Here is a 55164-nt window from a genome sequence, read left to right on the forward strand (position 1 = left end):
GCGGCCAGTTTGCCGTAGAAAATATCCAGCGGGCTCTGCCCAACGATAACACCAGTCGTTGCAGCTGCCTTGAGGAGTTCGATTGCATTTGCCATTTGCTTAGTCCTTTGCACCAGCAGCACCATTGCTGCCGTGCTTCCGTCCAATAGCCGTTGGCAATTCAGGGCAACCGAAGACTACTCTGAGTTGAGCACTCTTTTTCCGCTAAACGCTCAAGCAAGCGGGTGACTTGATTGCTGTGCCATTTTCCGCCCTTAATGGTTTCGTAGCCGCGTTGATTGAGTTCCTTAGCAATTGCTGCTGGTGTCGTTATACCCCCGGCATTGAGGCATTGGACAAACCCACGCATAGTTTCGGCATGGGCTTGCGCTTGTTCTGCTCGGACTGCATTGGTTCCCCATGCGTCACCACGTTCGCGTTTTGCAGCAATTGCCTCTTTCGTCCGCTTGCTGATCATTTCCCGTTCTTTCTCAGCTACAGCCGCCATTATGTGGAACTGGAAGTTATCCGCATTGGGCATGTCGCAGGCTTTGATCGGCACATTCTGCTTTAGCAGTCCTGAGATAAAGTGAACGTCGCGTGAGAGGCGGTCGAGTTTCGCAATCACCAAAGTAGCACCGGCTTGTTCTGCCGCATTGAGTGCCAGCCGGAGTTGAGGACGATCATCGCGCTTGCCGGATTCCACCTCTGTGAACTCCGCGACAATCGGATTGCCTCTGGTAAATCCCGCAACAGCAGCGCGTTGGGCTTCTAAGCCTAATCCGCTTTGTCCCTGCATCTGCGTGGATACACGATAATACGCGACATAACTTGTAGGTTGCACTGGTTGTAACTCCGTCGGAACAATGAAAGGGCGTTCACTGTTCCTGCTGCCGAAAAACTTAAAGGGCGAGTGAAAGGATTGCTCGCCCTTTGATTGCAATGGAGTAAAATGTCTGACCCTCAGTTTTTAGGGGTTTTGTGTGGAAATATCGTGGGAATGGCAATGCGATGCGAGTGGATGTGTTGATTACCGCTAGCGTGCTGATCCGCTACTGATCCCTGACCGTTCTTCAAGCGTCCATCTTGTTTGCGTTCGCAGTCTGTTCTATTTTTGTTGGATGACACGGACAGATGTTGAAACCGCACTCATGCAGCAACTACGGGCAAAAGGCTGCACACGGGATAAGCCTATCAATCTGTTGGATGTCGGGCCTGATCTGGTTGCAGCGGGTTATTCACAGGATGAAATCGTGAATGCGATGTACTCGCTAATCGGTGCAGGTAAAATCGAGTACGTTACTGGCAATCGCGTTCGATTCACACTTTAGGGTTTTATGACTGCTACCGTTCCTTTGACTGCTACTCAGCGGCTACTCGCCAAGCAACCCTATTGCATCTATTGCGGCGGAACTACTCTCGCCACTACTCGCGAACATATCCCCTCTCGTGTCATTTTCGACGCCAAGCATCGGCCAAAGGGACTTGAGTTCTCCGCTTGCGAGCCCTGTAATTCAGCTACACGTAAAGCCGAAACTGTCATCGCTATGTTGTCGCGGGTTTTTCCTGATCGATCCGTTCGGTCAAACAAATCGGAAATGAGGAAACTCGCTGATGCCGCTTTCCGCAATCATCCAGGTCTAGCCGATGAGATGCACTTGGATCAGGTTGCCGGTCTACAACGACTAGGAGAAAGGGCAAAGAATCTCCCTACGTGGAACTTCCTAAACGTAAATGGTCCTATCTGCCGGGGTTCGCTCGATCAGTTCGGTGTGAAACTCGGCCTGTCCCTCCATTATGAGGCGACAAAGCAGATCGTGCCGGTTGGTGGTGCAGTCCTGTTGAACCACTACAGCAACGTCGACGCCTTTACCGGGGAGATACCACCCGACTTGCTTGGATTGTTTGGCGAAGGCACCACCCTCAAACAGGGACGACTCGAAGTCAGCAAACAATTTCGATATTCCAGTTTATGGGCCGAAGACACCCTCAACATCAGTATGCATTTGGCGGTCTTCCGTGAATCCTTCGGCACGCTGATGATCGTCGCCCATGACGCCAACCATCTGCCGGAGGGCTCGCAGGTGGAAGCCTTTTACATCTAGCATGGCTGGTATTGCCACGAATCATGTAGCTATTGCGTACTGCGATTTGAGGGGCATTACCGGGGAAATCATGAACAAGTATATTGGAATGGCGTTGGCCGCATTTGCGCTGGCTGGCTGCGAAACTACTGAGTCTTCAACTGCCAATTTCGACGTGAAGAGCCTTCCAGAACGGGCCTTACACACGGCTTGTTTGAAAGCCAAGGTGCAGGAATATTCGCGCGTCGAGGGTTCACCGCTGGAACTCGGACAAATCGCGTCATCCGGCTGCAACAGTACCCGTTATGCTCTGTACGATGCCATCGCCAAGCACACGAACAAATACTTCGCTAAGGGTTATATCGGTGCATCTGAAACCGAAGACCCCAAAATGGTAGCCGCTGCGATCATCAAGACGCGAGGCCACTAAGGTGAAAACAAAAAGCCTCCCAGCGGTAACCGGGAGGCTTCTTGTTGGATGCGGCTTTCTAAATGAAGAACCGCGTAAGAAGCGAGATCATTGAGATGACTTTGGGATCGATACCGAACCCGCTGACCATCCGAAGGCTCTCGCCCTTGGTATTGCGATATTCGAAGGCAACCAGTGCGAACACTCGATGCTCCTCATACTATTGCGAGAGACCCCTTATGGAGACCGTCTCACGCCGGTTAGGCCGACATCCCGCAAGGATTTCCTCTTTTAACGACCTTGATGAAACCCTTGCGAGGAAACGTCGTGGTCTCTTTTCCGTGGGGTGCCGAAGCACCAAACCTGATGCTGATCTGGGAATTGCAATTTGTTGTTTCAATAGGAATTACGAAAAATCTTAACGTATACCGAGGAAAAGCCTGTTGGCCCCTGTAAAGGCTCCAAGTACTTCTTAACCACTGAACGCTAGCATGGCCGGGGTTGAGGTGACGGGTATGCGCGCAATTCGAGTTCTCGGCTGGCTATGGGGCTTATTGTTCGGGCTCATATTTGCCCCTTGGCTTGTTGCGCTTACGGGCATTCCCGTTTGGGGCGTATTGCTGATTTGCGCTGCAATCGGCAGATATGTGACCCGCTACGATTTCCAAGAGGACTTGTTTTATACGCTTTGGGTGTCTCTCGCAGCGGTGTTCGTGATCGCCCTTATCGTAGCGGTCACGATGCTCTTATACGTGACGGGGTGAATCCGATGGATGTCTATGGGATGATCAGCGACAGCACGAGCATGATCTCGACCGGGATTATGGCGATTTTGATCGGCTACGTGGTGGTCCGGCTGCTATGACTGCTTGCTTTGAAAAGCAAAGAAAAGCCGCGTTAAGCGGCTTTTTCCATCGTTCTGCCTGTCGAAAACGCGCCAATCACACCGGGCATTTCCACACCTTCCTTGTTCTGCCACCGGAACTTAACATCCACCGGGATACCGGTCACGTTGGCCAGGAAGTTGATGGTCTTCCACGCGTTGTTTGCGTCGAGACCCTGAACAGACACACCGGCTTCCTTGATGAACTTGTAGCCGTTGCCCTTCTTCTCGCCCACAACGCTATTGCTGGTGATGCTGGCGTCGATGGCGGCTGGTGTCATCCCGCGCTTTGCCATCTCTTTGATTAGCACGACAATGATATTGTTCCAGAAGGTATCCGCCGGCTTTAACACTGCGCCCGCGACACTGGCCGAAAGCACAGTCGTATGCCCAAGATTAGGCGGCAACGAGGGATCAAACGCCTTAAACCCGTCGGTATGAATCTCAGGCTTTGAATCGCTATAGGCGTCTAGTATCCGTATAATGACGCTTTCGATGGTATCGACAAGCGGTATTGCATGAGCCTGAAGGCGGCTAAAGACTTCATCTGAAAGCGTAATCGCGTGCGGCATCGGGTCCTCTCCGTGGTTGACGGAGATACCAATGCATCATTCTTGTGGCTATGTCAACGTATAAGCCGTATGAAACTGTATGCTCCGTAAGCGAGTATATTAGCCAAGAGCCGTAAAGCCCGTAGGAATCTGGCCAGTAAACTCTGTTGCCGCGAACCGCGATGTGATCTGACCGGCCTCGTAGATGAAACCAACCGGATAGATCATGCCGGTGCCGAGCATCGAAATATCAATGCCGCCGACACCCGTTGCGGGATCGATCGTTGGCGCACCTTCTGGCGCTCCACCATTCCACGGACCCTCATTAATGCGCATCCAAAAACTGCGAGTATCCAGATCGACGGCGAGTGCGATGACGTCGCTATCGCTGATACTGCCCATAGTGACAATTGCCGAAGCGTTATGGTTGATGTTGCCGGTCCAGCTGGAATAGCCGATCGCGTTAGGGCTTTCACAAGGATCAACCCAATCAGCGGCAATATCGTCGGCAAAGTCGAGGTTCATAAGACCCACCGCGGTCATATTGGACAGGTCTATTTGGGTTTCGAAATACCACTTGCCGCTGGCTTTGCCTCGTGCCCCTCTTACGTTGGCGTTGGCGAAACCCGGTGCAGGCCAATTCACTGTGCGATTGCTATTCGTCAGTTGCAGATTCGATGATTTGTCCAGCTCGAACCATGTCGCTGGCAGTTCAACTCGTGCAGCAGGTGTTGCGATTGCCGTGTTCAAAGCAGGTGCATAGATGCTCGCCAACACGGAGGAACCAAGATCCGTAGGGTGAACTCGATCGCTATTGTAGTAGAGGGTATCAAAGGTATCTGAGACTTCATCGAAATGGCTATCAGCGGCAAGGTCGAAGAGGCCATCGGCATCCAAATCCGAGTTCCAGTAATCGCGAATGTATTGGGTTAACTCGATATCGTTGGCCGACCATTCCTGATACGGAGGGTCGCCAGTATCGTCGCTGATAATCGTACCGATCAAACGTCGCTGATAGCCTGCGTCTTTTGCCTTTCTGAGAATCTTTCGAAGGTCTCGGTAGATACGCTCATACGAGGCGCCTGAGCCTCTGTCGTTAGAACCCGCTAGGAGCGTGAACACGTTAAGGTCGGCTTCTACATCGAATGCAGCGGCACCGCGACTATCGAAATTGTTTGAGATGTCGTCGGCCTTGATCCCGCCAGTCGAGATATTGTCCAATGTGTATTCGGGACCGTCTGAGAGCGCCGACATCGCAACGTACGGATAGTTCTTGGTCGCCGGATCAGTCGTTCCGCTACCATCGGTCAGACTGTCACCCTCAGCTACGATATTGATTTTCATCGACAAGGCTACGATTGGGCCAACACTGGTTGCGCTTGCTGTGGTTGATCCACCCGAATTGCTTGCTGTGACCTTGAAACCGATCATCTGATCGATGTCGGCTTCTACAAGCGTATAGGTGAGGTCGTTTTCGCCGAGGATATCGACGCTGTTTCTTGTCCACTGATATGTGAAACTCGTCGGATCATTCGACCACGTGCCGTTGCTGCCAGTTAGTGTCTGATCGACCTGGGCCGTGCCGGTGATCGCTGGTGCTGTCGTATTTGCGGGTGGTGTCTGCGAGACCGGTCCAGCATTATTCGTGCTGGCATTTGTCGAACCAATCGCGTTTGTCGCTGTGACCTGTGCGGAGAAGATCGCGCCGAAGTCCTCGATCAATAGCGCGAAGATATTTGCAGTGGCACCGGACAATGCAGTGCCGTTCTTGAACCACTGATACCCATATGAGGTTGGGCTATTTGCCCACGTGCCATCGCTGACCATCAATATTGAACCGACCAGCGCATTGCCGGTGACTACCGGGGCGACCACGTTAATAGGGGCGACGGTGACCGGCTTCGCAAGAACTGCGCTGGTTGCCGCCGATGTTGCGGAGGCCGAGCCGAATGAGTTCGTCGCAGTAACGGTGACGGTGATCGTCTTGCCCACTTCTGCATCTGTCAGCGTGTAACTTCGGGAGGTTGCGCCGATAAGGTCGGCGTCGTCGGCTTTCCATTGATACGCATAGCCGGATGGGCTTTGTGTCCAGCTGCCAAATGTCGTCGTGAGTTTGCTGCCGGATTGTGCAATGCCGGAAATCACCGGCATTGCATTATTCGTGGGAACACCCGTTGGAGGAGCCGGCGGCGTAGACGTGCCTTGCGGGCTCAAGGAGAATGAAAAGCCAAAGCCCATATCAGCGTGTCACCTGATAGCCGCGAACCTTTACGACGGTGGAAGAAGGAGCGCGGACATAAACCTTGTCCGTTGCATTCAGCGAGAAACTGATCGACGTGTCGCGCTCGCGTTGCAGGACGAGATAATCGTCGCTGTCGTCGTCGGGAACGTCCTGCGAAACCGCGAGGAATACGCTTGTGCTGGTGGGATCAACTTCAACGCCGAAACTGGCGATGGTCGAGCCGTCTACGACTTCGACCCATTCGGTGTTATCAGCTGTTGCGGAGAATGTGTTTGTTACGGCCATACGTGCACCTCATGAATTCGTGTGCACGTATTTATTAGGATCGCCGGATTTGGGCGTTCTTGCCGAAGCCTCTGTTCTACTCGAAATCATTCACAGTTGGTGTTTTACTACGAATCGCATCAGTGAATTTTGCGGGGAACAATGCGAGCACTTCTTACGGCTATTGCAGCAATTCTTACTTTTCAGACAGCGTTTGCGGCTGAAGACCTGCCGCGCTTCAGCGTAGCCTACTATGTTGGGGCTTTTGCCATCAAAGACGACACAGGAATGAAGACAGTCGTCCAATACCTCGCCGGTATTCGTGACCACCTCTACTGGCAGTGCGAGTACGATATCACCGTTAAGGAGTTGATGGACGCAGCTAACTTCCACATCCTGGCCTATAAGGAAACGCATGACGCTGAAACGTTTGGCGACTGGTCGGACAACACTCCATTCGGAGACGTGGTGTTCTTAGGTATTAACAATACGCTGGTCACCGGCAAACCGGAGCCCTGTCACAAGTAAGCAACTTGTCGACGTTCTGCGTTCGTTCTATTTTTGCGGAATGGATCAATCTCATTTGATATGGCCCGACAACGTGCGCTGGCTATCGCACTATGATGGCAAGTTCGCGTGTTTTAGATGTGCCCTCTTGGCTTCGCAACATCAGAGATGTTCAGACAAGGTGTTTGATTTATCATGCCAACCATTCGCCGCTTACCATGATGGAAAGTGACGACGCTGCGAGGCTGGCAATGAAAGTGGTGTGGTTAAAGGACAAGGGCTATAAGGTGGAAATCCCGCCGCGCTTGATCATTGGGTTGGTCGCGCTAGCCGTTTTCGCAGTTAAAGGGATCGAGAGCGTACCGGGTCTTTCTTTGATCCTTCGTGCGGTAGCGGGAGGTTCTTGGGGTTGATCGGTCATTCGCTCAAAGATCGTCCTCGTGATCACCGCTACCAATCGCCTCGTAATCGAGATGTTCTTGCAAATCCAACGGAAGCATATCCAGACGCGCTGCTTTCAGTTTGTGCTGATAATAAGTGATCAATTCCGCCATCTCTGGTGATGGCGGCTCAGTGCGACCTTCAAGGTTCTTCAAGGTGGACTTGAGCCGGAGAATTTCGTCCTCAATGTTTTTGCTCACGCCGCTCCTCGCAAAGTGCCCCGCTTATTTCGTATGTTCTGATCATTTGCTGATAGATGCCGTCGATGCCAACTTGACGTAACAAATTCCTCAACTTATCAGACCGGTATATACGAGTGAGGGTTTTATGAAACGTCTAAAGAAATTTGTACTTCGTGCTTTTTGTTCCGCCTCGATTGCCTGCTTAGCGCCATCGGCCGTTTTGGCGAATTGGCAGTACCAAGTGTCAGAGAGCAAATTTGACGGCAAGAAGACAAAAGGCGCTTTCGTCTATTCGGACACTCAGAAAGAGGCCTTGATCATTTGGGCACATCCCGACAGAGGCGAAGTTGCATTCGATGCGCCGCGCATTGTGCTAAATCCGGGCATGCCTTTTATCTGTGACACAAGCGATAACGGTCTGATGTCGGTCTCCTACTTAACGTTCGACAACGCAGGAAACAAACTCAAGGAAGTGCGAGCCCGGTTCGACGTCAGTTCTTCTAACGAGACTTTATCGGTTCGAAATGCTGAAAACCAAAGTTACAATTTTGGACCTGCGCTCATAGCGGCGATGAACGAAGCGGCAGAAATCCGTTTCAGGTTTGTCGATGATTGTGGGACCGAAAGCATTTCGAAGTTCACCCTCAATGGCTTCAAGGAAGTCGTTGAGAGGATTCGAACTGAGCATCCTTGACGGCAGCGCCACAGTTTTGCGAACGACGCAGCCTCTACGGAGGCAAGGTCATACTGCACCTCACTTCGCTGGAATCGCGATTGGCGTAGCGTCGAGCGCTTCAACAATCAGGTTGATCGCCGTCAGCTGCTTCACACTGAGGTCTTCGCCCTTGCGGCCCAGCACGTATTTGTGACGCTTTGCGAGTTTCGCCGTTACCCCTTCAAGCACTTCACGAAGTGTCGAAAACTTGCGGAGTTCTGAACCCCAAATTCCGCTGTTCATGTCGAGGATCAGATTGATCTTGATATAAACCGAGGGATTGGACTTGTCCGTGCGCATCATGTTGAGGGCTGCAATATAAGCGAGAAGCGTGGCGTGTTCGTCGTCGGAGAGCCTGACGTATTGGACGTTCGCCTTCGTCGTCTTCGATGGGCGCTCGATGATGCTGCTCGTGCTGACAGAATCCACATGTGCGGTCGTCGTCGTTGCCGGGGTCAGGTTTTCGAAAATGTCGTTGTTGACTTGCATGGGAATTGTTTCCTTCTTCTTGTGCTACATTCTAATTTATGTCGGACCGGCCTGCAGTAGGTTTAGCTGAAATCCTTGCTCGTCTTGATCTTGAACTTCTTCTTTGTTTGGTCGAGTTCAACATCTAAGTGCTGGCGAGCGGCGTCGCGGTAAATGCCCTTCTTGTAGATCGGGCTACCGGGAGCGCGGTTGAAATCGAAGTCGAGTGGCAGCTCGTATTTGGCTGCGCCGTAATAGAGGATTACGGTCGCTGGCTGGTTCCGAATTTGGAACATGATGCCAGCTGCATAACCGATGATTTCGGACGTGTTGTCTTCCTTGATGATCTCTTTGAGAATTGCCAGTTTCGGAGCAATCTCGTAGGCGACTAGCATGTTCTCGTACTTGGTAAACTCGCCCTTGAAGTGGATGTACCAATCGTCTTCCTCGACCTCCATCGTCTTAAGACGCTTGTTGATCTCGCGAGTGCGATTGTAGAAATCCAGCATGAACACGTCCGCGTCCTTCGCCGTCGTCGTAGGTTCAGCGCGGATCATAAGTTTGGCGCGGTGTACGCTGGACTTCTTGCCCTTCGCGGAGTTGTCGAACAGGTCGGTTTTGATCTCGTAGAAGTCGTAGTGCTGGCGTGCGGGATCGTCGTGGTCGTCGGCGGGGGTCATGCTCGCGCAGCCCTTTTGAACTTCTTCTTGTTCAGCGGATGAGCAAAGCGAAGTAGCTGGAACTTCATTGGCCGTCGTGGCAAGCGAATGCGCAGCCGCGTGGCTCTTCACTCCATATTCGGGTGTGAAACAAGTAACTTCACTTGAAGCGGGAACGCCTTCAGGCGCGCTTCTCTTAAGTAACTTCTCTCTCACTTCAATACTTAAGGGAAGCGCGCCTTGATCTAAATTTTTTTGCTCAGATACGCCGGTTCCGCTGCTGTCCTTAAGAGAAGCGCGGCTTGCATCAAGAGCCCAATCACGGAGATCGGAGTTCATGCTGTTGGAGTGGGAGAGTGCCTTTTCCAGCGCCTTCATTTTAACGAGGGCAACAATATCGGCTGTTGAAAGTTTACCAGATGTGGAATTCATTGCATTAATCCTTTGTTGAAACGAAAAAGTCCTGCTCGCGTCTGGTAAAACAAGCAGGACTTTTAGGTGCTTCAAAAGAATTGAACGCTTTAGTCTGCAACGAAGCGTAATGACTTCGTTTACCAGACAAAAGCATTACATTTCTATTTATAACAAATCGGTGTTTTGACTGTCGATATGTTTCTTTATCTTAAGAGAAGCGCGCCTCGCCTCAATGCCGCGTGGTCGGTAGCGTGTAGTTGCGACCCCTCGCCTTTAAGCAGTCGATGATCTCAAAGAAAAGATGATCGCGAGGTCCGAAGTCAGCTAGGATTTTCTCAATGCGCGCGTTTGCTTCGGGCCGATCCAGATCGATCACACAATAGCTGTCGTCGCCTACCGCCGTCACCTCAGGGTTTTCGCTATCAAGGCATCCACAAGTGCGGGTACATCGGCGGGTGTTTTGAGTTTTGTCATCGCATCGCCTCCTTTTTTGACGAGGCCATTCTGCCGTCGCCTTGCGATCGATCAACTCGCAAAAGTGTTAGTCGGGATGCCATGCATCCGTTGCGGTCACAGGCCGCCCAAGGAAGCCCCAGGAACGCTCCCGCTGACTAAAACGCACAATGCTACGCTAAAGTACGAAACGCGCCAGAGGCGTTCTATGGCGCGTTATGATACTGTTTTTACTGGCGTAATTACCGTTCGGCGCTCAGAATGTGCAGGAGAATGTCTTCGCCATCGGCCCAAGCACGAAGCGTGTCGTACTCGGCTTGCGTCAGATACGGCTCCCACTGTGGAACGGTTATGCCGATCCCATGCGAGTGACCTGGTGTGGAAACCGTATGTGAATGATTGCCGTACTGAGCGGCAACCTGCGTCAACTGTGTCTGCTGCAGAGCGATGGCTTGAAGTTGGACTGACGCCATGTTTGCTTGGGCTGACGTCAGGTTTGGGTGCGAGTACACGGTATTGAATGAACTAAGTGTTGCATGAAACTGTGCGATACGAGCCTCGTAGGCTGCACGATCCGCGTCTAAACGATCAACGATCTTTTTCAGGAATGCGATAGCGGTTTGATCGTTGCGGGTGATTTCGGGTTTGTCAGTCATCGGGATTTCGCTCCTCTTATTGTTTGTCATCACGTATTTACCGCCTGATACGGGAAACCTCCCCTGTCGGAGCGATGACAGGAGAGGCCTTTTGGAGTTGTGACCCATGACTGAAAGATCACCAGCTATTTAACGTCTGACTTCGGAAATCCACTCTTTGACAGTCAGAGTGCGCGAGTTCGCATAGGGCTCCGGTCGAGGGCCAGCAGGTGTTCTCACGCGGGTAGATGGTTTCGGCAACGCCGTATTGCGTTTCGTCACAATGTTCGTGATCGACCACGGCAAAGTGGCATCTTTCCGAGTGACGATCACATCGCCCGGTCTAGCAGCGCGAACCGGCATCAGCGGATTTGCATCCCAGAACGCCAACCATTCATCCACGGTGAACTGGAAGTTTTCCTTGTGTACGGTGCGCATCCGGCGATGCGAGGCTTTGAAGTGCTTGATTTGTTTGCTGTTCATAGCTGCTCCTTTTTCAACATTATGCTGCCATTGGAGCAGTCCAGTCATTATTCAAGACTGCGGGCTCGCCGTATTGCCGAGCCCGCTGAGCAGCCAGCACCAACTCTTAGTGCCATCAATATTTACGCGTTTTGAGCGTCCGCTAATAAATAGAAGCGAAGGTGCTATTGCATGGGCATGTTCATTTATATTCCTCGCCCTTCCCGATCTTCACATTGGGAAGGGTTTTTCAATCCTCCTCGGACAGATCGATATACCACATACCGCGTGCGCCGTCCTCCTGCCAGGTGCCTTCCAGTCGCGTACTTTGCTCAAAGCAGTGTAGCGTGGCGCGGCCCTTGACCACATCCAGTGTGGAAAGTTTAAAGTGGCCGGGTGCCACCTCGTTACCTCTGTAAACTACGGTACCATTTTCGGAATCGTAAGAAACAACGATGGTGCCGTCACCGATTCGAACGTCGCACCGGTAGACCGCCATCGGCTCTTCGTCCGAGAAGAACACGGTCATGTCGCAATTTTCGTAAAGTGCCATCCCGCAGAAACCTCAATCGCCATCCGGTGGCAGCAATTCTACCACTCTCCCCTGTGCGTTCGTGCGACGAGCAAGAAATGCAACGTCCTTAAACCACGATGCTTCCCCAGTCGCTAAACCTTCGCCCCAAATGAATACCCAATTCGAAGAGTCCGTGCCACCGACGAGCAACTTCATTTCGGGTCTCTGCTCGATCATCTTCCAACGGTCGTGCAAGTCGCGCCAGACGTTCACGCCAATTCGATCAGCGCCGTACCAACGCTTAAGTTCTTCCCGCAGTATCTCGGCGCATCCTAGGATTTCCACTCGCTCTAGCCGGTTCATCAGTTCGTTTTCGTGACGTAGTTCCATTGTAATATCCCTCACAATTTAATTGTCACAAAACAAATAACAGCCACTAAATTTTTTGCAAGGATTATTTTATCGTGGAAAAGGCCGAGGTATGAGCCCCGACCTCAAAGTTCAGATGTTGATTAGATTTCCACGATACGCCGTGCTGCTCGTGCAGCTATCGTGTACTCGGACAGTGGACGAGTTGCGTGGAAGTGCAGATCGCGCTTGATTTTCAATCCCCATGGCCCCTTGAGACCTTCCAACTCCGACAACAGCGCGTATCCGAGTTCTGGCGAGCCGTGACCGAGATCGCAAAGCCCGAACAAGCGATCTTCATCCTCAGGATCAAGATCCACGAATAGCCAGGTCGCATTCGCCCATGGCGTGAACAGTTTGACGACCGGGATATGATCGTCATCCTTGTTAGCGAAGTTTTCGAGCAGTTTCGCACGTTGCTCCATCGTGACCAGCAGCATTATGCGGCCTCCGACTTCATGCCCAAAACTTCGATTTCATAACGCCGCTCATTTAGCGAACGCCATGCGCGCCATGCCGCTGCACTTGGAAAATTGCGATCAAAACGCTCGCCGTCGAAAACTCCCCAAACCCGAAACTGCTGCTTCGCTTCTACTTGGATTTGCATTTTCCTACTCCATGTTTCAACTTACACGAGTAGTTCTAAAGCCGTTGTCCTGATAAGCGAGTGAAAACAGACGCTTCGCTTAAATCCTTGATCTCAGTGCATGAGGACAAAAAGTTCAGTAAAAACAGCAGCCTATTTAGGTTGCGGAAAATTATGCAATTCATTATTGGTTGTTGAACAGAAGGTTGAAACCGACACTTAGGGCGCTTTCCATTCTTGGGCAGCGATCGGCGATTAGACCAAAAGACGTAGATGGACGCGCGACGCTGCATGAGCAATCCTCCGCAATTTACTTGGGACGACCTCCAGTTTTTTCTAGCCGTGGCGCGCACCGGCCAGCTATCGACGGCTGCAAGGCAGCTGCGCAGCAGCCATGCCACCGTCTCGCGACGCATCGACCGGCTTGAATTTGCCCTGAAGGTCAAGCTCTTCGAGCGGAACGCGCGCGGCTACGTGCTGACGGCGATGGGCACGCGTTTCGTAGACACCGCCGAAAAAATGGAACAGGAGACCGAACGCCTGCGAGCCGATCTTGCCGCAGGGTCGATGACGCAGCGCGGCCTCGTGCGGTTGAGTGCGCCGGAGGGTTTTGCGAATTTCTTCTTTGCGAGCGTGCTGCCGAAATTCGCAGCACACCATCCGCATCTGTCGCTTGAGCTTGTGACGATCCAGCAGATCATGTCACTGTCGCGCAAGGAGGCGGACATTACCGTCGTTTTGGACGAACCGAAGGGCGGACCGTATTTTTCCGAGAAGCTGACCGACTACCATCTGCAGGTTTACGGCTCGCGGGATTATCTTGCCAAGAGCCCGCCGGTCACCCGCCGCGACGACCTGCTGAACCATCCCTTCATCAGCTATATCGAGGAGATGATCTTCGCGCCGGGGCTTGATTATCTCGGGGACGTGCATCCGCGCATCAAGCCGCAGTTCCAAAGTTCCAGCATCTTTGCGCAGCTGACGGCGACGCGAAACGGCCTGGGGCTTTGCGTGCTCCCCTACTTCTTCGCAAGCCTTTATCCGGAGCTTGTGCGCGTCCTGCCGGATGAGGTGGACCTCTGCCGCAACTATTGGATTACTTGTCATCAAGATATGAGACAAGCGCCACGCGTGCGCGCCGTCATCGACTTTCTGCGCGAGGCCGTGAAAGGCGAAGACGCACGTTTCATCCCGCCATTTGCGGCCGCAATCCATTCCGGCCAAAAGCCCGGATGACTATTTCAGGAATTCGGCGCGGTGCGGTGTGAAGGTGTCGATCAGCCGCCCCTTCTCCAATGCCTTGACGCCATGAACAAGGTCCGGCGGCACGATGAAGCTACCGCCTTTTTTCATCACTTCGGTCTTCCCGTCGATGGTGACCGCAAAGCTGCCTTCGGCAATATAGCTCGCCTGGATGTGAGGGTGCGAATGGGCAGCACCGATTGCATCTTTTTCGAAGGCAACTTCAACCATCATCATCTCGGGCAGGTAGACCATGATCCGGCGCGTGACGCCCGGCTCCGGACTGATCCAGTCAGCGCCTTCGGCATGCACGAAAAGAGCGCTCGATGTCATGTTCGCCTCCTCACTTCGATTCCGATCGGGCGGCAAGTTGGAGCATTGAAGTCTGTTTGAAAAGGGCGCATCGGTATATTCCTTCCAATTGACGCCGAAGCTGGCCGGGTTTATGGCGGGCTTGATCAGGCTTGCCGGAAAAATGGTGAGGAGACGCCGTCATGCAGCATACCCGCGAAACCTTCGACTGGGCCGATCCCTTCCGGCTGGTAGAACAGCTGACCGACGAGGAGCGCATGGTGCAGGACACGGCACACGCCTATGCGCAGGAAAAGCTCGCTCCCCGGGTGCTCGATGCCTTCCGCAATGAAAAGACCGATCCGACGATCTTCCGCGAAATGGGCGAACTCGGCCTGCTCGGTCCAACGATCGCGCCGGAATACGGCGGAGCAGGCTTGGGTTATGTCGCCTACGGCCTGATTGCCCGCGAAGTCGAGCGCGTCGACAGCGGCTACCGCTCAATGATGAGCGTGCAGTCGTCCCTCGTCATGGTGCCGATCGAGGCCTTCGGCTCTGATGCGCAGAAACAGAAATATCTGCCCAAGCTTGCAACCGGCGAATGGATCGGCTGCTTTGGGCTCACCGAACCGAACCACGGCTCCGATCCGGGCTCGATGGTGACGCGCGCCAAAAAGGCCGATGGCGGCTATAGCCTCACCGGGTCCAAGACCTGGATCAGCAATGCGCCGATTGCCGATGTCTTCATTGTCTGGGCCAAGACGGAGGACGGCGTGATCCGCGGCTTTATCCTGGAAAAGGGCTGGAAGGGCCTTTCGGCGCCGGCCATTCACGGCAAAGTGGGTCTGCGCGCCTCAATCACCGGTGAGATCGTGCTCGACAATGTTTTCGTGCCGGAGGAAAACCTGCTGCCCGATGTGACCGGTCTGAAGGGTCCGTTCACCTGCCTGAATTCCGCCCGTTTCGGCATTGCCTGGGGCGCGCTCGGTGCGGCCGAAGCCTGCTATGCGACGGCCCGGCAATACACCCTCGATCGCAAGCAGTTCAACCGGCCGCTTGCCGCCAATCAATTGATCCAGAAAAAGCTTGCCGATATGGCGACCGAGATCACGCTCGGCCTGCAGGGTTGCCTGAGGCTCGGCCGCATGAAGGAAGAGGGCCACCCGCCGGTGGAACTCACCTCAATCCTCAAACGCAACTCCTGCGGCAAGGCACTCGACATTGCGCGCACTGCCCGCGATATGCTCGGCGGCAATGGCATCTCCGACGAGTTCGGCGTCGCCCGCCACCTCGTCAATCTCGAGGTCGTCAATACCTACGAGGGTACGCATGACATCCACGCCCTCATCCTCGGCCGCGCCATCACGGGAATTCAGGCCTTCGCGAACTAGCGTCCCGCCCGGCGGCGCCAGAGCGTATAGGCAATCGAAACAACAACACCTACCACGATCCCGAGCGTAACGTTGCCGTAGGTGGCACCGAGCCCTACCCCTAAGGCGATGCCGATCGCGATCGGAAATGCAAGGTCCTTATCCATTCCAAGCTCCTCACCGCATTTCGCAAATGGGCCAGGGAGCGTGAATTGCAACCGTTTGGAGATTGTGCAACGCTGGCGTCGCCGATACAGCGCCAATAGGGGAAGGGGTTTCTCATATGCTTCTATTCCTTGCATTCTTGATCGGAATTATTGCCGGCCTCAGGGCCATGACTGCACCCGCCGCCGTTGCCTGGGGCGCCGCACTTGGCGGGTTCAACGTTTCTCAAACGTCTCTCGCCTTTATGGGCTACCGGTGGACGCCGTGGATTTTCACGGTGCTTGCCGCCGTCGAAATGATCACCGACCAATTGCCGACAACGCCAAGCCGCAAGGTGCCGATGCAGTTCGGCGCCCGTATCGTCATGGGCGCATTGGCAGGCGCCACGATCGGCGCTTCGGGTGGTTCCCTGACAGCCGGACTTATTGCGGGCATCGTCGGTGCCGTTGTCGGAACGCTCGGCGGTGCATTTGTCCGCGGCAAGCTTGCGAAGGCTTTCGGCAAGGATTTGCCGGCGGCACTTATCGAAGATGCCGTCGCCATCGGCGGCGCGCTGTTGATTGTGGTGGCCGTGCCATGAAAAGTTACGACGCGATCTTTATCGGGGCCGGTCAGTCCGGCCCCTTCCTCGCCGCCCGCATGTCCGAAAAGGGCATGAACGTAGCGCTGATCGAGCGAAAATATCTCGGCGGTACTTGCGTCAATGCCGGCTGCATGCCGACGAAGACGCTGGTCGCCAGTGCCCGGGCCGCCCATGTCGCGCGCCGCGGCGGCGACTACGGCGTGAAGATCGCTGGCAAGATCGAGATCGACATGATGATCGTGCGCCAGCGCGCCCAAACCGTTACCATGAACGCCCGCCAAGGCCTGATCGACTGGCTTGACAGCATGGAAACAATGGACGTGATCTACGGTCAGGCCAGATTTGCCGATCCGAAGACAGTCATCGTCAACGGCGAGATGCTGTCGGCGCCGCAAATCTTTCTGAATGTCGGTGCCCGCCCGGTCATTCCGGATTTTCCCGGTATCGAGGACATCGACTATCTCACAAGCACGTCGATCATCCACCTCGACACGCTGCCACGCCACCTCGCCGTCATCGGCGGCAGCTATATCGGTCTCGAATTCGCGCAGATGTACCGTCGCTTCGGCGCCGAAGTCACGATCATCGAACGCGGGCCGAAACTTGCCTCCCGCGAAGACGAGGACATCTCCGACGCAATCGCGGAGATTCTCGGTGCGGAAGGTATTGCGGTTCACACTCAGGCAGATCCTATCGCATTCGTAAAGAATGGCGATGCTGTTGCCGTCAGCACCGGCGCCGGCAAGCCGGCGATCGAGGCAAGCCATGTGCTGATTGCAACCGGCCGCAGGCCGAACACCGACGATCTCGGCCTCGATGCCGCCGGCGTTCTGACGGACAAGCGCGGCTACATCACGGTGGACGACAGGCTGATGACCAATGTCGAGGGCATCTTCGCGCTCGGCGACTGCAACGGCCGCGGAGCCTTTACGCACACGTCCTATAATGATTTCGAGATCGCCGCAGCTAACCTGATTGATGGTGGCGATCGCAAGGTGAGCAGCCGCATTCCCGCCTATGCACTTTATATCGATCCGCCGCTCGGCCGCGTCGGCATGACGGAGAAGGAAGCGCGCGCTTCCGGCAAAAAGATCATGGTCTCGTCCCGCCCGATGAGCCGCGTTGGTCGCGCCAACGAACGAGGCGAGACCATGGGTTTCATGAAGATCGTCGCTGAGGCCGAAAGCAAGCGAATTCTCGGTGCTGCAATCCTTGGCATCGAAGGCGACGAGGCAATCCACGGCATCATCGATGCCATGAATGCCGGAACGACCTACCCTGCCCTGCAATGGTCGGTGCCGATCCATCCGACCGTCTCGGAACTGATCCCGACGGTGCTGGGAGATTTGAAGGCGGTTTGAAATATTTCCTTCTCTGCGCCGGAAGGAAGTTGAGAGGTCCTTATTCCATGACGATCTGCAGCTTGACATCCGTCGGCCGTGCTTCGACGGCACGATCGAAAGCCTTGATCGAATCCTCGAACTGGAAAACCCCCGAAATCAGCGGCTTGAGGTCGACGCGGCCGGAGCCGAGGAGTGCGATCGAGCGCTCGTACTGGTGCGCGTAGCGGAAGACCGTTTCGATGCGGATTTCCTTGGTCGAAGCCGTCGAAACGTCGAAGCCGACAGGATTCACCGGCAGGCCGACGGCAACGATGACCCCTCCGGGGCGCGCCAGATCCATGATCGTTTCCCAGGCCTTGGGCGACCCGGAGCACTCGAAGATCACGTCTGCGCCCCACCCGGCGGTCAGCCGGTTCACCTCTTCGGTGAGATTATTCTCGCGGATGTTGACCGGAATGACGCCCTGATACTGCGCGGCGATGTCGAGCTTCGGCTGGGCGAGATCGGCAACAATTGCCCGGGCACAACCTCCAGCAAGCGCGGCAATCGCCACCATCGTGCCGATCGGGCCGGCGCCGAGGACGACGGCCGTGTCGCCGGGTGCGATTTTTGCTTTGGCCGCGGCCTGCATGCCGACCGCAAATGGTTCAACCATCGCGCCTTCCGCAAAGCTTACATTGTCCGGCAGCTTGTAGGTATAGTTGGCGGGATGAACCACTTCCGATGTCAGCACGCCGTGAACCGGGGGCGTCGCCCAGAAGGTGACGGCAGGATCGACATTGTACATGCCAAGCCGGCTTGCCTTGGAGTTCGGATCGGGAATGCCAGGTTCCATGCAGACGCGGTCGCCGGCTTTCAGATGTGCCACGCCTTCACCGACTTCGACCACTGTACCGGCCGCTTCGTGCCCAAGCACCATCGGCTCACTGACCACAAAGGGCCCGATCCTGCCGTGCGTGTAATAATGCACGTCCGAGCCGCAGACGCCGACGGTATGGATCTTGATCTTCACCTGTCCCGGCCCGGTTTCCAGCGATAGATCGATATCGCGAAGGGCAAGCTCATGCTGACGCTCCAGTACTAGCGCACGGACTTTGGCCATATGTCGGTTTCCTTCCCTGATAGTTCGTCCGATTCACCCCGGACGTCGTTTAACCGACTATACGACCCTCCAGGCCCGCAGTTCAACAGAATTGCGAGGCTTTTGCCCACAATGTGATGAATTGCTCAGTTAATCGCGACCACCGAGGAACTGCGCAAGCTTGCCGCCGATGGCAAGCGGGCCGAGATCGAATCCCGAAGAAGCCGAGCCTGGCCATCAGCGCGCCGACCTGCCCCTTTGCTGCGGTGTCGTCGCCGGAAATAAAAGCACGCTTGCCGTCGTCAGCCTGGGGATTTTCGATACGTGGCCGGGCAGCAGATGCTTGAAAATTTCGCGCGTTTCTGACTGGCTGATTAGTGTCAATGACGTTCAAAAGTTTCAATGAATGCTTGGAAATGGCAGTCGGTACGCGTCATTGACCGCATGGCCTGGAAGGTATCCGGAGCGATCTGTTCTTTCGCTACTCAGTCAATGCGTCCGTCCGTAGTTTCTGCTCGCATTCAGCAGGTGCCGAGAATAGGAATGTTCGACGGCTCCTTTTCGCAGCCGTTCGATATCCACCTCTTCGACAATCTCGCCTGCCTCCATGATGGCGACGCGACCGCACATGTGGGACACGACGGCCAGATCGTGGCTGACGAGCAGATAGGTCAGGCCGCGCTCCTTGCGCAGATCTTCCAGCAGATTGAGAATTTCCGCTTGAACCGATACGTCGAGCGCCGACGTCGGCTCGTCGAGCAACAGCACGGCCGGATTAAGCACGAGGGCTCGGGCGATGGCCACGCGCTGACGCTGCCCTCCGGAAAGTTGGTGCGGGAAGCGGTAGGTGAGCGACGGATCGAGGCCAACCGCCAACAGCAGGGCATCTACGTCCACCGAGTTGGTGGCAAGGCCCTGGTTGCGGAGCGGCTCCTTAAGCTGCGAGCGTATTGTCTTGCGGGGATGAAGTGAACCGTAAGGGTCCTGAAAAACCATCTGCACGCGGCGGAAGAACTGCCGGTCGCGCTGCCGACCCAACGTGTCTCCATCCAGCTTGATCCCGCCTTCGTAATTCGGGTTGAGACCGGATATTGCCCGCAGGACCGTGGACTTTCCGCAGCCGGATTCACCAACCAGACCGAATGCCGTGCCCCTCTTGATGCGAAGGCTGACGTTCCTGACGACCGGCCTCTGACCGGAACCGAAACGAATCGTGAGATTGTCAATTTCGATCAATGCGGCGTCTCCAAAGTGATGTCATCGAACCAGGCCGGATCACGGTTCAATACCGGCAGTCGGGCGGGCGGATTTTCGATCGACGGCAAGGATGCCAGCAAGCCTTGCGTATAGGGATGCCTTGCATTCTCAAGATCAGAAGCCTTGAGAACCTCGACGACCCGCCCGGCATACATGATGAGCACGCGGTCGCAGAAGTTCCGGACGAGGTTCAGGTCGTGACTGATGAAGATCAGCCCGAGGTTGCGGCGGGCGATGAGTTCATCAAGCAGTGCCAGGATTTCGAGCCGCACCGTCACATCGAGGGCAGACGTCGGCTCGTCGGCAATCAGAACCTCGGGTTCTACAATCAGCATCATCGCGATCATGACCCTCTGACCCATGCCGCCTGAAATTTCGTGAGGATAGAGCCGAGCCACCCTTTCGGCATCACGGATCTGGACCGCTTCGAGCATCTCGATCATTTTCCGGTCAGCCTGTTTTGCAGTCGACTTCGGATAGTGAAAGCGAAAGGTTTCGGCGATCTGCTCGCTGATCCGCATAACAGGGTTCAGCGAATATTTCGGATCCTGCAGGATCAGTCCAATGCGTCGTCCCCGTATTGTCATCATCATACGCTCGTCGGCCTTGAGCAGATCCACGTCGCGAAACGTCATCCGCTCGGCGCGCACGATTGCCGTCGGCGGCAGCAACTTCATGACGGCGCGCCCGACGGTCGACTTGCCCGACCCGGATTCGCCGACGATGCCTAGCTTTTCGTGTCCTAGCGAGAAGCTGACGCCGCGCACCGCGCGCACGGTTCCGCCGCCGAAGGCAATCTCGAGATTGCGGATGTCGATGAGGGAAGACGTCATTCCGAACCTCTCGGGTCAAGTACGTCGCGAAGGGCATCGCCGACAAGATTGAACGCAAGGCTGACCAGCGCGATGGCAATGCCGGGCGCGGCAATGACCCATGGACTGTCGAGCATGAATTCACGTCCGGTCGCGGCCATTGCTCCCCATTCCGGCCAAGGCGGCTGCGCGCCAAGACCGAGGAACCCGAGGCCCGCCGCCGTGATGATGATGCCCGCCATATTCAGGGTCACGCGAACGATCACCGACGGAATGCACATCGGCAGGATGTGGCGGGTGATGATCGCCATTGGCGTCGCCCCTTGCAGACGCACGGCGGCGATGAAATCGGCCTTGCGCAGACTGAGCGTCTCGGCACGCGCAAGCCGGGCGATTGGTGGCCATGCCGTCAACGAAATTGCGATGATCGCGTTGGTGATGCCGGGACCGAGTGCCGCCGCAAATCCCAACGCAAGCACCAGGCCTGGAAAGGAAAGGAAGATGTCGGTGATGCGCATCAGCACTTCATCGACGATACCACCGAAATAACCCGAACAGGTGCCGATCAAAAGACCCATCGGAGCGACGATGACGGAAACCAGCATGATGATGTAAAGCGTCGTGCGCGCACCGTAGATCACCCTTGAGAAGATATCGCGGCCAAAATTGTCGGTGCCGAGCCAATGTTCTGCCGAAGGCGGTGCGAGCCGGCCTGCCATATCCTGGACGATCGGATCGTAACGCGTCAGCAATGGCGCAGCGAGCGCGACCAGGATCAGCAAACCGATGATTCCGAGCCCTGCCAGGCCGAGGGGGTGAAGTCGGAACTTCAGCCAGCCCTGGTGGAATTGCTGTGCTGAGGACTGAAACCGGCCCTGCGGCTCGGGCGCAAGCAACCATCTGCGAAGGCTGCTTGCGTTGACGCGATCTGCATGTTCGGCGGACAGTGTCATCGGCATCACCGTGTTCTCGGATCAAGAATGCGATAAAGGACATCCGAAAGGATGTTGATGGTCAGGAAAACGGCGCCGATCGTCAGCACAGCGCCCATCACGACGTTCATGTCGTTCATCTGGAGTCCGCGGGTGAGATACTGGCCGAGTCCCGGCCAGCCGAAAACGGTCTCGATGAGCACTGCGCCTTCAAGGAGGCCCCCGAAGGTGAGCGCCATGATGGTCAGAAGTTGCACGCGAATATTTCTAAAGGCATGACGCCAGACGACCTTCCGCAGTCCAAGCCCCTTCGCTCTCGCCGTTGTAATGTATTCCTGGCCGAGCTGCTCCAGCATGAAGCTGCGTGACATGCGGCTGATATAGGCCACCGAATAGTAGCCAAGGATCGTGCCCGGCAGGATGATGTGTCCGAGCGCGCTTCGAAATACGTCCCACTGTCTCTCGATTGCCGAATCGATCAGGAGAAAGCCGGTCACCGGCGTGACAAGCCCCTCGTAAAATACGTCAACCCGGCCAGATGCGCCGACGAGCTTCAACTTCGCATAGAAGATGAAAAGCGCCATCAGCCCGGTCCAGAAGATCGGAATGGAGTGGCCGGCAAGCGCGATGATGCGTGCGATGTGATCAATGATCGTGCCGCGCCTGACAGCAGCGGTGATACCGAGCGGCACGCCGACAAGGGCGCCGACAATCATGGCGATGACGGCAAGCTCAATGGTTGCGGGGAAGATGGTCAGCAGATCGGTGAGGATCGGCTGACCGGTCGTTGCCGATGTGCCGAGGTCGCCCGTTGCAACCTTCTGCACATAGTTTAGGAATTGCACCCAGATCGGGCGTCCCAGTCCCAGCTCGTTGTAGACGCGATCATAGACCTCCTTGCTGACCTCCGCTCCGGTGATGGCAAGCACCGGGTCGGCAGGAAGCAGACGTCCCATCGAAAAGGTGAGGAAGAGCAGGCCAAGGAGTGTGGTCACCACCGCCACGACGCGCCCTGCCAACCGTCGCAGGATCATCACAAGCGGATGGGACGGCGCATGTGCCAAGCCGTCTTCATCCAGATTGCTGTCCGCATCCCGTTTCGATGTCAGATCGGCGCTCGCCACGGCCCCTTACTCCTTAGTCACGCCATGCCAGCGCGTCGACCAGGTCGTATGCCCATGATAACCTTTGACACTGGCACGCATGACATAGGGGTCGGTGCGCTGGAAGAAGATGACGAGCGGGGCGTCCATGCCGCTGTAGATGCCGTCCATCTTCTGGAAGATTTCCGTGCGCTTGCCCGTATCAGGTTCCTTCATGGACTGATCGACGAGAGTATTGAGTTCGTCCACCTTCATCCCGGCTCGCCAGAGATAATAGCTGCCGAGACGCGCCTCGTCGCTGTTGTCGGGATTGTAGGCGTACTGCGTGGCAACCGCGAAAGGATCCGGCAGCCGGGCACCGGAATTGCCGAGCAGGATTTCATATTTCCGTTCGCGAAATGCAGGCGTGAATTCGCCGGGCACGAGATTAAGATCAAGACCGGCGGCACGGGCGCTCGCCTGCAGCGCTTCGGCGAAGGGCAAGGTCGCCGCTCCCGACGGATTGAGCACTTTCTTCAAGCCATTCGGGTATCCGGCCTCGGCCAGCAATTGCTTGGCCTTGGCGGGATCATAATCGTGGCGGGACGTCGCGTCCTGTGGTGCTCCAATCATGCCGCGAGGGATCATCGACTGCCACGGAAAGCCGGTATAACGCATAATATTGCCGGAGATCGCCTTCCAGTCGAAAGCATGCTGAAACGCTTCGCGGACCTTGGGCTTCTGCAGGTCCGGATCCTTTTGATTGAGAGCGATATAGTAGAAACCGAGGCCCGGAACGCTATCGATCACCATCTCTTTGTTATTGGCCAGGGCATCAAGGTCGCCGCTTGCGAGATATTGCCCGACATCGACGTCGCCGGCTTCAAGCTGGAGCCGGAGATTGCCGGATTCGGGAATGTGGCGGGCGACAACCCGTGCCATGGCCGGCGGGCCAGCCCAATAATTCTTCTGCGCGTTGAAGATCGCAACGTCATTTGGCCGCCATTGCGCTAGCGTGAAGGGTCCACTTCCTGCCGAGTTGGCCGACAGCCACGCGCCGGCGAGATCGCCGTTCGCCTCGTGCGACAATGCCGTCTTCTTGTCGATGATGCCGATCGAAGAGCCAGCGAGAGAATAAAGCACAAGATCGGTATTGACGGCGTGTGGCAGTTCGATCTCCAGCGTTTGCCCGTCTTTGGCCCGGACGAGCTTGTCCACGTTTTCGGACGTGAAACCCCAAAGCGCGACATCGGTGGAGCCGACTTGCCCCAGCTTGATGACGCGCTGGATGGACCATGCGGCGTCTTCGGCCGTGACAGCATTGCCGCTTTGGAAGACCGCGTCGTCACGCAAGGTCAGCGTAATGAGCCTGCCGTCTTCCGAGACAGTCCATTTTGTGGCAAGCATCGGCTTCAGCGTCTTAAGATCATCCGGCGACAACTGGACGAGGTTGTCGTAAAGGTTGGAGATCAGCTCGGAGACCGTGCGGGCATTGTTCTGCGCCGGATCGAGCGTTCGAATACCGGTGAGATTGGTACCGATCACCAGCATGTTCGGCGGTGACGCCGCAAAAGACGGCTGTGCCGTGACCAAAGCACCGGCCAGTGCGATCGTCGTCAGTAAGTTCTTCAGCATCTCAAGACCTCCCAATCTCGTGGCGCAGTGGTTCAGCGCCTCTTGCCTGCCTGAAATTATGGTGTCGAACTCAGCCCGCCGCCTTAGCGGGAAGGCCGCAGATCTCCACGCCCGTGGATGTCGCCTGCAGCCTCCCAACCTTGGAGCAAGCGAAACAGTTCTTCGCGATCCGTTTGGTCGAGGAGTGGCAGTCCCGGCACGCGCACGGGTCCGACGTCGAGGCCGGAATGCATCACAGCCTCCTTCACGACCGTCACATTCGCACCATTGCGGAACTTCGTGCGCATGCGTTCGAACGGTTCAAGGCGGTTGATGATGGCGCGTGCGGCAGCGAAATCGCCCTTGGAAAGCGCATCGTGGACGGCGAGCGACAATTGCGGGGCAACATTGACAAGGCCGGATGTGAAGCCACGTGCACCCGCGGCGGTGAACGACAGCGCCCAGCTCTCCGCAAGACCGCAGACGAACAGCGCGCCCGCCGGATCCGACGCCGCAATGGCCCTCGAAAGCAGCATCAGATCCGGCGTCGCGAACTTAATGCCGGCAATGTTGCCGTGACCCGCAAGACGGACCAGTTCATCGACACTAAAGCCATCCGCCCGCACATAGGCGACCAGCGGTAAAGGCGACGCGTCCGCAAGATTGCAGAAATAGTCGATCTGTGCCGACGGTGCAGCAAAGGGATCGACGGGCTGGTGCGACATCACCGCAGATGCGCCGATGCTGGCGGCATCCTTCGCCATCCCGATTGCTTCGCGCAGCGACCTGCCGATCGCCGCAGTGACCGGCGCCTTGTTGTCAACGCCGGAAACCGCAGCTTCATGGACGCGGCGGATCTCTTGCGGCGTCAGAGCATAGAATTCGCCGGTGTTTCCGGCAGCAACAATATTGTGGATGCCAGCGGCTGCCACCCTCCCGTAGACCACTGCCGTGATTTGCGGTTCGACTTCGCCATTTTCGTCATAGGCCGTGACCGGCACACCCGACACGCCCATCAGCGCCTGACGCATGGTTGCAATGCCCATCTTCTACCCCTTTCCATCAATTGCCGAAGCGGAAGGGCGGCAAGCCCTCGGCGTCCAGGTCGAAAGCAACGACCGTGCCCGCTTCGAAACGTCCGCTGCGTTTGGTCGACAGGCTCGTGACGAAGAGCGTCCGCATGTCAGGACCGCCAAAACAGGGCATCGTCGGCGCGGCGACCGGCAGAATGTAGATTTCGAGGATCTCACCGGCGGGAGAAATCCGGTTAAGCCGGCCCGCGGAAACGCCCGCACTCCAATAGTAGCCGTCCCGGTCGGTTGCGCCGCCATCGGGCCGGCCCTCCTCCTCCGAAAAGACGCGAAGCCGGCTGGCGTTCGCGAGCTCGCCTTCTTCCGGATCGAAATCAAAAGCCTGCAGGAAACATTGGCGGCTGTCGGAGTGATACATGCGCCGGCCGTCTGGTGACCAAGCAAGCCCGTTCGAGCTGGTCAGCCCTGTTGCGACGGTCCGTGCGCTGCCGTCCGGCCCCAGGCGGTAGAGCGCAGCGTCATTGGTCTGCGGCTTGGCCTCGCTCATGGACCCGACCCAGAAATGGCCGTCGGGGCCGACCTTCCCATCGTTGAGACGACAGTTGACGCGCCCCACCGGATCGCACAAAAGCTCGAAGTCTCCGGAAACGGGATCGAAAAGATGCAGGCCCGTTCGAAGTGCGACCACGAGACGCCGGTCGCGGCAAAGCCCAAGGCTGCCGATCGCGGACGGCATGTCAAAGCGATCGACCTTTCCTTGCGGCAAGATCCGGATGACAGCTGGCGCCTGTATGTCGACAAGCCAGAGCGTGCCGCTCTTTTCGTCCCATACCGGCGATTCACCCACTCCCAGCGGCTGCTGCAGCACCGGACGGACTTGCGGACGGACGATCCGCGGCGCCGTCATGGAACCGTCTCCGGGCTCTTGGCCAAACCCTCGGCATCGCGCATGCGGATGTTGCCGTCGTGATTGGTCTCGCAGAACGCTCCGCCCTGGAACGCAAGGGCGACCGGCCCTTCGGACGGCTCCTCGATGCGAGCATGATCACGAGGCCGGTCTTGCGGCTGGTAGCCAAGTCTGCTTGCCAACCCGTTGTTCCACCAACGCTCCTCGGCGTCGGAAACGCCATAGACGACGGTTGCCGCGATGAGGGGGTGGGTAAGGCCGATTCCGACCAGTTGCGCCAGGTCACGTGCACTGATCCAGATTGCCATGGACCGCTCGCTGGCCGGATAGGTGCCCGCGTTGCCGATGCGGATGGAAAGAGTGCGAATGCCGCAGGTGTCGTAATATAACCCTGCCACCAGTTCGCCCCAGCACTTGGAAAGCCCGTAGGGGCTGTCCGGACGCATCGGATCCAGCGGCGAGACGAGCTGGCCGCGCGGATAAAAACCGGTCACATGGTTGCTTGAGGCGTAAACCACCCGTTCAACCTTGTTGATCCGCGCCGCTTCATAGAGATTGAAAGTGCCGAGGACATTCGCATCCAAAATCGCGCGCATGTCGACGCCGCTTGCTATCCCGGCCAGATGAACTACGCCGTCAACCTCTTGCAGGGCAGCATTTGCCTCATCGCGCCTTGCAAGATCGGCTCTCACGAAGCTTTCGTTCTTGCCCAGCGCTGCAGGCTCGTCGATGTCGATCAGACGCAGATGCTCGGCATGCGGCCGAAGAAGCGGCCTCAGCAATGTGCCTACGCGCCCGGCAGCGCCTGTGAGGGCCAGCCGTTTCATCGTTCCTTCCTCCCATTGTCGCTCAAACGCCCTGGAACATGCGGGCGCGCGCATTCAATATGTGTCTCTTCATAGCGTCGTGGGCCTCGGCTTCGTTTCGCGCAAAGATCGCCGCCACGATGACCGCGTGTTCATCCTGGACGCTGCGTATCTGTTCGGGCGTCCGTTTGAGGCTCAAGCTTCGCGTCACGGAATGTCCGATTGCGAAATGCGGCCTGAACCATTCGCGTACCGTGATGTGGAACTGGTTCCCAGTCGCCATGGCAATCGCATCGTGAAGCGCCTGATCCTCCTCGGCGCCGAGCTTGCCGTCCCTTAGACATTGTTCAATCGCAGAAAGGGCAGCCGTTATCCGCTCCTTGTCGGCTGGTTGCCAGTTGCGTGCGGCAAGTTCGGCAGCCTCGGCCTCCAGGCCGGCGCGGAACTCAAAGAAGCGCTGCACGTCGGCAAGCGAGCCGACCGGGACCATTTTCAGCATGGACGAGTCCGGCCGCTGCCGCACATAGGAGCCCGACCCCTTGCGCGAGACGACCAGTCCGTCGACCCTTAAACGCTCGAGCGCTTCACGCACGACCGGCCTCGATGCGCCAAACATAACGGCAAGCTTCGATTCCGGCGGCAGCCGTTCATTCACCGGAAAGTTTCCGTCCGCGATCATCCCCACGATCTTCTCGTAGATGATGTCGCTGAAACGTGTTGCGCCCCTGTTGGGGTCGGCAACGGCCGACAGTTTCATCGTCCTTCTTCTTTCTGCCGCCAGGCAGCAAATTCTGCAGAGCCCCCATCACCCGGAGCGTTGCCGCAATGACTCTGGCGCGACCGTTTTTTGCGGCGACTACAACCACTTTCCATGTTGAAGGGCTACTAAATCTGTCATTATCTGTCAACTCTTGTAATTATTTGAGAACATGTCTATGGTCGGCTCATGGCGCTGAGAAGGGCGTCTTGCGCCGAGTTGGGAGCTCGTCGCGCCGGTTCACACCAGCGTCGTTCCGGCAAAAAAAGGGAGGAACTTCGATGCGCGATGAAATATTGTCTCGCGGCGTGACCAGGCGCGCCGTGCTCGGGGGCATGGCCGGTGTGGCAGCTCTGTCCATGGCCGGACGCGCCGTTGCGGCAGGCGGCGAGGCGCCCGCATGGGCACAGCTTGCGCAAGACGGAAAGCTGCCGCCGCTTGCCGAACGGCTGCCAAAGAAGCCGATGGTCGTGACACCTTTCGAAAAGGCCGGCACCTATGGCGGAACGCTCCGTCGCGGCCTCAGGGGCTCATCCGACCATAACGGCATCCTGCGCATGGTCGGCAACCAAAGCCTCGTGCGCTGGAATCTGGAGTTTACGCAAGTTATGCCCAACCTCGCTGAACGTTGGGAGATCAACGACGACGCCTCGCAATTCACCTTCCACCTGATCGAAGGGGTGCGCTGGTCCGACGGTCATCCTTTTACCGCCGACGACATCGTCTTCGCCATTGAGGATTGCGTCAAGAACAGCGAGCTCTACAGCTCGACACCTGCGCAGCTGTCTGTTGCCGGCAAGGCCGTCAAGGTCGAGAAGATCGATGATTTTACGGTGAAGTTCACCTTTGCAGCGGCAAACGCGCTCTATCTGGAAAACCTCGCGACACCGCTCGGCCAGCATCCGACACTCTTTCCGAAGCACTACTGCAGCCAATTCCTGCCGAAGTACAATCCCAATATCGCCGAAGAGGTGAGAAAGGCAGGCGTGGGCAGCTGGACCGATCTCTTCCGCGCGCGTTGCGGCGATATCGAGATCCCGTCGCGGTGGGGCAACCCCGACAAGCCGACGCTCGATCCATGGGTTGTGAAGGAGCCTTACAGCGGTGGCGCGACGCGCGTCGTCATGACCCGGAACCCCTATTTCTGGCAGGTCGACACCCAGGGCAACCAGCTTCCCTATATCGACGAGATCAATTTCAGCATCTCGCAGGACGTGGAGTCGCTGATGCTGAATGTCATCTCGGGAAAGATCGACATCCAGGAACGCCATATCAGCGTTCTTTCAAACAAGCCGACACTCTCCCAGAACATGGAAAAAGGCGGTTATCGCCTGCTGTCGCTGGTGCCTTCGGCCTCCCAGCAGTGCCAGATCTATTTCAATATGACCCACAAGGATCCTGCCCTGCGCAAGATGTTTGCCGACAAGTCGTTCAGGCAGGCGCTTTCGCTTGCAATCAACCGGCAGGAATTGATCGACATCGTCTATTTCGGCCAGAGCGAAGCCTATCAGGCCGGCCCTCGTCCGGAACACCCTTGGTACCATGAAAAGCTCGCGCGCCAGTTTAGCGAATATGATCCTGATAAGGCCGGCGCGATGCTGGATCAGGCCGGTTACAAGATGGATGGGAGCGGCTTGCGCCTCCGGCCCGACGGCCAGAAGATGTTTTTCGCAGTCGACGTCATTCCGACGCTCTATCCCGACCTCGTTGACGCCCTGGAACTGGTCAAGGCGCATTGGGCACAAATCGGCATCGAGATGAAGGTCAACACGATCGAGCGCGCCCTCTACTACACACGCGGCGACGACAACGCGCATGATGCGGCAGTCTGGCCGGGTCCCGGCGGTCTTGATCCGATGCTTGACCCGCGCGACTTCTTCGCCTTCCATCCGCAAGGTTCGCGCTACGCCATTCCGTGGTCGCTCTGGTATACGTCGAACGGCGCACGCGGCGAAGAACCGCCCGAAAGTCAGAAGAAACGCATGAAGCTTTTCGACGACGCCCGTTCCACCGCCGATCTCTCCAAGCGCGGCGCGATCATGACGCAGATCTTCGACATTGCGGCTGACGAATTCGAGACAGTGGGTCTCTGCCTTGCCGTCGGCGGTTTCGGCATCATCCGCAACAACCTGCACAACGTTCCAGAAAAGCAGCCCGACAGTTGGTCCTGGCCAAATCCAGGCCCTGCACTGCCCCAGCAATTTAGCTTCACGAGCTGATTTTGCCGCTCCAGCGCCGTCCCTTTGCGGGGCGGCGCTCCTTCAAGCGCGCTGCCCGCAGCTCGGGAGCGGTGTTTAATGCAAGAGACGTCTCATGCTGGTCTTCATCGCTAAACGCCTTCTCTGGATGGTCCCATCCCTTTTCGCCGTCAGCTTCCTTGCCTTTGTGCTTATCCAGCTGCCGCCGGGAGATTACGTCACGACATATATTGCGACGCTTGCGGCATCGAACGAAGTCATCGATCAGAATACCGCGGCGCAATTGCGTGAGCGCTTCGGCCTCGATGACCCGATGCTCGTGCAGTATTTTAAATGGATATGGGGCATCCTTTCCCGCGGCGACTTCGGCATCTCCTTTGAATGGCAGCAACCGGTTTCTGGCCTCATTTGGGAACGCATGGCGCTGACGCTGGTGCTCGCTCTTTCGACACTGATCGCCACCTGGGGGATAGCATTGCCGATCGGCGTCTTTTCTGCCGTGCGCAAATATTCGATCGGCGACTATTTCTTCACCGCCTTCACCTTCCTCGGACTGGCTATTCCATCGTTCCTGCTGGCGCTGGTGCTCATGTATATCGCGGCTGTCGAGTTCGGCCAGGATATCGGAGGCCTCTTTTCATCCGAGTTCGAGACTGCGCCCTGGAGCATCGCCAAGGTCCTCGACCTTCTTTCACATATATGGCTTCCCGTCATCATTCTGGCCGTGTCTTCTACCGCGAGCCTGATCCGCGTCATGCGCGCCAACATGCTCGATGAACTGCCGAAGCCTTACGTCACCACGGCACGGGCAAAAGGTCTTTCCGAGTTCAGGCTGCTCGTGAAATACCCTTTGAGAATTGCGCTCAACCCGTTCATCTCGACGATTGCCTGGCTCCTTCCAAACCTGATTTCCGGCTCCGTCGTCGTGGCCATCGTCCTCAATCTGCCGACGGCAGCGCCCTTGTTGCTGCAGGCGCTGATGGCACAGGACATGTACCTGGCTGGTGCCTTCGTGCTGCTGATCTGCGCGCTCACGCTGATCGGCTCATTGATCAGCGACATCCTGCTTGCGCTGGTCGATCCCCGCATCCGCTTGGAATAGGGAGTCCTCATGGCCGACATTGCAGTCACAAATCTTGCGCCGGATCGCGCCGCTGTCGCCTCGCAATGGCAGCTCATCTGGTGGGCTTTCCGTCGGCACCGGCTTGCCATGATAGCCCTCGTTGTCACCCTCTTGATGTACATCGTTGCCGTTATTCCGGGCTTCTTCGCCATCAACGATCCGAACCTGCAGAACGCTCGGGCGACCTTTCATCCACCGCAGAAATTGCACCTCATCGATACCGGCGATGGGATTTCCATTGGCCTGCACTACTATCCGCTGAAGCTTACCCGCGACCCGCAAACCCTTGCCGCGATCTATAAGGAGGATAGGACGAAGCGGGTCGACGTCCGGTTGTTCGGGCGCGGCTATGAATATTCCGTGCTCGGCCTTTTCAACACTAACATCCATCTGCTCGCTTCGTCCGAGAAGACTTCGCCCCTTCTTCTGTTCGGAGCCGACAGGCTCGGGCGCGATGTCTTCAGCCGGACGGTTCAAGGGTCTCAGATCTCGCTGTCGATCGGTCTTGTCGGCGTCTTCTTCTCGCTGATGCTCGGCATCGTCTTCGGCGGCATTTCCGGATATTACGGCGGCCGCATCGATTTCTTCATGCAGCGGCTGATCGATTTCGTACTCTCCCTGCCGACGATCCCGATCTGGCTTGCGATGGCGGCAGCCCTGCCGCAGGGCTGGCCATCAACGCTTCAGTACATGATGATTACCATCATTCTGTCGCTGACCGGGTGGGCGCAGCTTGCCCGTGTCGTGCGCGGTCGCTTTTTGTCCTTGCGCACCGAGGAATTTGTAGCTGCTGCAAGGCTCGATGGTGTTCGAGAAAGGCGCATCATCTTTCGTCACATGCTGCCGAGTTTCGCAAGCCACATCATAGCGTCGATCACGCTTGCCGTGCCGGCGATGATCCTTGCGGAAACCTCCCTCTCCTTCCTGGGCCTTGGCCTGCAGCCGCCGACCATTTCCTGGGGTGTCCTTTTGCGCGAGGCTCAAAACATACGTTCAATCGCTACGGCGCCGTGGCTCTTCATGCCGGGGGCGGCCGTCGTCGTTGCCGTCATGGCGCTCAACCTTCTCGGCGACGGCCTGCGTGATGCAGCCGACCCCTATAACAAATGAGGCCGGCATGACTGACATGGTTCCCATCACCGGCAGCAGACCGCCGCTCCTGCAGGTGAACAACCTGACCGTCGACTTTGCCTTGCGCAACGGCGTCTTTCGCGCAGTTGACGGTCTTTCCTTTTCGATCGATCCGGGAAAAACCCTCTGCGTCGTCGGCGAGAGCGGTTCCGGCAAGTCGGTGACGGCGCGTTCCATTCTGCAGATTGTAGACGCGCCCGGCCGCATCGCCGCAGGCTCCATCGTCCTGAACGGCAAAGACGGCCGCCCCGTTGATCTCGTCAGTCTCAGCCCGCGCGGGCGTCAAATCCGCGCCATACGGGGCCGCGATATCGCGATGATCTTCCAGGAGCCAATGTCGTCACTCTCGCCGGTGCACACGGTGGGCGACCAGATCATCGAAGCCCTCCGTCTTCACACCAGGATGAGCAAGGCGCAAGCACGCGCTGAAGCGATATCCCTCCTGCAGCAGGTGGAAATTCCCTCCCCGGAAAAAGCGGTCGATCGCTACACGTTCCAATATTCCGGTGGCATGCGCCAGCGCGCCATGATCGCAATGGCACTCGCATGCAAGCCTCAACTGCTCATCGCCGACGAGCCGACCACGGCTCTGGACGTGACCACGCAGGCCGAAATCCTTGACCTGATTGCCCGGCTGCAGAAGGCTAATGGCATGGCGGTGCTCTTCATAACGCACGACATGGGCGTCGTGGCGCAAATCGCCGACGACGTGCTTGTCATGCACAACGGCGTTGCGAAGGAGTATGCGCCGGTCGAGCAGATCTTTCATGCGCCGAAAGACAGCTACACCCGAATGCTGATCGGCTCCGTTCTGAAGCTGGAGGCCAAGGCCGAAATCAGGCTGGCGCGGACGCCGCTCGACAAGACGGCAGCGCCCATCCTCGAACTGCGCAACGTCTCCGTGGATTTCGGCGAGGTCAAAGCGCTCGACGACATTTCCATTTCGCTCCTGCCACGCGAGACGCTCGGCATCGTCGGCGAAAGCGGCTCAGGAAAGACAACGATGGGCCGCTCGATCATGCGCCTCATCGATCCGACGGCGGGCGAGATCGTCTATCGCCGCGCCGATGGTGGCACGATCGATCTGGCGACGGCGAAAGGGCAGACGCTTGCCACGGCCCGACGCGAACTGCGCATGGTGTTTCAGGATCCTTTCGGCTCTCTCAATCCCCGCATGACCGTTTCTCAAATCATCGGCGAGCCACTGCTTGTCAACGGCGTCGCGAGCGGGCGGGCGCTCGACGAGCGCGTCTGCCACCTGATGGAACAAGTAGGTCTCGATCCTGCGAGCCGCGAACGCTATCCGCATGCCTTTTCGGGGGGCCAGCGTCAGCGCATCGGAATTGCCCGAGCCATCACGCTCAACCCGCGGGTCATCGTGGCAGACGAAGCGACTTCGGCGCTCGACGTATCCGTCCGCTCCCAGGTGCTCGACCTTTTGATGCGCCTGCAGGATGAACTCGGCCTTGCCTACATCTTCATCAGCCACGACATCGGCGTCATTCGCTACATGTGCGACCGTGTCGGCGTGATGTACAAGGGCCGGCTTGTCGAGGTCGGGGATGCGGACAAGGTCTGCAAAACGCCCGAGCACGCCTACACGCAAGCCCTCATCTCCGCCATTCCGCGCCCCGACCCGCGCGATCGCGATCGCTCGCGGCGTTTCCGCTATGTCGAACCAGGCAATTTGAAGAACGGGAGTTCTGTGCGATGAAGATCACCGGAATTAGAACCTTTCTCATGCATGCGGGCCAACCTGCCCCCTCGAAATGGGCCTTGGAGGCGCGCTCGCGGGACGACGCGCCCAAACTGCTGCCGGGCACCAGAAACTGGCTCTTCTTGAAGCTCGATACCGACGAAGGCATCACCGGCATCGGTGAATGCTCGGGCTGGCCGCGGGTCATCGAGACGGCGATACACGATCTCGCACCACTGCTTATCGGCGAGGATCCCGCCAATATCGAACGGCTCTGGCAGAAGATGCATATCGCCATGATGGGCCACGGCATGCTTGGAACAGTTGGCGCCGGCGCCATGACCGGCATCGACATGGCACTTTGGGACATCAAGGGAAAAGCCCTTGGTGTGCCGGTCTGGATGTTGCTCGGCGGCAAGGTGCGCGACCGGATCCCGATCTACTCCCATGCAAACAGCCCCGAGCGGGCGCTTGCAGCCAAGGAGCGCGGCATCAAGGCGATCAAGTGTGGCGGGGTGGCCGATCCAGTTCGCAAGGTCGCTTCTTTGCGCGAGGCAGTCGGCAACGATATCGACATTGCGATCGATCTGCACGGACCGCCCTGGCTGACGCCGGCGGATGCCTGCCGGCTGGTGCGGGCATTGGAGCCTTACGAACTCTTCTGGGTCGAAGATCCGATTGCCCCTGACAACACCGATGGCTATCGGCGTATTCGCGATGCGGCGCACGTGCCTTTGGCGGCCGGCGAGCGTTCGGCAACCATCTTCGGCGAACGAGAACTTATCGAAGAAGAACTGGTCGACGTGATCCAGCCGGATACCGGCCGGGCTGGCGGCATTACGCAGATGAAGAAGATTGCGGCGATGGCCGAGGCGCATCATATCCAGGTGGCACCGCATTCCGGCTCGCTTGGCCCGGTCGCCGAATATGCGGCCCTGCACGTGCTTGCTGCGATCCCCAACGCCCTCATCCTCGAGCGCATCGATGACGACTGGGACGGCCGCCGGCAGACGATCGTGCCTCATCCCGAGCAGGTCGACGGATTGATTGCAGTTCCTGATGCGCCGGGGCTCGGTTGCGACATCGATGAGACTTTCGTGGCTCGCTTCCCAAGTGGCGGCAACGTCTCGGTACCCGTGCCGGAGGATGCCGGCTCGTACAATCCCGGAACCTACAACGAGCATCTCTATGTGCAGACGCGTCTGTCGCGCTGCGCCTATTTCAATCGGTAGAAGGACAAGAAGATGAAGATCGACCGCATGCGGGTTTTCATGACCCGCGACAAGGACCGTCCCCGCGTCATCGTCGCACTCGACACAGATGACGGACTGACAGGATGGGGCGAATGCTATAACCATGGTCCGGACAAGGCGCTTCCGCCGCTCCTGGATTATCTCTACGCCTTCCTGTCCGGCCAGGATCCGACACGTGTCGACTATCTCGTTAATCTGCTCATCCAGCAAAGCAGATTTCCGCCAGGCGCACTGGGGCTGGCTGCAATCTCCGCCCTCGATCACTGCCTGTGGGACCTTGCGGCCAAAGCCGCAAACGTTCCCGTCTACAAGCTTCTGGGTGGCGAAGTGCGCGATCGCATCAAGGTCTATGCGGGCGTCTATACGGCACCGGATGCGCCGGCGGCCCGCGACGAGTTCGACCGGCTGAACGCTGAATGGGGTTTTACCGCTTTCAAGCTCAGCCCGTGGCGCATCGACATGCACGCCCATCGCTGGGGCAACGTCGTCAAAGCCTCGGCGGATTATTTTCGCACACTGCGGGAAACCGTGCGCGACAACTATGAAATTGCGTTTGATGCCCACGCCAAGATCTTCGAGCCGATTGCCGCCCGCCAGCTCGGCAATGCGCTCGCACCTTATGATCCGCTGTTTTACGAGGAACCGCTTCGTCCGGAAAACATCGAAGCCTGGGGCGACCTCAAGCAGGGGCTCAACTGTGTGCTCGCAACCGGGGAATCGCTTTACAATCGAAATGAGTTCCTGCGTCTGCTGCAGGTGAAGGGCGCCGACCTGATACAACCCGACATCTGCGTGGTTGGCGGCATCAGCGAAATGCGGCGGATTGCCACTCTCGCCGAGGCTTTCTTCGTCGGCGTGGCACCCCACAACCCAATGGGCCCGCTGGCGACCGCGGTCAACGTTCACTTTTCGGCTGCCGCCCAGAACTTCCGCATTCTCGAATACCGATTGCCGAAGGGCCAGGCCTATGTCTATGGCGGCAACGACATAGAGAAGCGGCAGGGCGAGACGCGATATGTCGTCGATCCCTATCTGCCGAAGGACGGCTATCTAGAACTGCGGCCCGATCGGCCCGGCTGGGGCGTGGAGATGGACGAAGAGGCAATGACTGAGGAAGGTTACGTTCATTGGCAACGGCGCGTCCCGAAACGGCCAGACGGCTCCTATGCCTTTGCTTGAGAGCGAGACACGTTCCAAGAGCCGCCCGCTGACCGGCGCCATTCGGCGGTCAGCCGCTTGCGACATTGTTTTCATCCCAGTCACAGTAAAATGCTGGTTCCACTCGCGCTGAACCCTTCATCAGGGATGCCGTAGAAGGCAAAGGCCAGCCCAGGGCATTTATAAGATTTTTATATTGGCGGTCTTCGCCCCGTCTCGAACCTTTATGCGGTTCGGCTGCATATTGATGCCCGAGAGATCGACAAGATCATCTCCACGCCAGAAAGCATGAAAGGTGTCGTTTTTCGAAACGGTGCCCCTCGTCTTGTCTGACTCCAAAGAACAATAACAGGAGCCAAGATCAATGATGGACATCATCCCGCTCGGCATCGCGGTGGCATTCTTCGCACTGTGCTTTGCCTATACCAGCGCTTGCGACCGGCTCTGAACGGAGAAACACATCATGACGCTCGATTATATCCTGGGCGGTGCGGTGACGGTGTTTCTGACCGTTTACCTCACCTATGCCCTCATTCGCCCCGAGCGCTTCTGACTAGGAAGCACCGGGTACTGAAAGTTACCTCTCATGACCCTCAACGGATGGCTTCAGATCCTGCTTTACTGCGGGATCGTCCTCGTGCTCGTCAAACCGCTCGGCGGTTACATGACGCGTGTCTTCAACGGCGAGCGCACGTTCTTCTCGCCGGTCCTCGTTCCGATCGAACGGGGGCTTTATGCCATTGCCGGCACCAGCGAGCGCGAGGAACAGCATTGGACCTCCTATGCTTTTTCAATGCTGCTTTTCAATTTCCTGGGCGTGCTCGTGCTTTATGCGTTGATGCGCTTGCAGGCCGGTCTGCCCTATAACCCCGCCGGCATGACCTCCGTGCCGCCGGACCTGTCGTTCAACACCGCCGTCAGCTTCGTCACCAACACGAACTGGCAGAATTACAGCGGCGAAGGTACAATGTCCTACCTTACGCAGATGGCAGGGTTGACTGTTCAGAACTTCGTGTCGGCGTCAACCGGCATCGCCATCGCCGTCGGTTTGATCCGCGCCTTTGCGCGCGCCTCCGGCAAGGCGATCGGCAATTTCTGGGTCGATATGATCCGCAGCACGCTCTATGTGCTCCTGCCGCTCTGCATCGTACTGACGCTGGTCTATGTTTATCTCGGCGTGCCGCAGACGCTTGGCCCTTATGTCGAAGCGACGACGCTTGAGGGCGCTAAACAGACGATCGCTGTTGGCCCCGTCGCCTCGCAGCTCGCAATCAAGATGCTCGGTACCAACGGCGGCGGTTTTTTCAATGCCAATTCCGCGCATCCCTTTGAAAATCCCGATGCCATCTCTAACCTCGTCCAGATGCTCTCGATCTTTGCGATCGGTGCAGCACTGACCAACGTCTTCGGTCGCATGGTCGGCAACCAGCGTCAGGGCTGGGCGATCCTTGCCACCATGTGCATCCTGTTCTTCGTCGGCGTTGGCATCACCTACTGGGCAGAAGCGGCCGGAAACCCGCTGATGCACGCCTTCGGTCTCAATGGCGGCAATATGGAAGGCAAGGAAGTCCGCTTCGGTGTCGCGCTCTCCTCGCTCTTTGCGGTCATCACGACCGCCGCTTCCTGCGGCGCGGTCAATGCCATGCATGGCAGCTTTACGGCACTCGGCGGGCTGGTACCGCTGATCAACATGCAGCTCGGCGAAATCATCGTAGGCGGTGTCGGCGCTGGCTTCTACGGCATCCTTTTGTTCGTCATCATTGCGATTTTCGTGGCCGGTCTGATGGTCGGCCGCACACCGGAATATCTCGGCAAGAAGATCGAGGCCAAGGAAATGAAGATGGCTGTCCTTGCCATTCTCTGCCTGCCTTTGGCCATGCTCGTCTTCACCGCGATCGCCACGGTGTTACCATCCGCCGTTGCCTCAGTCGGTACGGCGGGCCCGCACGGCTTTTCGGAAATCCTCTATGCCTATACGTCGGCTGCGGCAAACAACGGTTCGGCTTTCGGTGGCCTGACGGGTAACACGCCCTGGTACAACATCACGCTCGGTATCGGCATGCTGATGGGCCGCTTCCTGGTCATCATCCCGGCGCTTGCGATCGCAGGTTCTCTGGTTGCCAAGAAGACGGTTCCGGCCTCGGCAGGCACGTTTCCGACGGACGGCCCGCTCTTCGTCGGCCTTCTGAGCGGCACGATCCTGATCGTCGGCGGCCTCACCTTCTTCCCGGCGCTGGCGCTTGGTCCGGTCGTCGAGCACCTGATGATGATCACCGGCCAGGCCTTCTGAGGTGTTGTCATGATCCTTCGTCACAGGCTCCGAAAGTCCTTCAATTCACGTCCCGGTTTGCCGGGACGTGCGAGCGGATGACGCGCGCCTCCAACATCATCCTCGTCATTGATGGCCGGCCTCCTCGTCATCCTCGCCGCCCTTAGAATTTTCCATGGCTGACCGGAAAGCCGGTCGCCTCACCTCGTTTCAAGCTGGAGTCTCTTATGAGCCAGGCAAAATGCGCGAGCATCATGGATTCTCGCATCCTCATTCCGGCCGTGGGCGCCGCTTTCAAGAAGCTTAACCCGCGCGCGCTTGCCAAGAACCCCGTCATGTTCGTCGTGGCCACGGTTTCCGCCCTCACGACCATCCTCTTTATCCGCGACCTTGTAGGCGGCGGCGCAGACCTGGGCTTCTCATTCCAGATCAATCTCTGGCTCTGGTTCACGGTGCTCTTTGCGAACTTCGCGGAGGCTGTCGCCGAGGGCCGCGGCAAGGCGCAGGCCGATTCGCTCCGCAAGGCCCGCACGGAGACGCAGGCCAAGCTGCTTACCGCCAACAACGGCAGCGGCTATCGCCTGGTCCCGGGCACGAGCCTCAAGGTCGGCGATCTCGTCCTCGTCGAGGCCGGCGACATCATCCCGTCCGACGGCGAAGTCGTCGAAGGTGTCGCCTCGGTCAACGAAGCCGCCATCACGGGCGAATCTGCCCCGGTCATCCGCGAATCCGGCGGCGACCGCTCGGCTGTTACCGGCGGCACGCAGGTGCTTTCCGACTGGATCCGCGTTCGCATCACAGCGGCTGCCGGCTCGACCTTCCTTGATCGCATGATCTCGCTCGTCGAAGGTGCGGAACGCCAGAAGACACCGAACGAGATCGCGCTCAATATCCTGCTCGCAGGCCTGACGCTGATCTTCGTTCTCGCCACGATAACGATCCCGAGTTTTGCGATTTATGCGGGCGGCTCGATCCCGATCATCATTCTCGTTGCGCTCTTCGTGACATTGATCCCGACGACGATCGGCGCCCTGCTCTCGGCGATCGGGATCGCCGGCATGGACCGCCTCGTTCGCTTCAACGTGCTGGCCATGTCCGGCCGCGCCGTCGAAGCCGCCGGCGACGTGGATACGCTGCTGCTCGACAAGACCGGCACGATCACCCTCGGCAACCGCCAGGCGACCGCCTTCCATCCGGTCGGCGGCGTTTCCGAAGAGGAGCTTGCCGACGCAGCCCAGCTCGCTTCGCTTGCCGACGAAACGCCCGAAGGCCGCTCGATCGTCGTGCTCGCCAAGGAAAAATACGCAATCCGCGGCCGGGAGATGGCGAACCTGAAGGCACATTTCGTGCCCTTCACTGCCCAGACCCGGATGAGCGGCGTCGACCTCGAGGGCTCGTCGATCCGCAAGGGCGCAGTCGACGCGGTACTTTCCTATGTCGGCTCGGGCTCTGCTTCCATCTCGGGCAACGCTGCGGTCGCCATTCGAACCAGCAGCGATGTAGTGAGGGAGCTGCAGGCAATCGCCGACGAGATCGCCAAGGCCGGCGGCACGCCGCTTGCCGTTGCCCGTAACGGCCGCCTGCTCGGCGTCATTCAGCTCAAGGATATCGTCAAGGGCGGCATCCGCGAACGCTTCGCCGAATTGCGTCGCATGGGTATCCGCACCGTGATGATCACCGGTGACAATCCGATGACCGCTGCTGCGATCGCCGCAGAAGCCGGCGTCGACGATTTCCTGGCGCAGGCAACGCCGGAGAACAAGCTGACACTGATCCGCGAGGAACAGGCGAAAGGCAAGCTCGTCGCCATGTGCGGCGATGGCACCAACGACGCACCAGCCCTTGCCCAGGCCGATGTCGGTGTCGCGATGAATACCGGCACGGTCGCCGCCCGTGAGGCGGGCAATATGGTCGACCTCGACAGTGATCCGACGAAGCTCATCGAGATCGTCGAAATCGGCAAGCAGCTGTTGATGACCCGCGGCGCGCTGACGACCTTTTCGATCGCCAACGATATCGCCAAGTACTTCGCCATCATCCCGGCGATGTTCCTGACCTTCTATCCGCGGCTTTCCGCGTTGAACGTCATGGGTCTGTCGTCGCCGCAAAGCGCTATCCTTTCCGCAATCATCTTCAATGCGCTGATCATCATCGCGTTGATCCCCTTGTCGCTCAAAGGCGTACGCTACCGTCCGATTGGTGCCGGCGCGCTGCTTTCCCGCAACCTTTTGATCTATGGTCTTGGCGGTATCGTCGTCCCCTTCGTCGGCATCAAGGCGATCGACATGCTGATCACCTCTGCCGGCCTCGCCTAAGGAGTATGGCAATGTTGAAACAACTTCGTCCGGCAATCGTCATGATCGTTGCCACCACGGCCATCACCGGCCTTGTCTATCCGCTTGCCATGACTGGCGCCGCCCAGGCGCTCTTCCCGGCACAGGCAAACGGCAGCCTGGTCGAGAACAACGGTCAGGTGATCGGCTCGGCGCTGATCGGCCAGGCCTTTACCGCCGACAAATATTTCCACGGCCGTCCTTCGGCGGCAGGCGACGGCTACAATGCTGCAAGCTCCAGCGGTTCGAACCTTGCCCCGACCAGCCAGAAGCTGATCGACCGCGTGAAGGCCGACTACGAAGCGGCCAAGGCCATCAACCCTGGTGCAGAGGTCCCGATCGATCTCGTGACCGCCTCCGGAAGCGGGCTTGACCCGGATATCTCGCCAGAAGCGGCCTACTTCCAGGTGCCGCGCGTCGCCAAGGCTCGCAACATGGACGAGGCCGCGGTGAAAGCCCTGGTGGACAGCGTCATTCAGAATCCTGAACTCGGCATCCTTGGCGAGCCCACCGTCAATGTTCTGGCATTGAACCAGTCCCTTGATGCTTCTATGACTCAGTGACGGTTGAAGGCCCCGGAACGCTCGCAGGCGCTCCGGGGCTTGCTGACAGAGAAAGATTGCGCGAATGCCGGACGACAGAAGCGATCAGGCCGCAAGGCCTTCTCCCGACGCGCTTCTCGAGAAGGCGCGGGCGGAAATGCGCGGCCGGCTGAAGATTTTTCTTGGCGCCGCCCCTGGCGTCGGCAAGACTTATGAAATGCTGGTTTCCGGACGGGCAAAGCTTGCAGACGGCATCGACGTTGTTGTTGGGGTCGTCGAGACTCACGGCCGCAAGGAAACGCAGGCGCTGCTCGACGGCTTCCGTATCATTCCGCGGGCGAAGGTCCAGTATAAGGGCCACACCCTGGAGGAGATGGATCTCGACGCCATCCTCGCCCGCAAGCCGGATCTCGTCCTCGTCGATGAGCTCGCCCATACGAACGCAGAAGGCAGCCGCCACCCGAAACGTTATCTCGATGTCAAGGAGCTGCTGGACCGCGGCATCGATGTCTATACGACGTTGAATATCCAGCATGTCGAGAGCTTAAACGACGTCGTTTCGCAGATCACCCGTATCCGCGTTCGCGAGACCGTACCGGACTCGGTGATCGACTTGGCTGACGATATCGAGATCATCGATTTGACGCCCGACGACCTGATCAAACGCCTGCACGACGGCAAGGTCTATGTGCCGAAAACGGCCGAACGCGCACTCAGCAACTATTTCACGCCCGGAAATCTGACGGCGCTTCGTGAACTCGCATTGCGCAAGACCGCACAGCGCGTCGACGATCAACTCGTCAGCCATATGCAGGCGCATGCCATCTCCGGTCCCTGGGCTGCCGGCGAGCGTGTGCTGGTTTCGATCGATCACCATCGGCGATCAGCCTCGCTGGTGCGTTATGCTACGCGCATGGCTTCGCGGCTGCGCGCGCCGTGGTCAGCGGTCTATATCGAAACCAATCAGTCGATCAGTCTGACAGAAGAACAGCGCGATACGATCGCTGCCACGCTGCGGCTCGCCGAGCGGTTAGGCGGCGAGGCTCTTACCCTTCCCGGCAGCGGGGTTGCCGAGGAATTGCTTCGCCACGCAAGCGCCAACAACGTAACACATATTGTGGTTGGATCCCCAGAGAAGGCGACATGGCGCCAATGGTTTCAGCGCTCGCCGGTCGACGAGCTGATCCGGCACGCTGGTGGTATCAGCGTTCACATCATCTCCGGCAACGAGAAGGACGGCAATGCAGGCCGCGGCGTCAAGCCGGCACCCGCATTGCCGGCCTTCAACATCAAGGCCTATCTGCTTGCAACGATCTACGTTGCGGCAGCACTCGCCTTCAGCACGGTGCTCGATCAGGTTCTGGACGTGCGCAACCTTGCTCTCGTCTTCCTGATGGCCGTCCTCACCTCCGCCGTACTCCACGGCTTGCGGCCCGCGCTCTACAGCTGCATTCTGGGCGCACTTGCCTTCAACTTCTTCTTCCTGCCGCCGCGTTTCACCCTGACGATCAGGGACCCCGAAAGCGTGGTCGCCTTCTTCTTCTTCATCGGCGTTGCCGTGATTGCGAGCAATCTCACGGCGACCGTTCAGCGCCAGGCAGCGGCCGCTCGCCAGCGTGCGCGCACCACCGAGGACCTTTATCTTTTTTCCCGCAAGCTTGCGAGCACCGGTACGCTCGACGACGTCCTGTGGGCAACGGCCTTTCAGATCGCCTCGATGCTTAAGGTGCGGGTCGTCCTGCTCCTGCCCGAAGGGGATACGATCGCAGTCAAGGCTGGATATCCGCCCGACGACACGCTGGACGATGCCGACATCGCCGCAGCACGCTGGGCGTGGGAACACAACCACGCCGCCGGGCGCGGCGCCGATACGCTGCCTGGCGCAAAGCGCCTTTATGTGCCGCTTAGAACCGGACGCACCGCCGTCGGCGTCATCGGTCTCGACAGCGATCGCCGCGACGGCCCGCTCTTTACACCCGAACAGCAGCGGCTCCTGGATGCGCTTGCCGATCAGGCAGCACTTGCCATCGAGCGCATACAGCTTGTCGCCGATGTCGATCGCGCCAAGCTTGCCGCCGAAGCCGATCGCCTGCGCTCCGCCCTGCTGACATCGATCTCGCACGATCTGAAGACCCCGCTCGCAGCAATCCTCGGCGCCGCCGGCACGCTGCGCGACTATTTCGGCTCCATGCCGGTGGAGGACCGAAACGACCTTCTGGCGACGGTCATCGATGAATCCGAGCGGCTGAATCGGTTCATCGCCAACCTGCTCGACATGACGAAGATCGAATCCGGAGCCATGGAGCCGAACTACGGCCTTCATTATCCCGGCGACATCGCCGGCAGCGCGCTGAGACGGGCCGCCAAGATCCTTGACCGTCACAAGCCTGAGATGATCATGCCGGCTGACCTGCCGATGGTGCGCGTCGATCCGGTGCTCTTCGAGCAGGCGCTCTTCAACCTGCTCGACAATGCCGCGAAATATGCGCCTGAAGGTTCGGCGATCCGCATCGAGGGATGGGCCGACGCCGCAGAGGTCGTCATTCAGGTCACCGACGAAGGCCCAGGCATTCCAGCCGCTGACCTGACGCGCATCTTCAACACCTTCTATCGCGTCCGCAAGGGCGATCAGGTGCGCGCCGGAACGGGCCTTGGCCTTTCCATCTGCCGCGGCTTCATAGAAGCGATGGGCGGCACGATCTTCGCCGGAAACCGCAAGGACCGCTCCGGTGCCATCTTTACGATCCGCATGCCAAAACCCAATGACATTCCAAAACTGGACGAACTCAAATGACCGGTTCAGCCGTGAAAATTCTCGTCGTCGACGACGAGCCGCCGATCCGTAAACTGCTTCGTGTCGGGCTCAGCGCACAGGGCTATGAGGTTCAAGAGGCGCCGAATGCCGCCAGCGCCCTCCAGGCGGTAAAGGATAGTGAGCCGGATCTCATCGTTTTGGACCTCGGCCTTCCCGACAAGCCTGGCCATGATCTGCTGCGCGAATGGCGCGAGGACGGTCTTTCGATGCCCGTCGTCATTCTTTCCAGCCGCACCGACGAAGCGGGCATCGTCAAGGCGCTTGAAACCGGCGCCGACGACTACGTGACGAAACCGTTCGGCATCAACGAGCTCGGGGCCCGCATTCGCGTGGCGCTCCGCCACCGGCTGCAGCAGCAGGGAGAAAAGGCAATCTTCCAGACGGGCGGTCTTTCCATCAATCTCGTCAAGCGGATCGTCAAGCTGGACGACAAGGAGATCAAGCTGTCTCCGAAGGAATACGATATCCTGCGCGTCCTTGCCCAGCATGCTGGCAAGGTGCTGACGCATCAGTTCCTCCTGAAACAGGTCTGGGGGCCGGCTGCCGACGTTCAGTATCTGCGCGTCTACGTCCGCCAGCTGCGGCAAAAGGTGGAGCAGATTCCGGACCAGCCGCAATATATCACCACCGAGACCGGCGTCGGCTATCGGCTCAGGGAGCCGGATTGAACTCTCCTCAATCACTGTGCCAGCAAGACAACGAGAACGACATGAAGCTCGCAGACATCATCCGGCCGGAGCATACCTTCATCGGCGTTTCCGTGTCGACGAAGTGGCGCGCGCTGCAGAGCCTCGCGGAAAAGGCCGGTAAGGCGTTCGCCGTGAAGGAAAAGACGATTGTCCAGGCACTGGAAAGCCGTGAAAACCTCGGCTCGACTGGCATCGGCAATGGCATTGCCGTACCACATGCGGCGATCGCCGGCATGACGAGCCCGCGCGGCCTTCTGGTGCGCTTCGCCCAGCCGCTGGACTTCGAGGCGATCGACGATCTGCCGACGGATATCGCTTTTTTGCTGCTTTTCGGAGAAAGCAACCGCGGCGAATATCTCAACGTGCTGGCCGCCATCGCGCGACGCCTGCAATCGGAAGGCGTCCTTCAGTCGATGCATAAGGCGAGAAACGTCGATGAGTTCTATTCGAGTTTCATTGGCGATTCACGGCCATGAGGGAGCGCGGCTTGAGTGCCGCGCTTTGCGTTTGTTGATCCGAGCTTAGAAAGCGTGTTGCAGGCGGCGCGGGCTGGTCATCGGTTGCACCGATCGCGATGTTTTCATCGGTGTCATGGCGAGCGGGCCGAAATGGTGCTTTTTCTGTAACGGCACACGATCGGTGATGGTCGGGACGTCCGTTTCAATTTTGCCAGCGGAATGGGATGGGTTTCTAAAAGCACATCAGGAACCGGAAGAACTTTCGTTTCGTTATACGACCAAGTTGATAGAGTTTACGTAGAACGAAGGAGGTTCCCCATGCCGTCAATACGGATCACCCGATTCCTCGCGGCCGCTGTCTTTGCAAGCAGCGTCGCAATCGGCGCCACTGCCCCGGTTTTCGCCGATCAGACGCTTCTCAACGTGTCTTACGATCCAACGCGTGAATTGTATAAGGATTTCAACGCCGCCTTTGCCGCGAAGTGGGAGAAGGATACCGGCGAGACGGTCACGATCCAGACCTCGCACGGCGGTTCGGGCGCCCAGGCGCGTTCCGTCATCGATGGTCTTGAGGCCGACGTCGTGACCCTCGCACTCGAAGGCGACATCGATGCGATCGCCAGCAAGACCGGCAAGATCCCAGCCGACTGGAAATCCAGATTCCCGAACAATTCGGCGCCCTATACCTCCACAATCGTTTTCCTGGTTCGCAAGGGCAATCCGAAGGGTATCAAGGATTGGGGCGACCTGATCAAGGATGACGTTCAGGTTATCACGCCGAACCCGAAGACTTCGGGCGGCGCGCGCTGGAATTTTCTCGCCGCCTGGGCATGGGCCAAGCAGGCAAACGGCGGCGACGACACCAAAGCGCAGGATTTCGTAACGAAGCTCCTGCAGCACGTTCCAGTTCTCGATACCGGGGCTCGCGGCGCAACGACGACCTTCGTCCAGCGCGGCCTGGGCGATGTTCTGCTTGCCTGGGAAAACGAAGCCTATCTCTCCTTGGAGGAGCTCGGGCCGGACCAGTTCGAGATCGTCACGCCGACCTTGTCCATCCGCGCCGATCCGCCGATTGCGGTCGTCGACGGCAATGTCGATAAGAAGGGCACGCGCAAGGTTGCCGAAGCCTATCTCAACTATCTCTACTCCGACGAAGGCCAGAAGATCGCTGCAAAGCACTTCTACCGCCCGAGCAAGCCGGAGGTCGCCGACAAGGCGGACATTGACCGCTTCCAGAACCTGAAGCTCGCAACCATCGACGACTTCGGCAGCTGGAAGGAAGCACAGCCGAAATTCTTCGGTGATGGCGGCGTATTTGACCAAATCTACAAGCCGGCCCAATAATACGTCGCATGAAAGCACATAGCCCCACGCGGTGGCGGTTCAAACGGCCGAGCGTCATTCCAGGCTTTGGAATGGCGCTCGGCCTTACCTTGACCTGGCTCACCCTTTTGATCCTCATCCCCCTCTCGGGCCTCGCCTGGCGTTCGAGCGAGCTTGGCTGGGACAAGTTTTCGTCAATTGCATTCGATCCGCGCACGCTGAGCGCGCTTCGCATCAGCTTCGGCGCGGCTTTTGCCGCGGCCTGTGTTAACGCCGTTTTCGGCGTCGTCCTTGCGTGGGTGTTGGTGAGGTACCGTTTTCCCGGCAAGCGGGTGATCGATGCGATGGTCGATCTGCCTTTTGCACTGCCGACCGCGGTTGCCGGCATCGCCCTGACGACGCTCTACGCGCCGAACGGCTGGATCGGCCAGTTCCTGACGCCGCTTGGCATCAAGATCGCCTTCACACCGCTCGGCATCGTCGTTGCCCTCGTCTTTGTCGGCCTGCCTTTCGTCGTGCGCACCGTGCAGCCGGTGATGGAAGAGATCGACAAGGAGGTGGAAGAAGCTGCCGCAACGCTTGGTGCCAATCGCTTCCAGACGATCTTCCGGGTCCTTCTTCCAGCCCTCGCGCCTGCCGTGTTGACAGGCTTTGCATTGGCCTTTGCACGCGGGGTCGGCGAATACGGTTCGGTCATCTTCATCGCCGGCAACTTGCCGTTCAAGTCAGAGATTGCGCCGCTTTTGATCGTCATCAAGCTGGAAGAATACAACTACGCGGCCGCGACAGGCATTGCGGCAGTCATGCTGATCATCTCATTCATCTTGCTGCTCGTGATCAATCTCATCCAGAGCTGGAGCAGGCGGAGGTACGGGCATGGCATCTGACACGGTCACTCGCTCAACCAAGGTCCGCTCGGTCGTCACCGAAACGAAGTTCGCCCGCTGGACGCTCATCATCCTGTCCCTGGTCTTCCTGCTCCTTATTCTGCTGCTGCCGCTTGCGGCTGTCTTCGTCGAGGCCTTCCGAAAGGGCGGGAGTGCTTTCTTCGAGGCGCTGCAGGACGCCGAGACCTTCTCGGCGATAAGCCTGACGCTTATCGTCGCCGGTATCAGCGTGCCGTTGAACCTATTTTTCGGCGTCGCGGCCGCATGGGCGATCGCCAAGTTCGAATTCAAGGGCAAGGCCATCCTGACGACCCTGATTGACCTGCCCTTCTCGGTTTCGCCGGTTATTTCCGGCCTCGTCTTCGTGCTGCTTTTCGGTGCCAATACCTATCTCGGAAAATGGCTCGACGCGCACGACATCAAGATCCTCTTCGCAGCGCCCGGACTGATCCTTGCCACAATGTTCGTCACCTTTCCCTTCGTCGCGCGCGAACTGATCCCGTTGATGCAGGAACAGGGAACGGCGGATGAAGAAGCGGCCCTGTCACTGGGTGCCAGCGGCTGGCAGACCTTTTGGCATGTGACACTGCCCAACATCAAATGGGGCCTGCTTTATGGCGTGCTTCTTTGTAACGCGCGCGCCATGGGCGAGTTCGGCGCCGTCTCAGTCGTCTCCGGTCACATCCGCGGCCAGACGAACACCATGCCGTTGCAGGTGGAAATTCTCTATAACGAGTATAATTTCACCGGCGCTTTTGCCGTTGCAACATTGCTTGCCTTGCTTGCGCTTGTGACTCTTGTTTTGAAGACGCTGCTCGAAATGCGATACAGCGAAGAAATCGCTGCCAGCCGGCGGCACTGAAGGAAATAGAATGGAAGTACGCGTTCAAAACTTGCGCAAGGAATTCGACCGCTTCCCGGCGCTCCATGACATCTCGCTCGATATCCGTTCAGGAGAGCTGATCGCGCTGCTCGGCCCATCCGGCTCAGGCAAGACGACGCTCTTGCGCTTGATTGCCGGCCTCGAAAGCCCGACCGAAGGTCTGATCTACTTCGGCGATGAAGATGCTTCGAAAAAGACCGTGCAGCAGCGCAATATCGGCTTCGTGTTTCAGCACTATGCTCTTTTCCGTTACATGACGGTGCTCGACAATATCGCCTTCGGGCTCAAGGTGCGCGATGCAACGCGCCGCCCCACAAAGTCCGAGATCCGCAGCCGCGCACTGGAACTGCTGGATCTCGTGCAACTTTCCGGTCTGGAAAAGCGCTATCCGGTCCAGCTCTCGGGCGGTCAGCGCCAGCGCGTCGCGCTTGCGCGCGCTCTTGCGGTAGAGCCCAACGTACTGCTTCTCGACGAGCCTTTTGGCGCGCTCGACGCCCAAGTGCGAAAGGACCTGCGCAAATGGCTCCGTGAGATCCATGACCGCACCGGTCACACCACGGTTTTCGTCACGCATGACCAGGACGAAGCGATGGAACTTGCAGACCGCGTCGTCGTCATGAGCCAGGGCGCGATCGAGCAGGTCGGCACACCGGACCAGGTCTACGACAATCCGAATTCGCCCTTCGTCTTCGGTTTCGTGGGCCAGTCGAATTGTCTGGATGTGCGCGTTGCCGGGGGCGAACTTTGGTTCGAAGATCGTCCCCTTGGCTTGAAGGCGGACAATGAGAGGGACGGCAGCGCGCAGCTCTATTTCCGACCGCACGACATCGAACTGCGCGACGGCTGCGGTGGATGCATCGCCGGTCTGCTCGTCTCCAGCCGCCGCGTTGCCGGCACGCGCCATATCGAGGTCAACATCGGCAAAGATCACCCGTCGATCGAGCTCGAATTGCCGCCCGAGCAAGCTGACAGCCTTGACCGCAACCGCATCGCCTTCCGCCCCAAACGCTGGAAGCTGTTCAGGAACGCCTGACGATCCTTGCCCTTCTCCAAAAGGGGCAAAACGGCCCGAACCCCGAAAGTTCAAATGTGTTGCCAGCGCCCTCTGCAATATATTGCCGGCGGCTTCAATGAGAGCCGCCGCACTTATTTATTGCGCATTTCCTAATTTAGCGGAATATAGATCAACCGCACCCGGCGAAACGTTTCGGCAACCATGTGTCAGATGGAGGGGTTCATGTCTCTGGCGATCAACGATACCGCACCGGATTTCCAGGCAGAAACGACTGAAGGCAAGATTGGATTTCACGACTGGATCGGCAATTCCTGGGCTGTCCTGTTTTCGCATCCCAAGGATTTCACGCCGGTTTGCACCACAGAACTGGGCTACATGGCCAAGATCAAACCCGAATTCGACAAGCGTGGCGTGAAGATCATTGGCCTGTCGGTCGATCCCGTCGATCGTCATGCCGGTTGGGCAAGCGACATCAAGGAGACGCAGGGCACTGCACCGAATTTCCCGATGATTGCCGATACCGATTACACCGTATCGAAGCTTTATGGCATGCTCCCCGCAGCAGTCTCCGGCGATCCGACAATGCGCACGCCGGCCGACAACCAGACCGTGCGCAACGTCTTCGTCATTGGCCCCGACAAGAAGATCAAGCTTATCCTCGTCTATCCGATGACCACCGGCCGCAATTTCGATGAAGTACTGCGCGTGATCGACTCGCTGCAGCTGACCGCCAAGCACAGGGTCGCCACACCGGCGAATTGGAAACAGGGCGAGGATGTCATCATCGCCGGTTCGGTGAGCGACGACGAGGCCAGGACGATCTATCCGAACGGATGGACCGCACCGAAGCCCTACATCCGGATCGTCCCGCAGCCAGAGGCTTAGGTGCGGCATCCGGTGGAGCAATTTGCAAAAGGGAGGTGCCGATGATCTTCCGCCAGCTCTTCGACAGTGTCTCCGGCACCTACACCTATCTCATCGCCAGCCGAAAGGGAGGCGAGGCGCTCATCATCGATCCAGTGCTCGAAAAGGTCGACCGCTATCTCAAGCTGGTGGAGGAGCTCGACCTCAAGCTGGTCAAGGCCGTGGATACTCATCTGCACGCTGACCACATTACCGGGCTGGGTGCGCTGCGCGACCGGACCCATTGCGTTACAGTGATGGGCGAGCAGACGCTTGCCGATGTCGTCTCGATGCGCGTCACGGAAGGCGACCGCGTGGCGATTGAGGGACTGAGCCTCGACGTCCTTTACACACCGGGCCATACGGACGATTCCTATTCATTCCTCATGAATGGCCGCGTTTTTACGGGCGACACGCTGCTCATCCGCGGCACTGGGCGTACCGATTTCCAGAACGGCAATCCGCTCCAGCAATATGACTCCATCTTCAACAAGCTCCTCAAACTGCCTGACGAGACCCTGGTCTATCCGGCGCACGATTATAAGGGCGACACTGTTTCCACGATCGGCGAGGAGAAGCGCTTCAATCCGCGCCTGAAGGTCAGATCAGCCGACGAGTACGCCGACCTCATGAACAACCTGAAGCTTCCCAATCCGAAGATGATGGATGTGGCCGTGCCTGCAAATATCCATATCGGCCTGCATCAGGACGAGATTGCACGCATGGGCTGGGCCCTCTCGGCAGCAGAGGCCTTGGCGCTGAACGGGCGTCCCGACATTGCAATCGTCGACCTGCGGGAGAAGGGAGAACGGGAAAAACATGGAACAATTCCTGGCTCCCTTCATGCGCCCTATCCGGACTTGCAGGAAAACATCAGCACCGGCGGCATGTTGCATGAACTGGCAGAGGCGACCGGCAAGCGCATCGTGTTCTACTGCGCTTTCGGCGAGCGCTCAGCAATGGCCGTCCAGGCAGCCCAGGATGCCGGCTTGGCCAGCGCCTGCCACATCGAAGGCGGCATCGATGCCTGGAAGAAGGCGAACGGGCCGGTGATCCGATAACCTACCTGAGCTATTCGTGGGCCGCCACGGCGATTGTCGTCAGTCGGTCGAGGCGGAAAAAAATACGTCAGCCAGCCCTATTTCCCTCGCTGTCGAATAGATGCAGATGCTGCGCCGGAAAGGATACGCTGACTTCGGGCCCGGCCGTCAGCGCTTCGCGATCCAGCGTGAAGACCTTGAAGGGCAGGCCATGCAGCGACAGGTGCAGGATGATGCCGAAGCCGGTCGGTTCGACGAGCTCGACCTCGGCACGCATTCCGCCTTGATCCGACATGACCACATGCTCAGGGCGGATGCCGAGCGTGACTTTAGCGCCGCTCGAAAGCGCAAGCGGTGCCGACAGCGGAATAAGCGTCCCGTCCTTCAGCCTGACGCCGCCCGTCTCGCATGTCGCATCCAGGAAATTCATGCCGGGAGAACCGATGAAGCCCGCGACGAAAAGATTGGCGGGCCGATCGTAAAGCTCGAGGGGGCTGCCGACCTGCTGCACCACGCCGCCATGCATGGCGACGATCCGGTCGGCGAGCGTCATTGCCTCGATCTGGTCGTGCGTCACATAGATTGAGGTCGCCTTCAGGTCGGCGTGCAGTTTCTTGATCTCAGCACGCATCTGTTCGCGAAGACGTGCGTCGAGGTTCGAGAGCGGTTCGTCGAAAAGGAAGGCCTTGGGCTGGCGAACAATGGCCCGGCCCATGGCAACACGCTGCCGCTGCCCGCCCGAAAGTGCCTTTGGCCGCCGCTCAAGCAGCGGATCGAGGCCGAGCTTGGAGGCGGCATTTGCAACCGCGCTCGCAATCTTTTCCTTCGCCGTCCTCCTGAGCCTTAGGCTGTAACTCATGTTGCCGGCAACGTTCATATGGGGATAAAGCGCGTAGGACTGGAACACCATGGCGATGTCCCGGTCTTTCGGATGCAACTCGTTGACCCGGTTCCCGGCAATGCGGATTTCGCCGCCAGTGACCTCTTCGAGCCCCGCGATCATGCGCAGCAGGGTCGACTTGCCGCAGCCCGACGGGCCCACGAGGACGACGAATTCGCCATCCTTGATCTTGAGATCAACGTCATGCAGCACCTGGACGTGGCCGTAGGCTTTCTTGATGTTCTGTATATCGATCGATGCCATGTAACTAACCCTTGACCGCGCCGGCCGTCAGGCCCTGGACGAGATAACGCTGAATGAGCAGGAAGAAGAGGCCGGCTGGAATGAGCGCCATGACACCCGCCGCCATCATCTGCCCGAAATCCACGGAGAATTTCGAAACGAATGTGAGAAGGCCGACCGGAAAGGTTGCCGCCTCATTGCCGTTGATAAGCATCAGTGCGAAGAGCAGTTCGCTCCAGGCCGCGGTAAAGACGAAGCCGAGGGTTGCCGCGATTCCCGGCAGCGTCAGCGGCAAGATGATCTGCCGGAAGGCCGTGAACTGCGTCGCTCCGTCGATCATCGCAGCCTCCTCGAGATCCTTTGGAATGCCATCGAAAAAAGACTGCATCAGGAACGTCGCGAAGGGCACGTTGAAGGCGGTATAGACGACGACGAGGCCGGTCAGACTGTTCGTCAAGTGCAGCGGCGAGAGGATCTTGAAAATCGGTGCGACAAGCATGACCAGCGGGAACATCTGCGTCAAAAGCATCAGCGCAACGATCCAGTATTTTGCGCGGAAATTGAAGCGCGACAGCGCATAACCTGAAAGCGACGCGCAGATCGTCACCGCCACCGCCGTCGAGGCCGACACGATGAGGCTGTTCTTGAAGAAGGTTGGAAAGGCACTGTGCTGAAGCACAAAGGAATAATGTTCCCATGTCGTACGCGACGGCCACATGCGCACGCCCTCGCTATAAAGCAGGTCGTTCGGCGTGACCGAGACCTTCAGCAGCCAGAACAGCGGAAAGAGCGCGAAACCAATATAGCAGAGGATTGCCAGGCGATGGGCGATGGTCGCAATGGTGGATCGTCTCATCTGTTCAATCCTTCAGCAGGGTCTGCCGCAGCAGGATGATCAGCATGGAATAGGCAAGCAGCAGTGCGAGCAGAACCAGCGCGATGGCCGAGGCATAGCCGAAATCGAGCCGTCTGAATGCCTGGGTGAAGATATAGCTGGCGACGATCTGCGTCCGGTCCGCCGGTCCGCCGCCAGTCATGACGACAATGAGATCAGCAAAGTTCGACACCCAGACGGTCCGGAGCAAGACGGTGATGGCAATCGTCGGCGCAAGGAAGGGAAGCGTGATCGAACGGAAGCGCTGGACCCAGCCGGCGCCATCGATCGATGCGGCTTCATAAAGGTCGCGGGGAATTGCCTGAAGCGCTGCGAGCAGCGTGATCGCGAAGAACGGGATGCCCCACCAGACATTGGCGATGATCGGTCCCCACATTGCATATTGCGGATCAGAAAGAATGTTGCCAGGCGCGCCGGTCAGCCCGAGGCCGAAGAGCCAGTGCGGAATGGGCCCGATCACCGGATTGAAAAGCCAGGCCCAATTGAGGCCCGCAAGGAAGGACGGAACCGCCCAGGGCAGAAAGACGAGTGCCTGGACGATACCCCTGCCCCAGAACGGCTTATCAAGCAAAAGCGCCAGGATGAGCCCGAAGATGAACTGCAAGATCACCGAAGCGCCGGTCCACCATAGCGTATTGCGAAGCGCGCCGTAAAAGGCCGCATCTTGCGAAAGGGCGCGGAAGTGCTCAAGCCCGATGAACCCGCCGGAAAATGGGTTCAGAAGCTGGATATCGCGAAAGGCGTAGGAAATGCCCACTGCCAGCGGCGCCAACATAACCGCGATGATGAGGATCAGCGACGGTGCGCTGTAGAGATACGGCTCCGAGGCATCTGCAAGACGCTTCAGCCACGGCCTGCGATGGTGGCCCCTGTTCAACGTGTCGGCGATCATAGTCATCGGCCAAATTCCGGTTCGCGGCGCTGAGGGCGCCGTCTGTCTCGTCGGGAAGAATCGGCGGCGGATCGCTCCGCCGCCCCTGGCACCTACTTTTTGGCCAGGAACTTCTGCTGCGCCTTGGTCAAGTAGTCGGCCCACTGATCGGCCAGCTCCTTTGGAGTAATGTCGCCAAGGAGTGCCTGCTGCGAGGTCTTGATCGCCAGCGAATCCTTGAAGAAGGCGAACTCTTCGAGGTAGGTCGGCATGACGGTCGGAACCGTGTTCGGGTCAGCCAGTTCCTCGAACCAGCCCTTGAACTGATCACCTGCATAGAAGGGATCCTTCTCGGCCGCAGTATAGGCCGGCAGAGCGCCGATCTTCTTGTTCCACTCGATGTTGCCTTCCGGACCTTCAAGCGTTGCAA

At 58.2% G+C, this 55164-nt stretch carries 60 protein-coding genes (2 of these 60 cut by a window edge); 29 read left to right on the forward strand and 31 right to left on the reverse strand.

The genetic code is table 11. From position 1 onward, the window contains the following. On the reverse strand, nt 1–125 hold the 5' end (the start) of the coding sequence (locus tag A3C3_RS0128180; RefSeq protein ID WP_022717920.1) for a hypothetical protein. The gene continues 283 nt to the left of window position 1, outside the view; the window shows 125 of its 408 coding nt (coding positions 1–125); its start codon is at nt 123–125; its stop codon lies beyond the left edge, outside the window. 35 nt (nt 126–160) lie between these two features. Then, on the reverse strand, nt 161–823 hold the full coding sequence (locus tag A3C3_RS0128185) for a recombinase family protein (protein WP_028740075.1): 663 nt from the start codon (nt 821–823) through the stop codon (nt 161–163). A gap of 754 nt (nt 824–1577) precedes the next feature. On the opposite strand from A3C3_RS0128185, the gene A3C3_RS0128195 reads away from it, so the two are divergent. Next, a complete protein-coding gene (locus A3C3_RS0128195) occupies nt 1578–2084 on the forward strand; it encodes a hypothetical protein (RefSeq protein WP_022717924.1) in 507 nt (168 codons plus the stop codon). Between the two features lie 70 nt (nt 2085–2154). Further along, on the forward strand, nt 2155–2493 hold the full coding sequence (locus A3C3_RS0128200) for a hypothetical protein (protein ID WP_145611597.1): 339 nt from the start codon (nt 2155–2157) through the stop codon (nt 2491–2493). Between the two features lie 58 nt (nt 2494–2551). Here the strand turns inward: A3C3_RS0128200 and A3C3_RS47975 are convergent, their stop codons facing one another. Further along, nucleotides 2552–2677, reverse strand: coding sequence for a hypothetical protein (locus A3C3_RS47975; RefSeq protein WP_022717926.1), 126 nt, complete (start codon nt 2675–2677; stop codon nt 2552–2554). Between the two features lie 286 nt (nt 2678–2963). On the opposite strand from A3C3_RS47975, the gene A3C3_RS0128210 reads away from it, so the two are divergent. Continuing rightward, nucleotides 2964–3236 carry a hypothetical protein gene (locus A3C3_RS0128210; RefSeq protein ID WP_022717927.1) on the forward strand — a complete coding sequence of 91 codons (273 nt, stop codon included), beginning with the start codon at nt 2964–2966 and terminating at the stop codon, nt 3234–3236. Between the two features lie 133 nt (nt 3237–3369). Here the strand turns inward: A3C3_RS0128210 and A3C3_RS0128220 are convergent, their stop codons facing one another. From A3C3_RS0128220 to A3C3_RS0128230, 3 genes are all read right to left on the reverse strand, one after another. Next, complete coding sequence (locus A3C3_RS0128220; protein ID WP_022717929.1) at nt 3370–3927, reverse strand: T4SS efffector SepA family protein; 558 nt, start codon at nt 3925–3927, stop codon at nt 3370–3372. 99 nt (nt 3928–4026) lie between these two features. After that, nucleotides 4027–6057, reverse strand: a complete 2031-nt coding sequence (locus tag A3C3_RS0128225; RefSeq protein WP_022717930.1) for a GDSL-type esterase/lipase family protein — start codon at nt 6055–6057, stop codon at nt 4027–4029. An 88-nt stretch (nt 6058–6145) separates the two neighbouring features. Then, nucleotides 6146–6433: a hypothetical protein gene (locus tag A3C3_RS0128230; RefSeq protein WP_022717931.1), complete on the reverse strand. Its 288-nt coding sequence runs from the start codon at nt 6431–6433 to the stop codon at nt 6146–6148. Nucleotides 6434–6574: 141 nt separating this feature from the next. On the opposite strand from A3C3_RS0128230, the gene A3C3_RS0128235 reads away from it, so the two are divergent. After that, nucleotides 6575–6940, forward strand: a complete 366-nt coding sequence (locus A3C3_RS0128235) for a hypothetical protein (protein ID WP_022717932.1) — start codon at nt 6575–6577, stop codon at nt 6938–6940. Nucleotides 6941–7344: 404 nt separating this feature from the next. Here A3C3_RS0128235 and A3C3_RS0128245 read toward each other — a convergent pair whose 3' ends face one another. Continuing rightward, a complete protein-coding gene (locus tag A3C3_RS0128245) occupies nt 7345–7560 on the reverse strand; it encodes a hypothetical protein (protein ID WP_022717934.1) in 216 nt (71 codons plus the stop codon). Nucleotides 7561–7687: 127 nt separating this feature from the next. Here A3C3_RS0128245 and A3C3_RS0128250 point away from each other — a divergent pair, with 127 nt between their 5' ends. Further along, on the forward strand, nt 7688–8236 hold the full coding sequence (locus tag A3C3_RS0128250) for a hypothetical protein (RefSeq protein WP_145611595.1): 549 nt from the start codon (nt 7688–7690) through the stop codon (nt 8234–8236). A 60-nt stretch (nt 8237–8296) separates the two neighbouring features. Here A3C3_RS0128250 and A3C3_RS0128255 read toward each other — a convergent pair whose 3' ends face one another. From A3C3_RS0128255 to A3C3_RS45530, 8 genes are all read right to left on the reverse strand, one after another. Continuing rightward, on the reverse strand, nt 8297–8746 hold the full coding sequence (locus tag A3C3_RS0128255) for a hypothetical protein (RefSeq protein WP_022717936.1): 450 nt from the start codon (nt 8744–8746) through the stop codon (nt 8297–8299). 62 nt (nt 8747–8808) lie between these two features. Then, nucleotides 8809–9816, reverse strand: coding sequence for a hypothetical protein (locus A3C3_RS45525; RefSeq protein ID WP_145611593.1), 1008 nt, complete (start codon nt 9814–9816; stop codon nt 8809–8811). 677 nt (nt 9817–10493) lie between these two features. Beyond that, nucleotides 10494–10907: a hypothetical protein gene (locus A3C3_RS0128270; protein WP_145611591.1), complete on the reverse strand. Its 414-nt coding sequence runs from the start codon at nt 10905–10907 to the stop codon at nt 10494–10496. A 129-nt stretch (nt 10908–11036) separates the two neighbouring features. Continuing rightward, nucleotides 11037–11369 carry a hypothetical protein gene (locus tag A3C3_RS0128275; protein ID WP_022717940.1) on the reverse strand — a complete coding sequence of 111 codons (333 nt, stop codon included), beginning with the start codon at nt 11367–11369 and terminating at the stop codon, nt 11037–11039. Between the two features lie 229 nt (nt 11370–11598). After that, nucleotides 11599–11901, reverse strand: a complete 303-nt coding sequence (locus A3C3_RS39465; RefSeq protein WP_022717941.1) for a hypothetical protein — start codon at nt 11899–11901, stop codon at nt 11599–11601. Between the two features lie 12 nt (nt 11902–11913). Next, on the reverse strand, nt 11914–12252 hold the full coding sequence (locus tag A3C3_RS0128285; protein WP_022717942.1) for a hypothetical protein: 339 nt from the start codon (nt 12250–12252) through the stop codon (nt 11914–11916). A gap of 122 nt (nt 12253–12374) precedes the next feature. Further along, complete coding sequence (locus A3C3_RS0128290) at nt 12375–12710, reverse strand: DUF2958 domain-containing protein (protein WP_022717943.1); 336 nt, start codon at nt 12708–12710, stop codon at nt 12375–12377. Further along, nucleotides 12710–12877 (reverse strand): hypothetical protein, encoded by a 168-nt coding sequence (locus A3C3_RS45530; RefSeq protein ID WP_022717944.1) that lies wholly within the window; start codon nt 12875–12877, stop codon nt 12710–12712. The genes A3C3_RS0128290 and A3C3_RS45530 overlap by 1 nt, the downstream gene beginning before the upstream one ends. A 270-nt stretch (nt 12878–13147) precedes the next feature. Here A3C3_RS45530 and A3C3_RS0128300 point away from each other — a divergent pair, with 270 nt between their 5' ends. Then, nucleotides 13148–14092 carry a LysR family transcriptional regulator gene (locus A3C3_RS0128300; RefSeq protein WP_028740080.1) on the forward strand — a complete coding sequence of 315 codons (945 nt, stop codon included), beginning with the start codon at nt 13148–13150 and terminating at the stop codon, nt 14090–14092. On the opposite strand, the gene A3C3_RS0128305 is transcribed toward A3C3_RS0128300, so the two are convergent. Further along, nucleotides 14093–14431, reverse strand: a complete 339-nt coding sequence (locus tag A3C3_RS0128305; protein ID WP_022717946.1) for a cupin domain-containing protein — start codon at nt 14429–14431, stop codon at nt 14093–14095. A gap of 161 nt (nt 14432–14592) precedes the next feature. Between A3C3_RS0128305 and A3C3_RS0128310 the strand changes: the two genes are divergently transcribed. Continuing rightward, nucleotides 14593–15780, forward strand: coding sequence for an acyl-CoA dehydrogenase (locus A3C3_RS0128310; RefSeq protein WP_022717947.1), 1188 nt, complete (start codon nt 14593–14595; stop codon nt 15778–15780). Here the strand turns inward: A3C3_RS0128310 and A3C3_RS46255 are convergent. Continuing rightward, nucleotides 15777–15926: a hypothetical protein gene (locus tag A3C3_RS46255; protein WP_022717948.1), complete on the reverse strand. Its 150-nt coding sequence runs from the start codon at nt 15924–15926 to the stop codon at nt 15777–15779. The genes A3C3_RS0128310 and A3C3_RS46255 overlap by 4 nt on opposite strands. A gap of 116 nt (nt 15927–16042) precedes the next feature. On the opposite strand from A3C3_RS46255, the gene A3C3_RS0128320 reads away from it, so the two are divergent. Both A3C3_RS0128320 and A3C3_RS0128325 read left to right on the forward strand, forming a co-directional pair. Further along, complete coding sequence (locus A3C3_RS0128320) at nt 16043–16504, forward strand: membrane protein (RefSeq protein WP_022717949.1); 462 nt, start codon at nt 16043–16045, stop codon at nt 16502–16504. Then, nucleotides 16501–17868, forward strand: coding sequence for an FAD-containing oxidoreductase (locus A3C3_RS0128325; RefSeq protein WP_022717950.1), 1368 nt, complete (start codon nt 16501–16503; stop codon nt 17866–17868). Before A3C3_RS0128320 ends, A3C3_RS0128325 begins: the two co-directional genes overlap by 4 nt. A gap of 40 nt (nt 17869–17908) precedes the next feature. Here the strand turns inward: A3C3_RS0128325 and A3C3_RS0128330 are convergent, their stop codons facing one another. After that, on the reverse strand, nt 17909–18952 hold the full coding sequence (locus A3C3_RS0128330) for an NAD(P)-dependent alcohol dehydrogenase (RefSeq protein ID WP_022717951.1): 1044 nt from the start codon (nt 18950–18952) through the stop codon (nt 17909–17911). A 160-nt stretch (nt 18953–19112) separates the two neighbouring features. Here A3C3_RS0128330 and A3C3_RS48670 point away from each other — a divergent pair, with 160 nt between their 5' ends. Beyond that, nucleotides 19113–19337: a hypothetical protein gene (locus A3C3_RS48670; protein WP_145611589.1), complete on the forward strand. Its 225-nt coding sequence runs from the start codon at nt 19113–19115 to the stop codon at nt 19335–19337. Nucleotides 19338–19420: 83 nt separating this feature from the next. Here the strand turns inward: A3C3_RS48670 and A3C3_RS0128340 are convergent, their stop codons facing one another. The 9 genes from A3C3_RS0128340 to A3C3_RS0128380 all read right to left on the reverse strand — a co-directional run bounded on the left by A3C3_RS0128340 (nt 19421) and on the right by A3C3_RS0128380 (nt 28129). Further along, nucleotides 19421–20167 (reverse strand): ABC transporter ATP-binding protein, encoded by a 747-nt coding sequence (locus A3C3_RS0128340; protein ID WP_022717953.1) that lies wholly within the window; start codon nt 20165–20167, stop codon nt 19421–19423. Then, entirely contained in the window at nt 20164–21021 is an 858-nt protein-coding gene (locus A3C3_RS0128345) for an ABC transporter ATP-binding protein (protein WP_022717954.1), read from the reverse strand. The genes A3C3_RS0128340 and A3C3_RS0128345 overlap by 4 nt, the downstream gene beginning before the upstream one ends. Continuing rightward, nucleotides 21018–21953 (reverse strand): ABC transporter permease, encoded by a 936-nt coding sequence (locus A3C3_RS0128350; RefSeq protein WP_028740081.1) that lies wholly within the window; start codon nt 21951–21953, stop codon nt 21018–21020. The genes A3C3_RS0128345 and A3C3_RS0128350 overlap by 4 nt, the downstream gene beginning before the upstream one ends. Nucleotides 21954–21958: 5 nt before the next feature. Beyond that, nucleotides 21959–23056: an ABC transporter permease gene (locus A3C3_RS0128355; protein WP_022717956.1), complete on the reverse strand. Its 1098-nt coding sequence runs from the start codon at nt 23054–23056 to the stop codon at nt 21959–21961. Between the two features lie 6 nt (nt 23057–23062). Then, nucleotides 23063–24649 carry an ABC transporter substrate-binding protein gene (locus tag A3C3_RS0128360; RefSeq protein ID WP_022717957.1) on the reverse strand — a complete coding sequence of 529 codons (1587 nt, stop codon included), beginning with the start codon at nt 24647–24649 and terminating at the stop codon, nt 23063–23065. Nucleotides 24650–24732: 83 nt separating this feature from the next. After that, on the reverse strand, nt 24733–25674 hold the full coding sequence (locus A3C3_RS0128365; RefSeq protein ID WP_022717958.1) for a dihydrodipicolinate synthase family protein: 942 nt from the start codon (nt 25672–25674) through the stop codon (nt 24733–24735). Between the two features lie 16 nt (nt 25675–25690). Next, nucleotides 25691–26566, reverse strand: a complete 876-nt coding sequence (locus A3C3_RS0128370; RefSeq protein WP_022717959.1) for an SMP-30/gluconolactonase/LRE family protein — start codon at nt 26564–26566, stop codon at nt 25691–25693. After that, the gene (locus tag A3C3_RS0128375; RefSeq protein ID WP_022717960.1) at nt 26563–27393 is read right to left on the reverse strand and encodes an NAD-dependent epimerase/dehydratase family protein; all 831 of its coding nucleotides are present in this window, start codon (nt 27391–27393) and stop codon (nt 26563–26565) included. The genes A3C3_RS0128370 and A3C3_RS0128375 overlap by 4 nt, the downstream gene beginning before the upstream one ends. 22 nt (nt 27394–27415) lie before the next feature. Further along, nucleotides 27416–28129, reverse strand: coding sequence for a FadR/GntR family transcriptional regulator (locus tag A3C3_RS0128380; protein ID WP_022717961.1), 714 nt, complete (start codon nt 28127–28129; stop codon nt 27416–27418). A gap of 281 nt (nt 28130–28410) precedes the next feature. Between A3C3_RS0128380 and A3C3_RS0128385 the strand changes: the two genes are divergently transcribed. The 19 genes from A3C3_RS0128385 (at nt 28411) to A3C3_RS0128485 (ending at nt 51866) form a co-directional block, all read left to right on the forward strand. Further along, entirely contained in the window at nt 28411–30348 is a 1938-nt protein-coding gene (locus tag A3C3_RS0128385) for an ABC transporter substrate-binding protein (RefSeq protein WP_022717962.1), read from the forward strand. 94 nt (nt 30349–30442) lie between these two features. Beyond that, nucleotides 30443–31429, forward strand: a complete 987-nt coding sequence (locus A3C3_RS0128390; protein WP_022717963.1) for an ABC transporter permease — start codon at nt 30443–30445, stop codon at nt 31427–31429. Nucleotides 31430–31438: 9 nt separating this feature from the next. Continuing rightward, nucleotides 31439–32560: an ABC transporter permease gene (locus A3C3_RS0128395; RefSeq protein ID WP_022717964.1), complete on the forward strand. Its 1122-nt coding sequence runs from the start codon at nt 31439–31441 to the stop codon at nt 32558–32560. Between the two features lie 7 nt (nt 32561–32567). Next, nucleotides 32568–34295, forward strand: coding sequence for an ABC transporter ATP-binding protein (locus tag A3C3_RS0128400; RefSeq protein WP_022717965.1), 1728 nt, complete (start codon nt 32568–32570; stop codon nt 34293–34295). Beyond that, nucleotides 34292–35509: a mandelate racemase/muconate lactonizing enzyme family protein gene (locus A3C3_RS0128405; protein ID WP_022717966.1), complete on the forward strand. Its 1218-nt coding sequence runs from the start codon at nt 34292–34294 to the stop codon at nt 35507–35509. Before A3C3_RS0128400 ends, A3C3_RS0128405 begins: the two co-directional genes overlap by 4 nt. Nucleotides 35510–35521: 12 nt before the next feature. Further along, nucleotides 35522–36709: a galactarate dehydratase gene (locus A3C3_RS0128410; RefSeq protein ID WP_022717967.1), complete on the forward strand. Its 1188-nt coding sequence runs from the start codon at nt 35522–35524 to the stop codon at nt 36707–36709. A 442-nt stretch (nt 36710–37151) separates the two neighbouring features. Beyond that, a complete protein-coding gene (locus A3C3_RS39470) occupies nt 37152–37241 on the forward strand; it encodes a K(+)-transporting ATPase subunit F (protein WP_022717970.1) in 90 nt (29 codons plus the stop codon). Nucleotides 37242–37274: 33 nt separating this feature from the next. Next, the gene (gene kdpA / locus A3C3_RS0128430; RefSeq protein WP_022717971.1) at nt 37275–38978 is read left to right on the forward strand and encodes a potassium-transporting ATPase subunit KdpA; all 1704 of its coding nucleotides are present in this window, start codon (nt 37275–37277) and stop codon (nt 38976–38978) included. 206 nt (nt 38979–39184) lie between these two features. Next, the gene (gene kdpB, locus A3C3_RS0128435; RefSeq protein ID WP_022717972.1) at nt 39185–41272 is read left to right on the forward strand and encodes a potassium-transporting ATPase subunit KdpB; all 2088 of its coding nucleotides are present in this window, start codon (nt 39185–39187) and stop codon (nt 41270–41272) included. An 11-nt stretch (nt 41273–41283) separates the two neighbouring features. Then, nucleotides 41284–41853, forward strand: a complete 570-nt coding sequence (gene kdpC / locus A3C3_RS0128440) for a potassium-transporting ATPase subunit KdpC (RefSeq protein WP_022717973.1) — start codon at nt 41284–41286, stop codon at nt 41851–41853. A gap of 64 nt (nt 41854–41917) precedes the next feature. Then, the gene (locus tag A3C3_RS0128445) at nt 41918–44626 is read left to right on the forward strand and encodes a sensor histidine kinase (RefSeq protein WP_022717974.1); all 2709 of its coding nucleotides are present in this window, start codon (nt 41918–41920) and stop codon (nt 44624–44626) included. Further along, the gene (locus A3C3_RS0128450; RefSeq protein ID WP_022717975.1) at nt 44623–45315 is read left to right on the forward strand and encodes a response regulator transcription factor; all 693 of its coding nucleotides are present in this window, start codon (nt 44623–44625) and stop codon (nt 45313–45315) included. Before A3C3_RS0128445 ends, A3C3_RS0128450 begins: the two co-directional genes overlap by 4 nt. Before the next feature lie 41 nt (nt 45316–45356). Continuing rightward, a complete protein-coding gene (locus tag A3C3_RS0128455; RefSeq protein WP_022717976.1) occupies nt 45357–45812 on the forward strand; it encodes a PTS sugar transporter subunit IIA in 456 nt (151 codons plus the stop codon). Between the two features lie 300 nt (nt 45813–46112). After that, complete coding sequence (locus tag A3C3_RS0128460; RefSeq protein WP_022717977.1) at nt 46113–47138, forward strand: sulfate ABC transporter substrate-binding protein; 1026 nt, start codon at nt 46113–46115, stop codon at nt 47136–47138. An 8-nt stretch (nt 47139–47146) separates the two neighbouring features. Beyond that, the gene (gene cysT / locus A3C3_RS0128465; protein WP_028740083.1) at nt 47147–48004 is read left to right on the forward strand and encodes a sulfate ABC transporter permease subunit CysT; all 858 of its coding nucleotides are present in this window, start codon (nt 47147–47149) and stop codon (nt 48002–48004) included. Continuing rightward, complete coding sequence (gene cysW / locus A3C3_RS0128470) at nt 47994–48866, forward strand: sulfate ABC transporter permease subunit CysW (RefSeq protein WP_022717979.1); 873 nt, start codon at nt 47994–47996, stop codon at nt 48864–48866. The genes cysT and cysW overlap by 11 nt, the downstream gene beginning before the upstream one ends. A 10-nt stretch (nt 48867–48876) precedes the next feature. Beyond that, on the forward strand, nt 48877–49920 hold the full coding sequence (locus A3C3_RS0128475) for a sulfate/molybdate ABC transporter ATP-binding protein (RefSeq protein ID WP_022717980.1): 1044 nt from the start codon (nt 48877–48879) through the stop codon (nt 49918–49920). Nucleotides 49921–50124: 204 nt separating this feature from the next. Continuing rightward, complete coding sequence (locus A3C3_RS0128480) at nt 50125–50787, forward strand: peroxiredoxin (RefSeq protein WP_022717981.1); 663 nt, start codon at nt 50125–50127, stop codon at nt 50785–50787. 41 nt (nt 50788–50828) lie between these two features. Then, entirely contained in the window at nt 50829–51866 is a 1038-nt protein-coding gene (locus tag A3C3_RS0128485) for an MBL fold metallo-hydrolase (protein WP_022717982.1), read from the forward strand. Between the two features lie 67 nt (nt 51867–51933). Here A3C3_RS0128485 and A3C3_RS0128490 read toward each other — a convergent pair whose 3' ends face one another. The 4 genes from A3C3_RS0128490 to A3C3_RS0128505 form a co-directional block, all read right to left on the reverse strand. After that, entirely contained in the window at nt 51934–52989 is a 1056-nt protein-coding gene (locus A3C3_RS0128490; protein WP_022717983.1) for an ABC transporter ATP-binding protein, read from the reverse strand. A 4-nt stretch (nt 52990–52993) separates the two neighbouring features. Continuing rightward, nucleotides 52994–53824, reverse strand: coding sequence for a carbohydrate ABC transporter permease (locus A3C3_RS0128495; protein ID WP_022717984.1), 831 nt, complete (start codon nt 53822–53824; stop codon nt 52994–52996). A 4-nt stretch (nt 53825–53828) separates the two neighbouring features. Continuing rightward, nucleotides 53829–54761, reverse strand: coding sequence for a carbohydrate ABC transporter permease (locus A3C3_RS0128500; RefSeq protein ID WP_022717985.1), 933 nt, complete (start codon nt 54759–54761; stop codon nt 53829–53831). An 86-nt stretch (nt 54762–54847) separates the two neighbouring features. Continuing rightward, on the reverse strand, nt 54848–55164 hold the 3' portion of the coding sequence (locus tag A3C3_RS0128505) for an ABC transporter substrate-binding protein (RefSeq protein WP_028740084.1). The gene runs 943 nt beyond the window's last position; the window shows 317 of its 1260 coding nt (coding positions 944–1260); the start codon falls outside the window, past its right edge; its stop codon occupies nt 54848–54850.

The organism is Rhizobium mongolense USDA 1844 (assembly GCF_000419765.1).
Taxonomy (GTDB): Bacteria; Pseudomonadota; Alphaproteobacteria; order Rhizobiales; family Rhizobiaceae; genus Rhizobium; species Rhizobium mongolense.

Bases quoted from the DNA above. Each gene is read 5' to 3' on its own strand.
- A3C3_RS0128250 (WP_145611595.1), top strand. From the start codon at position 7,688: ATGAAACGTCTAAAGAAATTTGTACTTCGTGCTTTTTGTTCCGCCTCG.
- A3C3_RS0128475 (WP_022717980.1), top strand. From the start codon at position 48,877: ATGGAAGTACGCGTTCAAAACTTGCGCAAGGAATTCGACCGCTTCCCG.
- A3C3_RS39465 (WP_022717941.1), bottom strand. From the start codon at position 11,901: ATGGCACTTTACGAAAATTGCGACATGACCGTGTTCTTCTCGGACGAA.
- A3C3_RS0128450 (WP_022717975.1), top strand. From the start codon at position 44,623: ATGACCGGTTCAGCCGTGAAAATTCTCGTCGTCGACGACGAGCCGCCG.
- A3C3_RS0128390 (WP_022717963.1), top strand. From the start codon at position 30,443: ATGCTGGTCTTCATCGCTAAACGCCTTCTCTGGATGGTCCCATCCCTT.
- A3C3_RS0128300 (WP_028740080.1), top strand. From the start codon at position 13,148: ATGAGCAATCCTCCGCAATTTACTTGGGACGACCTCCAGTTTTTTCTA.
- A3C3_RS0128285 (WP_022717942.1), bottom strand. From the start codon at position 12,252: ATGGAACTACGTCACGAAAACGAACTGATGAACCGGCTAGAGCGAGTG.
- A3C3_RS45525 (WP_145611593.1), bottom strand. From the start codon at position 9,816: ATGAATTCCACATCTGGTAAACTTTCAACAGCCGATATTGTTGCCCTC.
- A3C3_RS39470 (WP_022717970.1), top strand. From the start codon at position 37,152: ATGACGCTCGATTATATCCTGGGCGGTGCGGTGACGGTGTTTCTGACC.
- A3C3_RS0128325 (WP_022717950.1), top strand. From the start codon at position 16,501: ATGAAAAGTTACGACGCGATCTTTATCGGGGCCGGTCAGTCCGGCCCC.
- A3C3_RS0128225 (WP_022717930.1), bottom strand. From the start codon at position 6,057: ATGCCGGTGATTTCCGGCATTGCACAATCCGGCAGCAAACTCACGACG.
- A3C3_RS0128495 (WP_022717984.1), bottom strand. From the start codon at position 53,824: ATGAGACGATCCACCATTGCGACCATCGCCCATCGCCTGGCAATCCTC.
- A3C3_RS0128385 (WP_022717962.1), top strand. From the start codon at position 28,411: ATGCGCGATGAAATATTGTCTCGCGGCGTGACCAGGCGCGCCGTGCTC.
- A3C3_RS0128395 (WP_022717964.1), top strand. From the start codon at position 31,439: ATGGCCGACATTGCAGTCACAAATCTTGCGCCGGATCGCGCCGCTGTC.
- A3C3_RS0128345 (WP_022717954.1), bottom strand. From the start codon at position 21,021: ATGACGTCTTCCCTCATCGACATCCGCAATCTCGAGATTGCCTTCGGC.
- A3C3_RS0128255 (WP_022717936.1), bottom strand. From the start codon at position 8,746: ATGCAAGTCAACAACGACATTTTCGAAAACCTGACCCCGGCAACGACG.
- A3C3_RS0128400 (WP_022717965.1), top strand. From the start codon at position 32,568: ATGACTGACATGGTTCCCATCACCGGCAGCAGACCGCCGCTCCTGCAG.
- A3C3_RS0128455 (WP_022717976.1), top strand. From the start codon at position 45,357: ATGAAGCTCGCAGACATCATCCGGCCGGAGCATACCTTCATCGGCGTT.
- A3C3_RS46255 (WP_022717948.1), bottom strand. From the start codon at position 15,926: ATGGATAAGGACCTTGCATTTCCGATCGCGATCGGCATCGCCTTAGGG.
- A3C3_RS0128320 (WP_022717949.1), top strand. From the start codon at position 16,043: ATGCTTCTATTCCTTGCATTCTTGATCGGAATTATTGCCGGCCTCAGG.
- cysT (WP_028740083.1), top strand. From the start codon at position 47,147: ATGAAAGCACATAGCCCCACGCGGTGGCGGTTCAAACGGCCGAGCGTC.
- A3C3_RS0128445 (WP_022717974.1), top strand. From the start codon at position 41,918: ATGCCGGACGACAGAAGCGATCAGGCCGCAAGGCCTTCTCCCGACGCG.
- A3C3_RS0128270 (WP_145611591.1), bottom strand. From the start codon at position 10,907: ATGACTGACAAACCCGAAATCACCCGCAACGATCAAACCGCTATCGCA.
- A3C3_RS0128330 (WP_022717951.1), bottom strand. From the start codon at position 18,952: ATGGCCAAAGTCCGTGCGCTAGTACTGGAGCGTCAGCATGAGCTTGCC.
- A3C3_RS0128380 (WP_022717961.1), bottom strand. From the start codon at position 28,129: ATGAAACTGTCGGCCGTTGCCGACCCCAACAGGGGCGCAACACGTTTC.
- A3C3_RS0128370 (WP_022717959.1), bottom strand. From the start codon at position 26,566: ATGACGGCGCCGCGGATCGTCCGTCCGCAAGTCCGTCCGGTGCTGCAG.
- kdpB (WP_022717972.1), top strand. From the start codon at position 39,185: ATGAGCCAGGCAAAATGCGCGAGCATCATGGATTCTCGCATCCTCATT.
- cysW (WP_022717979.1), top strand. From the start codon at position 47,994: ATGGCATCTGACACGGTCACTCGCTCAACCAAGGTCCGCTCGGTCGTC.
- A3C3_RS0128235 (WP_022717932.1), top strand. From the start codon at position 6,575: ATGCGAGCACTTCTTACGGCTATTGCAGCAATTCTTACTTTTCAGACA.
- A3C3_RS0128480 (WP_022717981.1), top strand. From the start codon at position 50,125: ATGTCTCTGGCGATCAACGATACCGCACCGGATTTCCAGGCAGAAACG.
- A3C3_RS0128220 (WP_022717929.1), bottom strand. From the start codon at position 3,927: ATGCCGCACGCGATTACGCTTTCAGATGAAGTCTTTAGCCGCCTTCAG.
- A3C3_RS0128305 (WP_022717946.1), bottom strand. From the start codon at position 14,431: ATGACATCGAGCGCTCTTTTCGTGCATGCCGAAGGCGCTGACTGGATC.
- A3C3_RS0128360 (WP_022717957.1), bottom strand. From the start codon at position 24,649: ATGCTGAAGAACTTACTGACGACGATCGCACTGGCCGGTGCTTTGGTC.
- A3C3_RS0128350 (WP_028740081.1), bottom strand. From the start codon at position 21,953: ATGACACTGTCCGCCGAACATGCAGATCGCGTCAACGCAAGCAGCCTT.
- A3C3_RS0128500 (WP_022717985.1), bottom strand. From the start codon at position 54,761: ATGACTATGATCGCCGACACGTTGAACAGGGGCCACCATCGCAGGCCG.
- A3C3_RS0128410 (WP_022717967.1), top strand. From the start codon at position 35,522: ATGAAGATCGACCGCATGCGGGTTTTCATGACCCGCGACAAGGACCGT.
- A3C3_RS0128485 (WP_022717982.1), top strand. From the start codon at position 50,829: ATGATCTTCCGCCAGCTCTTCGACAGTGTCTCCGGCACCTACACCTAT.
- A3C3_RS0128405 (WP_022717966.1), top strand. From the start codon at position 34,292: ATGAAGATCACCGGAATTAGAACCTTTCTCATGCATGCGGGCCAACCT.
- A3C3_RS45530 (WP_022717944.1), bottom strand. From the start codon at position 12,877: ATGCAAATCCAAGTAGAAGCGAAGCAGCAGTTTCGGGTTTGGGGAGTT.
- A3C3_RS0128365 (WP_022717958.1), bottom strand. From the start codon at position 25,674: ATGGGCATTGCAACCATGCGTCAGGCGCTGATGGGCGTGTCGGGTGTG.
- A3C3_RS0128460 (WP_022717977.1), top strand. From the start codon at position 46,113: ATGCCGTCAATACGGATCACCCGATTCCTCGCGGCCGCTGTCTTTGCA.
- kdpA (WP_022717971.1), top strand. From the start codon at position 37,275: ATGACCCTCAACGGATGGCTTCAGATCCTGCTTTACTGCGGGATCGTC.
- A3C3_RS0128195 (WP_022717924.1), top strand. From the start codon at position 1,578: ATGAGGAAACTCGCTGATGCCGCTTTCCGCAATCATCCAGGTCTAGCC.
- A3C3_RS0128290 (WP_022717943.1), bottom strand. From the start codon at position 12,710: ATGCTGCTGGTCACGATGGAGCAACGTGCGAAACTGCTCGAAAACTTC.
- A3C3_RS0128310 (WP_022717947.1), top strand. From the start codon at position 14,593: ATGCAGCATACCCGCGAAACCTTCGACTGGGCCGATCCCTTCCGGCTG.
- A3C3_RS0128230 (WP_022717931.1), bottom strand. From the start codon at position 6,433: ATGGCCGTAACAAACACATTCTCCGCAACAGCTGATAACACCGAATGG.
- A3C3_RS0128490 (WP_022717983.1), bottom strand. From the start codon at position 52,989: ATGGCATCGATCGATATACAGAACATCAAGAAAGCCTACGGCCACGTC.
- A3C3_RS0128210 (WP_022717927.1), top strand. From the start codon at position 2,964: ATGGCCGGGGTTGAGGTGACGGGTATGCGCGCAATTCGAGTTCTCGGC.
- A3C3_RS0128375 (WP_022717960.1), bottom strand. From the start codon at position 27,393: ATGAAACGGCTGGCCCTCACAGGCGCTGCCGGGCGCGTAGGCACATTG.
- A3C3_RS0128275 (WP_022717940.1), bottom strand. From the start codon at position 11,369: ATGAACAGCAAACAAATCAAGCACTTCAAAGCCTCGCATCGCCGGATG.
- A3C3_RS0128200 (WP_145611597.1), top strand. From the start codon at position 2,155: ATGAACAAGTATATTGGAATGGCGTTGGCCGCATTTGCGCTGGCTGGC.
- kdpC (WP_022717973.1), top strand. From the start codon at position 41,284: ATGTTGAAACAACTTCGTCCGGCAATCGTCATGATCGTTGCCACCACG.